Origin of the sequence: Stenotrophomonas maltophilia, assembly GCF_900186865.1 — a bacterium.
Taxonomy (GTDB): Bacteria; Pseudomonadota; Gammaproteobacteria; order Xanthomonadales; family Xanthomonadaceae; genus Stenotrophomonas; species Stenotrophomonas maltophilia.
In genome coordinates this window covers 4,633,874-4,690,285 of sequence record NZ_LT906480.1, presented here as the reverse complement: position 1 = coordinate 4,690,285, position 56,412 = coordinate 4,633,874, and the positions used below count along the sequence as shown (strand labels likewise).

Genomic DNA, 56,412 nt, shown 5'->3' with positions numbered 1-56,412 from the left:
CCGGGGCGGGCATCGCAGCGCCATGAGGCGGTGCGGGACCGGCATTCTATCCAGTTTCGCCGAACAAATCTCCCCCCACCGGCAAAGCCCTGCCGGAGGGGCAGGAGTATCCTATCGCCATGGCTGATACCCCCCTCACTTCGCCGCAGTCGCCGGCGACGCCGCGTTGGCGGCATTACTGGAGTCTGATGCGCGCTGATCGCCCGATCGGCACGTTGCTGCTGCTGTGGCCCACTTGGTGGGCGTTGTGGCTGGCTGCTGACGGCCTGCCGCCGCTGTGGACGCTGTTCGTGTTCACAGCAGGCGTGTGGCTGACCCGCTCGGCCGGTTGCGTCATCAACGACTACGCCGACCGCTGGCTCGACCCGCACGTGGAACGCACCAAGGCGCGTCCGCTGGCCACCGGCGCAATCAGCGGCCGCGCCGCGCTCGCTCTGTTCGCGGTGCTGATGCTGGTGGCGTTCGGCCTGGTGCTGACCCTGAATGGCCTGACCATCGGCTTGAGCTTCATCGGCGTGTTCCTGGCCGCCAGCTACCCCTACCTGAAACGCTATACCCATCTGCCGCAGGTCTACCTGGGCATGTCGTTCGGCTGGGGCATCCCGATGGCCTTCGCCGCCGTGCAGGGCGAGGTGCCGATGCTGGGCTGGCTGCTGTACGCCGGCAACATCCTGTGGTCCACCGCCTACGACACCTGGTACGCCATGGTCGACCGCGAGGACGACCTGAAGATGGGCTCGCACTCCACCGCGATCCTGTTCGGCGACCTCGACCTGGTCATCCAGGGCGTGCTGTACGCGCTGTTCCTGGCCACCATGGCGCTGGTCGGCGTGCGTGGCGGGCTGGGTGGGTACTATCTGGCCGGCGTGGCCGTGGCCACCGCGCTGGTGGTGTACGAGTTCTGGATCTGCCGCAACCGCGAGCGCGGCCCCTGCTTCAAGGCGTTCCTGCACAACAACTGGGTGGGTGCCGCGCTGTTTGCCGGCATCGCCGTGGATCTGGCACTGCGTTGAGCCCAAGGTGAGGTAGAGCCGGCCGCTGGCCGGCTGCACCCGTGTGCGATCGCGAGATTGCCGGCCAGCGGCCGGCACTACCCTCCTCGGCGACCTACGACCAATAGGTGGCTGACAGGCCGCACCCCACCGCCCAGAATCGATCCATCGAACCTGGGAGGGTAGGCATGGCCTCGACGGCAGCAGTACAGGACGGCTGGATGGCGCGCGCAGCGCTGCGCTCGGCCGCCTGGGCGGAAAAGTGGTTCCCCGATGCGTACGTGTTCGCGGTGCTGGGCGTGGTCATCGTCGCGCTGGCCGCGATGGGCTTCGGCTCGACCCCGCAGGCCACCGCCAGCGCCTTCGGTGACGGTTTCTGGAGCCTGATCCCCTTCACCATGCAGATGGCCTTCGTGGTCATCGGTGGCTACGCCGTGGCCACCGCGCCGGTGGTCGCACGCTTCATCGATTTCCTCGCCCGGGTGCCGCGTACCGGCCGCGGTGCGGTGGTGTACGTGGGCCTGGTCAGCATGCTCGCTTCGCTGCTCAGCTGGGGTTTCTCGCTGGTGTTCGGTGGCCTGCTGGTGCGCGCGCTGGCCCGCCGCACCGAACTGCGCATGGACTACCGCGCCGCGGGTGCTTCGGCGTACCTCGGCCTGGGGGCGGTGTGGGCGATGGGGTTGAGTTCCTCGGCCGCACAGCTGCAGGCCAATCCGGCCAGCATGCCGCCGGGCCTGGTCGAGATCACCGGCGTCCTGCCGTTTACCGAAACCATCTTCCTGTGGCAGTCGATCGCACTGACCGCGGTGCTGATCCTGGTCTCGCTGCTGATCGCCTGGTTGACCGCACCGGCCGCCGGCAGTGCCCGTACCGCTGAAGACTTCCCCGGCGCCGCGCAGGCCGAGCCGCAGCCGTTGCAGCGCCGCACGCGCCCGGGCGAATGGCTGGAGTACAGCCCGCTGCTGACCGTGCTGCTCTCGCTGCTGGCGTTCGGCTGGCTGTTCAACGAGTTCGCCAACAAGCCGGTGGTCACCGCCATCGCCAACCTCAACACCTACAACTTCCTGTTCATTTCGCTGGGCCTGCTGCTGCACTGGCGGCCGCGCAGCTTCCTCAACGCGGTGGCCAAGGCGGTGCCCAGCACCACCGGCGTGCTGATCCAGTTCCCGCTGTACGGTGGCATCGCGATGATCCTCACCCACGCTGCCGGTGGCGACGGGCAGACACTGGCGCACCGGCTGTCGAGCCTGTTCGTGCACGTGGCCAGCACCGATACCTTCGCGCTGGTGATGGGCGTCTACTCGGCGGTGCTGGGCTTCTTCGTGCCCTCCGGTGGTGGCAAGTGGATCATCGAGGCGCCGTACGTGATGCAGGCCGCCAACGAACTGAAGGCACACCTGGGCTGGGCGGTGCAGGTCTACAACGCGGCCGAAGCGCTGCCGAACCTGATCAATCCGTTCTGGATGCTGCCGCTGCTGGGCGTGCTGGGCCTGAAGGCACGCGACATCGTGGGCTTCACCTTCATACAGCTGCTGGTGCACATCCCGCTGGTGCTGGGCCTGCTGTGGCTGCTGGGCATGACCCTGGCCTATGTGCCGCCGGTGATGCCCTGAATGCTGGGCTTGCTTGCCTGCGTGAGTTGGGAAGCCAGCCTCCTTCCGCGCGTGTTTCCGGCTGAGAACGCCATGAATGCGCGCCATGCTGACCACTGCATGAGCACATGCCGAACCCGCATGAATTCTTCAGCCGCTTGTGCCACAAGGGCTTCTGCGCGTTCATTCACAGGCGTACACGCAGATGTAGCCGCGCACCCACGCGTGATTAACCATTCGCTGCAGACGATGGCCACGTCCACCGCATTCCGCGAGTGGCTTTGGAGATCGGACATGGCACAGCAGAACCCGAACCAGAAGCAGCAGGGCCAGCAGAACCAGCAGGATCAGCAGCAGGGTCGTGGCCGCGACCAGCAGCAGCAACAGCAGCAGGAACAGCAGCAGCGCAACCAGCGCAACCAGCAGCAGGGTGGGCAGGACGAGGAAGAGTGACCTCGCTACCAGCTCCGGTGATGCAAAGCCCCGCCCCGTGCGGGGCTTTGCTTATTCCAGCACGCCGACACGCTGCAGCACCGGCGCTGCCGACATGTCGTTCGGATTGGTGCCGGGCTGATCCTGCGGTACGTCCATGCCCATGCCGCGGTACAGATCCACCCAGTGCTGGGCGATCTCCCCGGTCTGCGGGTTGCGGAAGTTCATCGGCTGCAATGCGAACACGTGGTGCGCACGGAAGGCGCGTTCGATGAAGTCCGAGCAGTAGTAGCTGTCCTCGCTCAACACATACGACGTGTTGTACGGCTTGCCCAGCATCGTGCGCGCGGTGGCGACCGCATCCTTGATGGCCGCCTGCTGCGGCGCGTGCAGGCGATAGACCACGATCTGCCGCTGCTTGGCGCGCGCCTCCTGGCGGAACTCGACCAGCGATTGCCGGCGCGATCCTTTCTCGTCCGCATGCAATACCTCCCAGCCCTTCGGCGTGGAAGCGACCAGGGCGACGTGATCGAAGCTGGGCGCGCCCTGCTTGCCGGTGGCATCGTCGATGGCCGCACTGAGGCCGCTGCGGCCGGCGGTGACAAACAGCAGATCGCCTTCGTGGACATCGACGGCCATCGCCACCGCTGGCCACAGGGCGGGCAGCAGCAGGCCGATCAGGAGCAGGAGGCGATGCATGAGGACTCTCGGACAGGCGGAATGCCGGAATTGTAGGGCGCGCGGTAGCATGGAGCGACCGGACCGGATTCAGGATGAGCCCATGTGTCGATACCGTTCTGCCGCACTGCTGATGCTCGCCTGTGGCGTGGTGCTGGTTGCCTGCACGCCAGCGCCGCAGCCACCGCAGACAGCGGGCGAAGCCGGGCCTGCCGCAGCGGCGCCGGCGATCACTGCCGCCGAGCCCACACCTGTGGCTGCACGCAGTGAATGCCCCCACCCGGAATTCGATACATTCCTGAAGCATTTCGGCAATGAGATCGGGCTGCAGGGAAAGGCCACTGCCGACCCGCTGCTGGACAGCTACATCGATGCGGAGGCCGAGCCGGAACCGCGAAAGGTGGAGAGCCGGTTGGCGCTGGCCGATGTCGAGTGGCCGGTGATGCCCGATCCTGCTGCGCTGGCCGGCCAGGGCCGCGAAATACAGATCAGCCCCCTGGCCGATGGGCAGCGGCAGGTGCAGATCCGTATGCCGGACAGCAGCGACCAGCAGACCTACACCTTTGCGCAGACGCCGTGTTGGACACTGGTCAAGCGTGAGGACGAGTCGATCTGAAACCTGATCCGGCACAGGCGCGGCGGGCCAGTGACTGCTAGGCTCGATCCCTGGTCCAGGCAGGGAGACGCCGATGCAGGCTTTCAGGAAGCACGCCACCACCACCGCCATCGCAGCTGTGCTGGCGATAGCCTCCCTCAGCGGCGCCCAGGCACAGTCGGTGCATGCCGATGACCGCGCCTACTTCGCCAATGCCACCGCCGAACAGGCCGCGCGAGACGCACTGGGCAAGCGCGTCGACGCTCTGCGGCAGGCGTCCACCCTTGCACCCGCGGAACGCTTCCGGCAGGCCGAGGTACTGGAGGCGCAGTGCCTGCGCCATCACAGCTACCTGCACCTGCAGGCCGCCCGCAATGCGCGTGATCAGCGTCCGGCCCAGGCGCTGGACCAGGTGATGGGGCTGTGCAGCCGCATTGCCCGCAGCGGCCGCGCCGCTCTGCGCGAGGCGCCCGCGGATGCGCCATGGGCAGCACCCTATGGCTTCCTGCGCGCACGCGCGTTGAAGGAGGCCGCCGCCCCGGCCAACGCCGCGCTGGATGAGGCCGTGGAGGCACTGGCCGATCCGGCGCTGGACAGCTTCGCGCGCCTGCGTGGGCAGATCCTGCGCAGCGCCGAGTACCCGCAGATCGAGCACGGCGGCCGGCACTGGGACACGGGGCGCGACAGGCAGGCACTGGCCCGGCAGCCCGACCGCGCCCTGCGCGAGGCGGGCTGGAAGGGCTACTGGCAAGGCCTGCAATCGCGCCGTGAGCCGATGGCGTCGGTGCTGCTGGGGCTCGTGCAGGTGAATGACGCTGCCGCACGCCTGCAGGGTGACGGCTCGGCGCCGGCACATGGCTATCAGCGCATGGGCCTGGATACTGCTGCAGTGGATGCAACGCTGGTGGCGATCGAACAGCATGCGGAAGACCGCCGCGCCTACCAGGAGATGCTGCTGCACCACGCTGCGCGATCGGGCATCGATGCGCCGCAGATCTGGGATACCACGGTGCCCGATGCCGGCTACACGCCACCGATGCTGACGCTGGCGCAGCTGCGCGACAACGCCGCCGATGCCATGCAGCACCTGGGCCCGGCGTACGTGGCTGAACTGCGCGCGCTGCTCGATCCGGCCAGCAACCGCATGGATCTGGCCACCGAACGCGGTGACCGCAGCCAGGACGCGTTCTCCGTGAGCGCTCCCGGTGTGCCGGCAATGCTGTTCGTTGGTGTCCGCAGCGGGGACCTGGAAAGCGATGTCGAGATCGCCCATGAAGCTGGCCATGCCGTGCATGGCGAGTGGATGCAGCGGGGTCATGCGTCGCCGCTGCAGCGCAATGGCAGCCAGTGGCTGACCGAGGCGTTCGCGATCTACAACGAGCTGCGCTTCCGCGACCAGCTGTACCAGCAGGCACAGGACCCGCGTGCCAAGGCCTACTACCTGAAATCGCTGCTGGACGACATGGTGCTGCAGCTGTTCACCTCTTCCGAGGAAGCGCAGCTGGAGCGGTCGATCTACCAGGGCGTTGCCGCCGGCACGCTGGGCACCGCCGATGACCTGGACGCGCTGACCGGGCGGGTGCTCGCACGCTTCGGCCAGCAACCGGAGCGCTACCCGCAGCTGCGCAACGCCTGGATCGGCAAGCGCCTGATGTATGAAGACCCGAACTATCTGGTGAACTACCTGTATGCGGGTCTGCTGGCCGTGCAGCTGTATGTGCAGGACCAGCGCGATCCCGAAGAGTTCCGTGCGCGCTATCTTGCCGTGCTTGGCGAGGGCTTCGATCGCGCGCCGAACGAGCAGGTGGCGCAACTGCTGGGGCACGCGCCTGACTGGGCGGCCCTGGTGGATGCCGATCTGCAGGTGTTCAACCAGACGGCGGCACAGCTGCAGGCGCTGCATGCGCGGATCGAGGCAGGGCAGGGAACGTGAAGATGCTGCGCAGGATGACGTGCACCTGGGCCACGGCATGGCTGTTGATGCTGTTGTGCCTGTTGCCGAGGGTGGTGATGGCCGGTGCTGCAGTCCCTGCGCTGGATGATCCGGTGGTGGACGCCGCCAACGCACTTTCGGCGGATACCCGCGACAAACTGCGCACGCAGGCATTCCAGTTGCAGGCGCGCACAGGCGCGCAGCTGCAGGTGATGGTAGTCAACCATGTTGGCGACGAAGGCATCGAAGCTTACGCACAGCGGGTGTTCGACCAGTGGCAGCTGGGCCGCGAAGGCGTTGACGATGGCGTGCTGCTGCTTGTGGCCGTGCAGGACCGCCGTGTACGCATCCAGACCGGCTACGGCGTGGAGGGCGCGATACCCGATGCCTATGCCGCCCGCATCATCGACAAGGCGATCGTGCCGCGCTTCCGCGATGGCGACCTTGACCAGGGCGTGCTGGACGGAACGAAGATCATAGTGGCGCTGATCGATGGCGAGGACCTACCGGCATGGGAAGAACCATCGATGTGCAACGTGCTGCCGGCCGATTGGCGCAGCGCAGACTCGGTGGTTGCACTGACGCTGCTGGCCGGCTTCCTTGCGGGTCTGTGGCGCTCGCCGCCCTCGGCGCAGGCGCACCCGGAGCGATTGCCGGCCTGGGCCCGCCCGCTGCTGGTGACGGCGGTGGTGGCCGCGGGCGTGCTGGCGGCGGCCATGTGGGCGCCACGCCACGCACTGGCAGCGCTCTGCATCGTGTTGGCGTTGTGCGTACCGGTGGCGAGCCTGCTTGGCTGGTGCTGGTGCCGTAGCCGCGGTGTGCGCGTGGTGCTGCTCGGCATGCTCGGGGTCAGTTCGGGGTTCTTCGTGGTGATGGTGGTGCGTGGCCAGTTGCCACCCAGTCTGGCCCTGCACACGTTGCTGGACCTGGCGGTAGGCATCGTGGCCATGCTGGTGTTCTTCCTCGTACAGGCGTGCCGCGCGCGCTGGCACAAGGACCGCAGCAGCTTCGGGGTGAGGTGCGCAGTGCTGTTGCTGCTGACCGCTGGCTACGTGCTCTTCGCACTGCTGGCCATCGATCGCGCCGGCCCGGTTGCTCGCCTCGCCACGACGATCGGGTGGAGTGCCGGCACGCTCGTGCTGTACTTCACCTGGATCTTCACCATGCTGCCAGGTGAGAAGGCACACGGCAGCCGCAGAGCATCCGGCGGCCACCGCAGCGCGTCCAGTTCGTCATCCAGCAGTTCGTCGTCGAGCAGCTCCAGCAGCTGGTCCGGAGGCGGCGGCCGCAGCGGCGGAGGCGGCGCGTCGGGCAGCTGGTAGATCAGGTCGCCTGCACACGCCAGCCGAGTGCAGCGTCCTCCACAACGCCCGGGCCGGCCACGTCGCCGACCTGCAGCAACAGCCCCTGCGCATTGGGCAGGTCCTTCTGCTCGGGGAACCAGCGTCGGTCCGCAGCAACCACGATCAGCAGGCCTTCGTCGTCGCCCATCGGCGCGAACTGCGCCGAAGGCGGACTGATCGGTTGCAGGCCGAACCGCAGGCTGGACTGTTCGCGCACAGCATCGACATCGTGGCTGGGCAGGCCGACCTCGCTCAGGCAGGTCAGTTCGCTGCCGTGGAAGGCGCCCTGATGCGTACTGTCGGGCAAGCGGCGGCGGCCGATCAGTTCCAGGATCAAGCCATCGGGGCCAGTGAAGTACACCGACTGCGATTGCCAGCTGCTTTCCAGCGCAAAGTAGTCCAGCCCCGCGGGATTACGCTGCAACGGGGTGCGCTCGCGTAGCCACGTCATCGCCTCGCCGAAGCGGTTGTCCGGCACGTTGAAGGCCAGGTGCACGCCTCCGAGCGGACGTCCTTCAGCGGGCTGCAGTTCGATCGTGCTCCAGCCGATGTGCACATGGGGGCCGATCACGCGTTGCTGCAGGACATCGTGAAAATACGCAGCGACGGCGCCGACATCGGAGACCGGCAGGGTGAGGTGCAGCAGGCGCATGATCGTTCTCCGTGGACGCGATCACTGTAGCGCCGGGCCGCATCCGGCGGCCACTAGCGCAGTGCGTCGGCGAAGAATCGCGTGGCTGCATCCACCGCCTGCCGGTGGGTTTTCGTCCTGGGAACCGCAGTGCTGCAGAGCTCGGGCAGCCTCTGCCCGCCGACAACGGTACAGGCCGCCAGGAAGTCGTAGTGACCCACGTCCGGCAGGCGTTGCAGCGTTGCGCGCGGAATCTGCGCCTGTGCGGCCTCACCATTGGTCTCCGGTGGCGCGACGGTGTCTGCGGTCCCCAACATGATCGATACCGGCTGCCGCAACGCGGACAGCTGCGCGGGCGCGAACGCCTGCACGATGGCGGGTGCCAGCAGGAACACGGCACGCACGCCGGGAATCGCGCGCTGTGCGTCAGCCTCGGCGATCCAAGGGGCAAGCGCGGGCGAAGCCGCAGCGGCCCGGCGCGCCTGCATCGTGTGCGTGGCCGCCTCCTGTTGCGGTTGGCAGACGCCGTCATCCGGGTGCGCGGTGCAGAAGGCCAGCAGTCGCTGCAGGCTGGGCCGTGCACCGGCTGCCAGCAGCGCGGTGTAGCCACCGGCCGAGAAGCCGACCACGCCCAGCCGTTCTGGATCGACATGCGGGCCGAGGATCGGATCGGCCTGCACGGCGGCCAGCGCAGCGCGCAGATCATCCGCGCGCAGCCAGGTCAGCACGCTGCCGGGCAGGGTCATCTCGTCGGCACCGTTGTTGCCGGGATGATCGACCGCGATCACCAGATAACCGTTCCGCGCCAGCGCCGTGCCCAGCCAGCCCATCATGCGTGCGCTGCCGCCGTTACCGTGCGACAGCAGCAGCGTCGGCAGGCGAGCCCCCGCGACGGGAGCATCCACCGCTGCGCGTCCAACCTCGAACAGCGGTGCGTCGGGCGGGCCGATGGTCAGGGCGGTTTCCCGGCTGCCGGCCAGCGCTGGGTACCAGACCGTGTAGCGCAGCGCGTCGTGGTGCTGCGCATCGCGTACAGCCGCGCTGGCCACCATGGTGGCGCCGTGGCGCTCGCCGGCCGCCTGCGTCTCGCTGCCCTCGGCGATGGCAGTGGAGACCATGAGGATCATTCCCAGCACAGCGGCCATCATGCGCATCTTCAGTTCCTTGTCAGTTGGGACGTTCGTCGACTGGCAGCCAGATCTCCACGCCGCCGTTGCCGGTGTGCTCATCAAAGCGGGTGTCGTAGCGTTCCAGGTCCGGTGCCTCTGCCAGGCTCAGGCCGGAGCCTGGCAGGTAATGGTCCAGCAGCCAGAACCAGGTCGAGCGGATGGCCGAGATGTGCCCGCCGTGCCAGGCCACAAGATAGCGGCGCGCCGGCACGTCCACCCGTTGCCAATGCGCAGGCACGCTCGGCACCGCGCTTGCCGGCAGAGCCGCGATGTAATCGAAGCCGCCATCGTCATCGCTGTTGCAGCACACGCCGAAGCTGATTGGAGCGGGCGTCGGCCATTCCCGGTTGAGCTGCGCCCATTGTCCGGGAATCGCACCGCCGCTGTCGCGGGTATGCCGCATGCCGATACCCGCCAGCTGGAAGGCGGGCGTGTCGAGCAGGCGCGGTGCCTCATCGCAGGGTACAGGCGCCTCGTCCACGCGGATCGCCTGTACCAGTGCCAGGCCGTCGGTGCCCTGTTCGCGTACCCGCTCTGGTGTCTGTCCGAACTGTTCGCTGAAGGCACGGGTGAACGCTGCATGGGTGGTGTAGCCCGCACCCAGTGCCACCTGCAGGATGTCGCCTGCGCCGGCGGCCAGCCGCTGCGCGGCCGCGGTCAGGCGCCGTCCGCGCAGGTAGCGCACCACCGAGGTACCGGTGCGGGCCTGGAACAGGCGCGACAGATGGAACGGCGACAGCCCCGCCGCAGCGGCGACGTCGGCCAGTGCCAGCGGTCGATCCGCATGGGTTTCGATGTACCACAACGCCTTGCCTGCCGCGCTCATCCTGCCGTTCCTTGAATCCGATGCCGGGCACAGTAGCGGATCGGTAGGCGCGGCGTTTAGCAGTTCTTGCGCTGCCGGGGCTTTGCGTCTGCCTGCGTACCGGCAACAATGCGTGCTTCATGGACGTGATGAGGGGCAGGGAGATGCGATCGACGACGTGGGATGCCAGGCCAGCGGAGCCCGGCCGATGATCGAGATGATCGAAATGCTGCTTGCCCTCTGGGTACTTCCCAGTCTGTTGACCCTGGCGCTGATGCTGCTGATGTTGTTCGGCGCGCCACGGTGGCGCGGCAATCCCTGGGTGTACCGTGTCGGCTTCGCGTTGCTGGGCGGGTTTCTGACACCGACGTTGTTGGGGGCGGGTCACGGTGGGTTGCCGTGCGCGACTATCGGCGGGCTGGTGATGATACTGACGCAGCTGCAATGGATCGGCGATCTGCAGGTCGACTTCATGGGGATCGGGATTCGCAACAGGGGCATCTGGATCATGTCCACCCCCGCCTTGGTGGTGTTCGCCGCCATGATGTTCGTTCCGCTGCGAACGGCACGGCCGGCCCGTTTCGGCTTTGGCGACGACGGCAACGGCAACGGCAACGGCTAGCCGCTGTGTGCGGGGATGGGGCGTGGGTCTGCATTGCCCATCCATGCATGGCGTGGATCTACGGATGAGCCTTGGCAGGGGCCAATCTTGGTTGGCGCATCAAGCTGTCGCACTGACGTCATGGCTCCTTCACAGATCGCGCCGAGACTGCGCGCCTTGTCCAGCCCTGTTGTTTCCGAACAGGTGCTGGCCCTGTCGCGTCCTCCCGGAGCCCTGCCGTGCATCGTTCGAAGCTCTCGCGTTCCATCCTCCTCGCCCTTTCCATGGCCAGCGCAGGAGGCGCGATCGCAGCGGAAGCCGATGCGGTCGATGCCGCCGGCGGCAGCCACGCCGCACCCACCCAGCTCGACGCGATGCTGGTCACCGGTACCCGCGCGTCCAACCGCACCCAGTTCGAAACACTGGCGCCGGTGGACGTGTTCACCAAGGAAGACATCACGTCCGTCGAATCCACCGACCTGAAGGACGTGCTGGCCCAGCTGGTGCCCTCGTTCGTGGTGCAGCGCCTGCCGATGGCAGATGGCCAGGTGTTCGTGCGCCCGGCGACCCTGCGTGGCCTGTCGCCGGACCAGACCCTGGTGCTGGTCAACGGCCGCCGCTTCCACCGCAGCGCGCTGCTCGGCAACCGTGGTGCACAGGCGGCCGACCTTGCACAGATTCCGACCAGCGCGATCAAGCGCATCGAGGTGCTGCGTGATGGCGCGTCGGCGCAGTACGGCTCGGATGCCATCGCCGGTGTCATCAACATCATCCTCGAGGATGGCCCAGGTACCGAGATCACCGCCGGCTATTCGCAGTACGCGCAGGGCGACGGTGCCTCCCGCGATTTCAGTGCGCGCACCGGCTGGTCGCTGGGCGACTACGGCAGCCTGGTGCTGTTCGCCGAATCGTCCAACTCCGACGCCACCTCGCGCACGCGCCAGCGCCCGGACGCGATCGCCTTCCAGGCTGCACATCCGGAGCTGGACGTGCCCAATCCGGTGCAGCGCTGGGGCCAGCCGGAACTGGAAAGCCGCCGCGTCGGCTTCAACGTGAAGGCCAATGCCAGCGAGACGCTGGAGCTCTATGCCTTCGGCCTGTACAGCCACAGCGACGGTGTCAGCGATTTCAACTGGCGCAACCCGGACACCACCACCGGCGCGTATCGCACCACCGCCATCTTCCCGGGCTGGAACCTGCGTTCGTTGTACCCGGTGGGCTTCAGCCCGCAGTACGGCAACGTCCAGAACGACCTGCAGCTGGTCGGTGGCCTGCGCGGTGAGATCACGCCGAAGCTGCGCTGGGATGTCAGCGCCTCGTATGGCCGCAATGCCATCGACTACAGCCTGAAGAATTCGATCAACGCCTCGCTGGGTCCCGCCAGCCCGACCGCGTTCGATCTCGGCCGCCTGACCCAGACCGAGAAGAATGCCAACGCCGACTTCAACTACGAATGGGACGTGGCCGCGCTGTCCAAGCCGATCAACGTTGCCTTTGGTGGCGAGTTCCGCCAGGAGACCTACCAGGTGCGTGCCGGTGATCCGGCTTCGTACGCCGTGGGCCCGGGCGCTGCCGCTGGGCTGGAAGCCAACTCCAACGGTGCACCGGGCTTCTCGGCCAGCCAGGCCGGGCAGTGGAGCCAGCGCAGCAAAGCCGCCTACGTGGACATGGAGGTGCCGCTGGGTGAGCGCTGGAGCATCGGTGCGGCCAGCCGTTACGAGGACTTCTCCAGCTTCGGCAGCACACTGGATGGCAAGCTGTCGGCGCGCTTTGCGATCACCCCGGACGTGGCCCTGCGCGGCACCGTGTCCAGCGGCTTCCGCGCACCGACGCCGGCGCAGCTCAACACCACCAGCACCACCCAGGGCCTGGACACGCGCACGCTGCAGATCTTCACCAGTGGCCGCCTGTCGCCGAACGATCCGCTGGCGCAGCTGCTTGGAGCCAAGCCGTTGAAGCCGGAGGAATCGCGCACCGCCTCGCTGGGCCTGACCTGGCGCACCGACCTGGGCCTGTCCGGCTCGGTGGATGTCTACCAGATCAAGCTCACCGACCGCTTCAGCCAGTCGGCCAGTTTCGCCATTCCGGCCGGTACGCCCAATCCGCTGGGCTATACCTCGGTGAACTACTTCACCAACGACTTCGACACCACCACCACCGGCGTGGACGTGGTTGGCAACTACCTGCGCGACCTCGGCGCCGGCCGCATGACGCTGACCCTGGCCTACAACTACAACCGTACACGCGTGGACAACGGCAGCACCTCGGTGGCCACCAATGAGACCCAGCGCGTGCTGTTCGAAGATCGCCTGCCCGAGCACAAGGGAAGTCTGACCGGCAGCTGGGACATCGGTGCCTGGTCGCTGATGGCGCGCATGCGCTACTACGGCGCCTGGACCGATTCCAGCGGCAACGCGGTGGGCAACATCTACCAGCGCTTCGGTGAGATGAGCTTCCTCGACCTGGCCGTGGGCTATCGCATCAACGAGCACCACAGCCTGCGCGTGGGCGCCGACAATGTGTTCGATCGCTACCCGGATGAGGCCACGTTCCAGGCCAGCCGTGGCCTGGTCTACTCGCGCAACGCGCCGTACGACACCGACGGTGCCAACCTGTACGCGCAGTACCGGCTGACCTTCTGATGGACGCTCGTCGTCGTTCCCTGCTGCGCGCCGGCGCACTGCTGCCGGCCGCAGCTGCACTTTCTTCACTGCTTGCCAGCGCCGCTGCGCGTTACGCTTCGCCGATGGAGATTCCCTCGACGACCGTGGCGCCGGACGTGCTGGCCCGCGATGAAGGCTACTGGGCCGCCGTGGCCAGCCACTTCGACATCACCGATGAAGTGAACCACCTGGAGAACGGCTACTGGGGCGCGATGGGTCGCGAGACGCTGGCCAGCTACCAGCGCCACACCGCTGAAGTGAATCGTGGCAACGCCTGGTATGGGCGCCGCGCGTTTCCGGCGCAATACATGGCGGTGCAGCGAGAGGTAGCCGAACTGCTGGGTGTGGGTGCTGATGAGATCGCACTGACGCGGGGGGCCACCGAGGCGATGCTGGCGCTGATCGGTGGCTACAACCGCCTGCAGCCCGGCGACCAGGTGCTGTATGCCGACATCGACTACGACAGCATGATCGGCGCGATGCGCTGGCTGCAGCAGCGTCGCGGCGTGCAGGTCGAGCGTATCGCGCTACCGGCCGTGCCCGACCACGCGCAGATTCTGCAGGCCTACGAGGCCGCGTTCACGCGGTTGCCGCGCCTGAAACTGGTGCTGCTGACCCAGGTCAGCCATCGCCATGGGCTGGTGCTGCCGGTGGCCGAGATCGCCGAGCGTGCTCGCGCACGCGGTATCGATGTGATCGTTGATGCTGCCCATGGGTTTGGCCAGATCGACTACGCGGTGCCGGATCTGAAGGCTGACTTCGTGGGCATCAATCTGCACAAATGGATCGGCGCGCCGGTCGGCGTCGGCGCGATGTACGTGCGCAAGGGGCGCGTGGCGGACCTGGACCCGTACATGGGCGAGACCGATGATGGCCGTGTCGGCAGCCGCGTGCACACCGGTACGGTCAACTTCGCCGCCTACCTGGCACTGCCGGAGGCGATTGCCCTGCATCAGCGCGTCGGTGTGGCCAACAAGCAGGCGCGGCTGCGCTACCTGCGCGAGCGCTGGACGCTGCCAGCGCGGCAGATGGCGCACATCGAGGTGCTGTCCTCGCCGAACCCGGGGCTGGCCAGTGCGCTGGCCAGCTTCCGCCTGCGCGGGCGCACCGGCGTGTCTGACAACATGGCTCTGCAGAAGCGACTGCTGGATGAGCATCGGATTTTCACCACGTATCGCGATGGCCTGGAATCGGGTGCCTGTGTACGCGTGACGCCGTCGGTGTTCACCCGGCCGGAGCAGATGGATGCGCTGGTGAAGGCCCTCTCCGCCTTGGCCTGACCCTGCTTTGGTGGGGGCCAACCTTGGTTGGCACATTCCAACCGTGCCGGGGAATCTTCCGCCGGCCAGCGGCCGGCGCTACCGGTCGGGTGGGTGCCGACTGTTGGTCGGCACATCCCATTCCACGATCTACCTCCGATCTGGTGGGTGCCAACCTTGGTTGGCACATTCCAACCGTGCCGGGGAATCTTCTGCCGGCCAGCGGCCGGCACTACCGGTCGGGTGGGTGCCAACCTTGGTTGGCACATTCCAACCGTGCCGGGGAATCTTCCGCCGGCCAGCGGCCGGCGCTACCGGTCGGGTGGGTGCCGACTGTTGGTCGGCACATCCCATTCCACGATCTACCTCCGATCTGGTGGGTGCCAACCTTGGTTGGCACATTCCAACCGTGCCGGGGAATCTTCCGCCGGCCAGCGGCCGGCACTACCGGTCGGGTGGGTGCCGACCGTTGGTCGGCACATCCCATTCCAGGGCTACCGCTCGATCGCCGGCAACGCATCGGACAACAACAACCGATCAATCCGTCGCAGCGCACTCTCCAGCTGTCGGCGGTCCGCCGCCAGCCCCAGCGACAACCGCACGCCGCTCTGGTGCGAGACCCCTGGCGGACAGAACGCCGAAGATGGCGCAATCGCCAGCCCCTGCAGCTGTGCGGTACGCACCAGCGTGGCGTCGGTCCACGGCGCTGGTACCCGGCACCAGGCATGCAGGCCTTCCGCGCGCTGCAGCAGCGATGGCGCCAGCAGGTAGCGCGCCATGCGCATGCGCTCGCGTGCCTCGGTGCGCACCTGGGCCAGCAGTGACTGCGCCGAACCATCCAGCAGCAGCTGGCTGGCCAACGCCGAGACCAGCGGATGACCCATCAGCCGCGTCGCCCGCAATGCAGCCGTCATCGCCTCGGCGTGCGCAGCGCTTGGGCACTGCACGAACGCAGTGCGCAGGCCGGGGCTGATCACCTTCGACAGCGTCGCCACGTAGAACACATGACGCGGTGCCAGTGCCGCCAGCGGTGTCGGTGCATCCTCGGCGAGGTGCCAGTAAGGATCGTCTTCGATCGCCAGCAGGCCTTCGCGCTCCAGCACGCGTGCCAGCGCTTCGCGCCGCTGCAGCGGCAGGGTCAGCGCGGTCGGGTTCTGACAGGTGGGGTTGAGATAGACCAACCGCGCGCCGCTTTCGCGTGCCAGCCGGGCCAGCGCATCGGGACACATGCCGTGTTCGTCGCTGTCCACCGGCAGCAGCCGCCGGCCCAGTGCGGCGGCGGCCTGCAGCAGGCCCGGATAGACCAGCGCATCGCAGAGGATCGCATCATCGTCGCGGCCCTGGCTGACCAGGATCGCGGCCAGCGCCACCTGGGCGCCTTCGGTCAGCAGCAGGCAGGCGTCGTCCACCTTTCCCAGCATCGGTTGCAGCCAGCGCGCCGCTGCGTGGCGGTCGGTCGGGTTGCCGCCGCCCAGGTGATAGGTCATCAGGTTGGGCGCGTTGCTGCGTGCAAGCACGGCGGCGGCGCCGCGGCGCAGGGTCTCGGCCAGCGCATCGGCGTCGGGCACCGGTGGCACGTTCATGCTCAGGTCCACCACCTGGTCGAAGCCGGCCTTGGGCGGTGCGATGAAACTGCCTTGTGGCCCGCGTGCTTCGATCAGGCCGCGCTTGCGTGCTTCATCGAAGGCGCGGGTGACCGTGGTCAGGTCGATGCCGAGCTGCTGCGCCAACGCGCGCTGCGAGGGCAGGCGCTGTCCGGGTGCGAGGCCGCCACGGCGCACCGTGCGTTCCAGCGAATTGACGATGCGCAGGTAGATCGGCCCGTTGTGCGCGAGCACGTCCTGCACCCATTCGCGCGCTGCGACATCCGGTCGCGGCATGTACGGAGCATGTCGGGGCGTATCGTTGCTTCCAACGGCGGGAGCCTGTCCATAACCATCGGTCGGTTCGGACAGGTGACCGCCGTTGTTGTTTGCGGCGGCCGCACCGGCCAGCGTCAGTGATGTCATTGCGCGTCCTCAGCGCTTGGCCTGCCAGGGGCAGTAGCAGCCCACGGCAAGCAGTCCCTTTGGGCGCACGGTCTCGCCGCGCACCAGTCTGTCCAGCAGCGGTTCGACAAAGCTGTTGGCCGAGTTGCAGACCATGCCGATGCTGTACGGCCCGGCATAGGCGAGGTGGCCCTGGCGATCCCAGATGGCTACGGCGGGGCTGGCCGGGATGTGTTCGATGCCATCAATGGTCGGCAGGTTGATCACCTTGTTGCGCAGCGGCTCGGGCAGCTCGCCCTGGGTACCGGGGCGGCGGATCGCATAGAAGTCGATGCCGGCGCGGCGGTACATGCTGATCAGGTAGCTCAGGTGCGCACCGGTCTCGCGGTTGCACACGCTGCAGGCCGGGTCCCAGAAATGCACCACGCGGATGCGGCCGGTATCACCGGCCAGATCGGCCGGCAGGCGCAGCTGCGAATCGTCGAAGACGATGGCCTGTTCGGTGAAGGTGGACTGCGCGCTGTAGCCGAAGTACTGCCACAGCGCAGCCGCGACGCCAGCCATGAACAGGCAGGCGAGGGCGATCATCGTCGGCAGCAGCCTGCGGCGACGCGGCGCGGCTGCGCCCATCAGGAATCTTCCCGGCCGAACTTGTGCACGTACTGCTTGCGCATCTCGCGGCAGGAATCGGCCTGCGCGCGGCGCTGGATCTCGCTACGCGACGGATCCTCGCTGCGCTGCACGCACTGCTCGATGGCGTGGCGTTCGGCGGCCTGCACGTCCACGGTCTGCGGCTGCAGGCAGACCCAGGCCAGCGCGGCCAGCATCAACACCACAAAGCCACCGCACCCGGCCATCACCAGGTGGAACTTCAGTTTCTCGGCGCGCATCGATGCACGTCCCTTCATCCATACATTGCATACAAAATATCATCTTGTATGGATTAAGTGCCATGCACCCGGTTCAGACGATGGCGTTGTGCCGGGCCTCGGGGGCTTCGGACAGAATCTCGTTCAGCTTGGCCAGCGCCCCGGCCAGCGCGCCCTGGTCGACCGCGCCGCCCAGCGACAGGCGGATCGCGTTGCCCGGCGGCGGCTCTTCCACGCTGAAGGCATCCGAGCTGGCGATGCCCAGGCCCTGTTCCTGTGCGGCCTGGATCAACCGGTACTGGTCCAGCCGTGGCGGCAGCGGCAGCCACACATGCAGGCCGGCCGGATGCGCCCGGGCGCGGGGCGGCAGGAACTGCGCGGCAATCGCCTGGCGCTCGCGCAGTTCCTGCTGGAAGCGCTGCACCATGTCCCGGGCCTGGCCGCTGCGGATCCACTGCGACGCCACCGCCACCATCGACTGGGTCGGCATCAGTGCGATCGCACGCAGGGCGTCCAGCACCGGTTCCATCGGCTCGCCGGCCGGCACCACCAGGTAGGCGGTGCGCAGGCCCGGCGCCAGGCACTTGGACAGGGTGGAGATGTAATACACCGGGCTGCCGGCATCGCGGTGGGCGGCCAGCGGTGGCGCGGCGTCACCGGCCAGCAACCAGTAGGGATCGTCTTCGATCACGGTCAGACCGTGGCGCTCCGCCACCGCCAGCAGGGCCTGCCGGCGCTGCGCCGACATCGTTGCCGTGGTCGGGTTCTGGATGGTCGGCACCAGGTACAGCAGGCGCGGGCGGCGTAGCTGGCAGGCCTCCTCCAGCGCGTCCGGCAGCATGCCCTCGGCGTCCATCGCCACCGGCACCACGCCCCGCTGCAGCACGCGCGCGGCGGCCAGCAGGCCCGGGTAGGTCAGCTGCTCGGCGGCGATCAGCTCGCCCGGCTGGGTGCGGGCCAGGATCAGCGCGCACAGCGCGGTCTGCGCGCCCGGGCAAATCACCACCTGGTCGGCACCGACCGTGCCCAGCATTGGCGCCAGCCACTGCACCGCGGCGGCGCGGTCCTCACGGGTGCCGGCGCCGACGTGATAGCTCATCAGTTCGCCCTGGCCCAGCTGCTGGCCCACGTGCTGGAAGCCGGCCTCCATGCCCTGTGCGAACGGCGCGCTGCCCAGCAGCGGCGGGATGTTCATGCTCAGGTCCACCGAGGTGCTGCGGTTGCCGGCCGACAGCGCGATGAAGGTGCCGCCGGCGCCCTGCGCGTCGAGCAGGCCGGCCTGGCGCAGCTCGGCGAAGGCGCGGGTGACCGTGGTCAGGTCCACGCCCACCTGCTGGGCCAGGTCGCGCTGCGGCGGCAGGCGGTCGCCCGGGCGCAGCACACCGTCATCCACCGCCTCGCGCACCTGCTGGGCAATCTGCAGGTACAGCGGGCCGGCGCCCTCGCGGAAGGGGCGAACCCAGGTGCGATTGGGGTGTTTCAGGCGGCGGCCGGCTGCAGGTGGCGTCATCGGTCAGTTTTTTCCATACGTACAGATGCACAAGTCCATACAATGATGTATCTTGTATGGGCTTGATTGGAGTGGTTCGCCTGCTTGTAGGCGACCTCGTACCCACAGTGTAGCCGCTCCACGCCCGGGCGCTGCGCGCAGGCGAGCCGGTCAAGCGCGCTTCTTCAACAGGGTTGACCTCCAATGAATATCTGCTGGAACCGCATCCGCCTGGCGCTGGTCGCCCTGGCCTGCGTCGGCCTGTCGGGCTGTGACTGGGTGCTGCTGGATTCGAAGGGCATGGTCGGGCTCGCCCAGCGCGACCTGATCCTGATCTGCATCGGCCTGATGCTGATCGTGGTGATACCGGCCATCGTGCTGACCTTCGTATTCGCTTGGCGCTACCGCGCTGGCAACACCAAAGCGAAATACACGCCGGACTGGTCGCACTCCACCAAGGTGGAAATCGTGGTCTGGGGCGTGCCGCTGATCATCATCGCGGTGCTGGCGGTGATCGTGTGGAAGTCGACCCACGAGCTGGACCCGTACAAGCCGCTGGACGTGGCCGGTGAGCCGCTGCACGTGGACGTGATCGCCACCGACTGGAAATGGGTGTTCGTGTATCCGGATCTGGGCATCGCCACGGTCAACCAGCTCAACTTCCCGGCCAACCGCCCGCTGGCGTTCAACATCACCTCCAACTCGACGATGAATACCTTCTTCATCCCGCAGCTGGGTGGGCAGATCTACGCGATGGCCGGCATGCGCACGCAGCTGCACCTGATCGCCAACGAGCCCGGCCAGTTCCGTGGCATGTCCGGCAACTACAGCGGGCATGGCTTCTCGAACATGAAGTTCATCGCCACCGCCAGCAGCAACGAAGACTTCGAGCGCTGGGTGGCCGAGGTGCGCAACGCGCCGGCCGCGCTCAGCTTCACGCAGTTCAAGGCGCTGGCCGCGCCGTCGAAGAACGCACCGGTGCAGCACTTCTCCAGTGTTGAACCGCTGCTGTTCAAGAAGGTCATCGACCAGTTCATCGGCGTCGGTGAGAACACCGCTGCTGCTACCCCGGCGGGCGCTGCCGGCGGTGCCCAGGTTTCCCAGGAGTAACGAACATGTTGGGTAAATTGACGTGGGAGGCCGTGCCACTGCACGAGCCGATCGTCGTGGTCACATTGGCGGCCATGGTGCTGGGCGGCCTCGCGCTGCTCGGCGCGGTGACGTACTTCAAGCTGTGGGGTCCGCTCTGGCGCGACTGGTTCACCACCGTGGACCACAAGAAGATCGGCATCATGTACGTGGTGGTGGCGCTGGTCATGCTGGTGCGTGGCTTTGCCGATGCGCTGATGATGCGCGCGCAGCTGGCGGCGGCCGGGCCGGGCAGTGACGGCTTCCTGCCACCGGAGCACTACGACCAGATCTTCACCGCGCACGGCGTGATCATGATCTTCTTCGTGGCCACCCCGTTCGTGGTCGGCCTGATGAACATCATCGTGCCGCTGCAGATCGGTGCGCGCGACATGGCGTTCCCGTTCCTCAACGCCTTCAGCTTCTGGATCTTCGTGGTCGGCGCAGCGTTGATGATGATCTCGCTGGGCATTGGCGAATTCGCCATGACCGGTTGGGTCGCCTATCCGCCGCTGTCGGGCATCGAGTTCAGTCCAGGCGTGGGTGTCGACTACTACATCTGGGCGTTGCAGGCTTCGGGCATCGGCACATTGCTGACCGGCGTCAACCTGTTCATCACCATCCTGCGCATGCGTGCGCCGGGCATGACCCTGATGAAGATGCCGGTGTTCACCTGGACCGTGCTGGTCACCAGCGTGATCATCATCGCCGCCTTCCCGATCCTGACCGTGGCGCTGGGTGCGCTCACCCTGGACCGCTACCTGGACTTCAACTTCTACACCAACACATTGGGTGGCAACCCGATGATGTACGTGAACCTGGTGTGGGCCTGGGGCCATCCGGAGGTGTACATCCTGGTGCTGCCGGCGTTCGGCATCTTCTCCGAAGTGACCGCCACGTTCGCGCGCAAGAAGCTGTTCGGCTACAAGTCGATGGTCGGTGCCACGCTGGCGATCGGCATCCTGTCGTTCATCGTCTGGCTGCACCACTTCTTCACCATGGGCTCCGGTGCCAGCGTCAATGCCTTCTTCGGCATCATGACGATGATCATCGCCATCCCCACCGGCGTGAAGATCTTCACATGGCTGTTCACCATGTACGGCGGCCGCGTCGAGTTCAGCGTGCCGATGCTGTGGACCATCGCCTTCCTGGTCACCTTCACCATCGGTGGCATGACCGGCGTGCTGCTGGCCATCCCGGGCGCGGACTTCCTGCTGCACAACAGCCTGTTCCTGGTCGCGCACTTCCACAACACCATCATCGGCGGCGCGCTGTTCGGCTACCTGGCCGGCTTCGCCTACTGGTTCCCGAAGGTGTTCGGCTTCACCCTCAACGAGCGCCTGGGCAAGTGGTCGTTCGCCTGCTGGGTGATCGGCTTCTACCTGGCCTTCATGCCGCTGTACATGCTGGGTTTCATGGGCATGACCCGCCGCATGAACCAGTACGACAACCCGGCGTGGACGCCGTACCTGATCGCCGCCTTCATCGGTGCACTGTTCGTGTTCGCGGGCATCATCCTGATGCTGGTGCAGATCTACGTGAGCGTGCGCGACCGCAAGCGCAACCTGGACCTGACCGGCGACCCGTGGAACGCACGCACGCTGGAATGGGCCACGCCGTCGCCGCCGCCGTTCTACAACTTCGCCGTGGTGCCCAAGGCCGATGAGCTGGACGCCTTCCACGAAGCGAAGAAGCGCGGCCTGCCGCCGCCGCCGAAGAAGTACGCACCGATCCACATGCCGAAGAACACCGGCGTGCCGCTGATCCTCAACATCTGGATCCTGGTGCTGTGCTTCGCCCTGGTCTGGCACATCTGGTGGATGGCCGCGGCCAGCTTCATCGCGATGATCGTCACCCTGATCGTGCGGTCCTACGACGAGGATGTGGACTACTACGTCAGTTCCGAAGAGGTGGCGCGCACCGAAGCGGCCAACCTTGCCAAGCTGAAGGAGGTACGCGCATGAACCTGTTGACCCGCCCCGAGCTGGCCAGCGACACGCAGGCACACGAGGACCACCACGAACACGACCATGGCCACGAACAGGGCGGCATGAAGGTGTTCGGCATGTGGGTCTACCTCATGTCCGACCTGGTGCTGTTCGGTTCGCTGTTCGCCTCGTACGCGGTGCTCAGCACCGCCTACGCCGGCGGCCCCACCGGCAAGGAGCTGTTCTCGCTGCCGTTCGTGATGGCCGAGACCTTCCTGCTGCTGGTCTCCAGCATCACCTACGGCCAGGCCGTACTGGCGATGCATCGCCACGACACCTCGGCGGTGCTGCGCTGGCTGGGCGTGACCTTCGTGCTCGGTGCCTCGTTCATCGGCATGGAGATCTACGAGTTCTCGCACCTGATCCACGAAGGCGCAGGCCCCAGCACCAGTGCCTACCTGTCGGCGTTCTTCGCGCTGGTCGCCACCCACGGCCTGCACGTGGCCAGCGGCCTGATCTGGATGGCGGTGGTCATGCACCAGGTCTACCGCCGTGGCCTGACCCCGACCAACATCACCCGTGTGTCGTGCCTGAGCCTGTTCTGGCACTTCCTGGACCTGGTGTGGATCTGCGTCTTCACCTTCGTCTATCTGATCGGAGCCTTCTGACATGGCCCACGTCGAAACTTCGCGCGCCGGCAATGCGCACGGCTCCACCAAGTCCTACCTGATCGGCTTCGTGCTGTGCGCGCTGCTGACCGTGGTGCCGTTCGCACTGGTGATGAACCCGGTGCTGTCGCGGCCGCTCACGCTGTTCCTGCTGGTCGGCTTCGCGGTGGCGCAGATCCTGGTGCAGCTGGTCTATTTCCTGCACATGGACCGCAAGTCCGAAGGTGGCTGGAACCTGGCCAGCTTCGTGTTCACCCTGGTGATCCTGTTCATCATCGTCGCGTTGTCGGTGTGGATCATCTGGAGCATGCACTACCACATGATGATCAACTGAGCCTGCGAACCGTGAAAGGCATCGCGTTCCCCCAATGTGGCCTGCGGCTGGCCGCAGGCCTGCTGCTCGGCCTGCTGGCCGGCTGCAGTGCGCAGTCGCGCATGGACTTCTACTCCAAGGACATCGCCTGCGAAGAGCTCGGCCAGCAGTGGTCGATGCCCGACAGCCACGGCACCGTGCGCGGCCCGAAGGACCTGCAGGGGCAGGTGACCTATCTGTTCTTCGGTTTCACCAGTTGCCCGGACGTGTGCCCGACCACCATGGTCGAGCTGAGCCAGGTCAAGCACCTGATGGGCAAGGATGCCGACCAGCTGCAGGTGGTGTTCGTCAGCGTTGACCCGGCCCGCGACACGCCGGAGGTCGCGCGCACCTACGTGGAAGCGTTCGACCCCAAGGCGATCGCACTGGTCGGCAACGAAGCGCAGCTGGCGGCGATGGCCAGCGACTTCAAGGCGTTCTACGAAAAGGAACCCGGTCAGGTACCGGATACCTACACCATGAGCCACATTGCGGGCGGCTACGTGTTCGACCGCCAGGGACGCCTGCGCCTGTTCGCGCCCTATGGCATGCCGGTGGAAAAGCTGTTCTCGGACGTGCAGCGCCTGCTGCTGGAGCCGGCTCATCCGGCCGCCGGCAACGACGCACTGGCCAGCTGCCACCTTAAGCACAGCGACGCACTCGCCGCCCGGTAATCCCAGGCCATGCGCGGCTGATGCCGCCTGTTCGTCGCGCCCGCTGCCCCGGTGGGTGCCGACCGTTGGTCGGCACGCCCCCCACACCAATCCCCCGGCCGGCCAGGAGAGCCAACCGGCCGGGGGCGCCACTCAACGCCTTACTTGGTCTCTTCCCACTGCACCACGTCCGGCTCGGTGGCGCGGATACCGGCGGTGGACAGCAGCCTGGTGGTCGCATCCAGTGCCGCGTTCACCGACGGATACTCCACGATGGCCTGGCCCGAAGCCTTCGACACCTTCACCACGGTGCCACCGGTGGCCGTAGCCGCGCGCTGGGCCGATGCCGCATCGGTGAAGAACACCTTGACCCGCGAGGTCGCCACCACCGGCGCTCCGTCGCGGGAGACCGCCGCCGCGAACTTGCCGGCACCGGCATCAGCAGGCGCGGCCGCTGCGCCATCCAGCGAACGCTTGGTACGCGAACTGGTGGTCGCCGCCGCCGGCGGGGTGATCGTGAACTGACCGCCGCTGGCCTGCTTCACGGTGGTCGAGGGGGATAGCTGGAAGCGTGTGCCGCCCACATCGAACGAGCGGCCGGTAGCGAACGCCTTCAGTTCCTGCGCATCCACGGTCGACAGGGTCCTGGCTGGAGGGGTCTGCCCCGAGCTCTGTGCCCAGGCAGGAGAGGTCATCGCCGCGAAGGCGAGCGTGCTCAACAGAATGGTGGTCTTCATCATCAGTGCCCCAGAACGCGGATCTTGAAGAATTCGAGGTTGCCGCGCGAAGCTGCGGTCGCGGCCTGCCCCATGTCGGTCACTTCCAGCGTCCAGGTGCCGCTGGCATTTTCATCCAGGAAGGCATTGCTGGACAGCAGGTCCCAGCTGGTGAAGTTGCTCTGCGCGCCACCCGTGCCCGAACCGATCGCGGTGAACGCCGGTTGCACCACGCTGCGGGTGCCGCTGGGCGACACCAGCACGAACTGCAGCTGGCGCGTGTTGCGGTGGTTGACCCGGAAGCCCAGCTGCACGCTTTCGATGTTGCGCGCGCCGTTGGCCAACTGGAAGGTCAGGCGTGCGGCGGCAGCCGAGGTGTTGCCGATGGCCACGGTACGCGTGGTGTTGCGCCAGCCGCTGTCGACCAGCGCACCGAGCGACTGGAAGTTCTCGGCGACCTGCACTGCACGTGCAGCGTTGACCACGCCGAAGCCATACCAGTTGCTGTAGGCACGGCCGGCAGCATTCACCGTCCAGCCCGGTACCAGCGTGCGCCCGTCGGCCAGCGTCACCGCCGGCTGGTTCGGGTGGTTGCGGGTGGCGGTGGTGGCCAGGATGTACTTCACATCGCGATAGGACAGGTTCGGATTGGCTTCCAGCACCAGCGCCGCCACGCCCGACACCATCGGTGCCGACGCGGACGTGCCGTTCATCTTGGCGGTGTAGTTGCAGGTGCTGTCGATGGCCGACAGGTTGCTGTCCAGCGTGTTCTGGCGGTTGGTGTTCTTGTTGCTGCCCTGCGCGCACCCGGTCACGTCGGTGGTGACGATGGCCGGGTCGTAGGCGCGTGCCACCAGGCCCGGGGCGTACTGCGCCTGCAGGCCGTACTCGCCGCCAAAGGCCGACACCCACAGCGCCGAGCCGGCGGAGGAATACGACGAGCGCACGCCATCGGCGCGCACCGCGCCTACGGTGATGACGTTGAACAGGTTGTTGCGCGGGTCGCGGCCAGCCGGCACGCAGCCGGTGTTGCGGTTCTTGGTGTCGGTGGTGCAGACATCCTGGGTCTGGCTGATCGAGGCATTGTTGAAGTTGTTGCCGGCCGACTTCACGTAGATGCCGCCGCGACCACCGCGCGTACCCGACAGGGCTTGCTCATACGAACGAATCGTGTTTTCGCTGTACGCCAACGGCAGGTTCGGATTGCCCGGGCCGGCGCCCCAGCTGTTGTTGAACACCTGCACGTCGGCCGACTCCGCGCCGTCCCACCAGGCGTACTCGATGTTGCTCTGCTGGTTGCCCAGGGCTGAGCGCGAAATCGGGTTGAAGCCCTTCAGCGTCGCCGCCGGGGCCACACCGCGCACGCCCAGGTTGTTGGCGCCCACCGCACCGGCGATGCCACCGACCATGGTGCCGTGGTTGTCGACATCCGGGTTGGTCGGGGTGGGGTTGTTCGAGCCATTGGTGAAGTTCTTGCCGGCTACCGCGGCCACGTTGGCCGCCAGGTCCGGGTGGGCGATCTGCAGGCCATCGTCGACGATGGCGATGGTGACGCCCTGGCCACGGATGCCATTGCGGAACAGGCCATCCACGTTCAGGTCGTTGCCGGCTACCGGCAGCGTGTCGGCCGGGACCGTCTGCCCGGTATTGAGCAGGTGCCACTGGATACCCGCCAGCGGATCGGCCTGTTGGGCCTGGGCGGTGACGGCCAGGCTGCCCAGCACCAGGGCAGTGGCGAGGGCCAGGCGCGCAGAGCGCGGTGGCGCGGAGCGTTGCGTGTGTCGCTTCATACACGAATCCTTCTGTTGTGAATCGGCATGGCAGGACGGCGGGGCGGAACTGCCCCATCGCAACGAGCCAAACGCGACACAACGAACAACCCCCCTACCTCTTCACACAAACAATCTGCGAATGTGCCAATTGCGTCACAAACGCTTAGTACGTCAGGTTATGACAGGGCATTCGAATGCCTTCACGCCATCTTCGCGCGTCTGCTTCGAGGGCCGGAAACGTGGTAATCACATGCAGATGAAGACACGCATGAAGAATGGACGCCAGCGTGCACGTGCGCGCGCAGACCAGACCCCGCTCTCGGTTGCCGCCATCCGCAAGGTGGTGCTGTCCGTGCATACGCGCAGCCACGACTATGGCGACGATGCCGATATCGCCGAGTTGCTGCCCGAGCTGGCCGCATTCGGCATCACCACGGTGAAACCGCTGCGGCTGTTGATGAAGAGGCACCGACGCGCGCTGCTGCAGGAGGAACGGATCGTCATGCGCCGCGCAGAGACGCTGCATCTGCGCACCGAGTGGCGGCTCGGTGGCATAGACGTGCATGCCAACACCAGCCGCTACGCCATCGGCGGCCTGGTCCGCACCAGCATGGAACACGAATTCGGCTTCGAGACGATGCTGCCCTTCCACGAGGTGCGCGAGGACGAATCCGCGTAGCGGGGTGCCTGCGCGGTGGGTGTGGCAGCCCCGCCGGGTATCATCGCGCGCCCTCACATCGCGCTGTGTTACTACAGCCCGTGCACCCTTCCGCATCGGAGCACGATGATGGTCAACCCTCTGGCCCAGGCCCATCGCGGCCTCGGCACCACGCTGTTCAGCCTGTTGAACCCGATACCCTTCGGCTTCTTCGTCGGTGCACTGATCTTCGACGCGATCTACCTCAACAGCGCCGAGGTGATGTGGGGAAAGGCCGCCGCCTGGCTGATCACCTTCGGCCTGCTGATCGCCATCCTTCCGCGCCTGATCAACCTGTTCGCGGTCTGGCGCCGCAACGGCACGGCCACCCGTATCGACCGCATCGACTTCTTCCTCAACCTGGTCGCGGTGGTGCTGGCCATCTGGAACGCCTTCGTGCACAGCCGCGATGCGTATGCCGTTGCAGTGCCGGGCACGATCCTGTCGGCGCTGACCGTGGCCCTGATCGCGCTGGGCCTGATCCTGCTGTCACTGCAGCCGCCGGTGCTGCAGGGAGGTCGTCATGGCTAAGCACATCCTGCCCACCGTCGCCGCCTTGGCATTGGCCGCCGCCCTGTCGGCCTGCGCCGGCAAGGCCGAGTACCATCCGGCCGACCAGTCGGGCCCGCAGCCGCCGCTGCCCAAGCCGGCCAACTTCCTGATGCCGCCGATGCAGGTGCCCAAGGGCGTTGGCTGGGCTGATGGACAGACCCCCACGGTGGCCGAGGGCCTGAAGATCGAGCGCATCGCCGCCAACCTGCAGCATCCGCGGCGGCTGCTGACCCTGCTCAACGGCGATGTACTGGTGGTGGAAGGCAACGGCCCCGGCGAAGAACCGGTCACCACGCCCAAGCAGTGGATCGCCGGCAAGGTGAAGGCGCGCTCGGGCAAGGCCGGCAAGGGCGGCAACCGGGTCACCCTGCTGCGCCGCACGCCGGGAACGAACACCTGGACCCAGCATGTCTACATCGAAGGCCTGCATTCGCCGTTCGGCATCCAGCTGATCGGCGACACGCTGTACGTGGCCAACACCGGCAACATCATGCAGTACCACTACGTGCCTGGTGAAACCCGCATGTCCGACAAGGGCCGCGAGTTCACCGACCTGCCCAGCACCATCAACCACCACTGGACCAAGGAACTGCTGGCCAGCCGCGATGGCCGCAAGCTCTACGTGGGCGTGGGCTCCAACAGCAACATCACCGAAAATGGTCTGGCCGTCGAGTACCGCCGCGCAGTGGTGCTGGAAGTGGACGTAGCCACCCGTGGCAGCCGTATCTTTGCGTCGGGCATCCGCAACCCGACCGGCCTGGACTGGGAGCCGAGCACTGGCACGTTGTGGGCGGTGGCGAACGAACGCGACGAGATCGGTGCCGACCTGGTGCCGGATTACCTCACCTCGGTGAAGGAGGATGGCTTCTACGGCTGGCCCTACAGCTACTACGGCCAGCACGTGGACGAGCGCGTGCAGCCGCAGCGGCCGGACCTGGTGGCCAAGGCGATCACACCGGACTACGCCATCGGCTCGCACGTGGCACCGCTGGGCCTGTTGTTCTACACCGGCCAGGCATTGCCGGCGCAGTACCACGGCGGCGCCTTCATCGGCGAGCACGGCAGCTGGGATCGTTCACCACTGAGCGGCTACGAAGTGGTCTACGTACCGTTCAAGGACGGCAAGCCGACCGGGCGGCCGCAGACCGTGGTCAGCGGCTTCGCCTCGAAGGACGAGAAGACGCTGATGGGTGCGCCGGTGGGCATGGCGATGGACGCCGAAGGCGCGCTGCTGGTGGCCGACGACGTGGGCGACGTGGTGTGGCGGGTGTCGGCCAAGTAGCTGTGTAGCGTCGAGCCATGGCCGAAGAACATCCGGTAGAGTCGACTGTCAGTCGACTCGCGAGCGCAGCGCGTGCTTCCCCGGTAAGCAGCGAAGGGCAGCCGACTCCACCCTGTCGAGTCCGCCCTGCCGGTTCTGCCACCGGGTTCAGCGTGCCCGGAACCCGCTGAACACCGACTCGGCGGCAAACCCCATGCCACCCAGCAGCACGCCGAAATACACCACCGTGGCCACCACGAAACCATAACCGGCAGCCACCGCCGCACCATCGCGCTGGATGAAGCCAATCGCAAACGACATCAGTGCCAACGCGGGCAAGGTATTGCTGAAGGGAATCGGCCCAGCCGGGGCCATCAGCAGCAGGGTGGCGAACACCAGCATCAGGTTGTTCAGGCGCATCATCTTCTTCGAGCGCACCATCACCGCCAGCCGCATCGGCCGCGACAACCGCTCCATGCGGTGCACCCACTTCAGCGCACGGCCGAGGTTGGCCTTCAGCTTGTCGGTGGCGATCTCGCGGCGCGCCAGTTTCTGCGGTACCCACAGCGGGCGGTTGCGCACCCGGCTCAGGCCGATCAGCAGGATCGAGGCGCCAAACACGGTACTCAGCCCCGGAATCGACACCGGAATAATGAAGATGGCCGAGAGCAGGATCACGATCAGCAACAGGCCTTCATCGCCCAGCGCACTGAGCAGGGTGCCGACCCTCACCTGGTCGCCGGGCAGCTCGTCGATCATCTGCTCGATCTGCTGGGCCAGGGGGGCGCTGTCGTCGGTTTCGGGGGCACGGTAGGTCATGCGTCGCAAGCTTCTCCAGGGAAGGGCGGTCAGCGGGCCGTCCTGCGGTGGGGGACGCACAGGATCCTGCAGTATCCCGGCCAACGTGGGCAAAGAGGTGAACCGGGCATGAGGGGTTAAACTGGCGTGCCCCGCACGAGTTGAACGCAATGGACATGGGCCGCAGGCAATCGACCATCGAACTGGTCGCCATCGACATGGATGGCACCCTGCTGGACCCGTCGCACCAGCTCACCCCCCGCGCCAGGAAGGCCATCGCGCAGGCGCGGGCGCTGGGCGTGCACATCGTGCTGACCAGTGGCCGCCCGGTTCCGGGCCTGGCGCCGTACCTGCACGAGCTCGGCATCACCGGCAACGACGACTACTGCATCGCCTGCAATGGCGGCCTGGTGCAGCGCGTCGGCACGCGCGAAACCGTGGTCGAGTATCCGCTCAGCTTCGACGATTTCCTGTTCTGCGAGCAGGTGGCCCGCGAAGTGGGCGTGCACTTCCAGGCGCTGGACAGCCAGCGCATGTACACGCCCAACCAGGACATCAGCTACTACACCGTGGCCGACTCGCATCTTTCGCGGATGCCGCTGTCCTATCGCCGCGTGGAAGACATGGACCCGTCGATGTCCTTCATCAAGCTGATGATGATCGACGAGCCCGAGGTACTGGATGCCGCCATCGCGCGCCTGCCCAGCGAACTGACCGAGCGCTTCGCGGTATTGAAGAGCGCGCCGTACTTCCTGGAAGTGTTCGACCACCGCGCGGGTAAGGGCCCGAGCCTGCAGAAGCTGGCCGAGCACCTGGGCATCGACCGCGCCAACGTGATGGCCATCGGCGACCAGGAGAACGACTTGACCATGTTGCAGTACGCCGGCACCAGCGTGGCGATGGGCAATGCCATCGATGCGGTGAAGGCGGTGGCGCGGTTTGAGACCAGCAGCAATGCTGATGACGGCGTGGCGCGCGCCATTGAGACCTACGTATTGCGTTGAGGCGCCAAGCGGCGCTCAGCGCCTCAGGCCCAGCACGCAGTGCGGAGCATCGCGCTGGCTGCGGACGATGATCTCCTGCGCTCCTACGGTGAGCGAATGGTGCTGCTCGTGGTTCCGCGCGATCAATGGCGCACCATGGCTGGGTGGATAGATGAATGGCTGCAGGGTGTAACGCATAGCCAACCGCTCCAGTGGGAAGCATGGCGTATCCACGAACGTGACGAACAGAAGGCGGATTTCATCGTCCTTGCCGCGTATAACGCGATACTCCACGTTATCGATGGCAAAGCCATCGGCGGTCAGCATCGGCTGTGACCGGTAGATGCGCGGTCCTGCATCCTTCTCAAATGAAAACGGCGCGATGATGCCCAGCTCATGCAACTGGGCCGGGCTGATCGGCGACGGCGTGGTGACGAGCGCGTCGATCAGGGCATCCAGCCGCTGTGGGGAACGCACTTCAACTCTGTCGTGCGATAGCGCAGTTTCCATGCACGAAAGCGACATCATGCCAACGGTGGCTATTGCTTTCCAGGTGGTCCAGCGGATCATCAAGGCTCCTGTCAATCTGGAATCGGGTATCTGAAGATACCGGACAGGACGATACCTGCGTATAGCCGCGCTGTACCACCGTGCAATAGCGAATGCGGCAGTGCGATGCAAGAATTCCGCACGTCGAAATCACCCCATCGAATTCTGAGGCAGAGGATCGTCTTCCTCTGCCACTGACCGGCGCGCACTACGCCGTCACTCCCTCAACGCGATCGCATCGCCAGCCAGGGCGCCGACACCGGTGCTGCAACGCGCTGGGCGTGCGCCTGCGCCGCTCTCTCCCTGCACCCTGGATCTACTGCCATGAACACCCCACCCACGACGCGCCTCGCCCTGGCCATCATTGCTGCCATCGCCGCACCTGCGTACGCCGCAGAAACGCACGATGCCGCGCACGACTCGCCCACCACGCTCAACGCCCTGCAGGTGATCGCCACGCCGCGCGGTGCGGCCGTGGCACCGACCCAGGTGGTCGGCCCCAACCGCTACATCATCAAGGCCGAAGACCTCGACGCGATGGTCACCGGCAACAACGGCCTGGCCATGCTGAAGCAGGTGCCGGGCGCGAGCTATACCGCCACCGACGGGCTGGGCCTGGATATCTCGGCCACCAGCCTGTTCGTGCGCGGCTTCCGCATGAACGAAATGGGCATCACCTTCGAAGGCGTGCCGCTGAACGACAACGGCTTCCTCTCGCTCACCGGCACCAGCGTGGTGAACGTGGGCGTGCCCGATGGCATCGGCGCGATCACGGTCAGCCCCGGTGGCGCACCGGTCAGCGTGTTCTCCAGCAGCGTCAACGGTGGCAGCCTGGAATACCGCCTGCGCGAGCTGCAGGACACGCCCAGCCTGCGCGTGAAGCAGGGCGTGGGCAGCAACAACACGTTGGTCACCACCGTGTCCGGGCAAAGCGGCCAGCTCGGTGAGCACGGCCCGAAAGTGCTGGTCGACCTGCAGCGTGTGTCCGCCGACAAGTACCAGGGCGAGGGCACCCAGAACTTCCTGCGCGGCGACCTGAAGCTGCAGCAGGATGTTGCCTGGGGTGACTTCACCGTGTTCCTGTCCGACAGCAAGGCCAAGGTCTGGGGCTACAACAACATCTCCTTCGACATGATCCGCAAGCTGGGCTGGAAGGCCGACATCTTCTATCCCGATTACGCGTGGGCTTGGTACGTGGCCTCGCCGGAGAACGCGGACAAATCCTGTGGCGCCTACACCTGCGGTGAGCTGTCCGAACTGATTCCGTACGACACCGGCCAGACCACCCGCGACCGCGTGTCTTCGATCAACCATCGCTTCCAGATCAGTCCGGCGCTGAGCGGCAACGTGCAGCTGTACAACGCCAACAGCCACACCCAGGCCACGTTGACCGACCCGACCGTACCGTCGCCCAACGGCGCGCCGTTCTCCGAACAGGTGCAGACACCGCGTGTGAATCGGCTGGGTGGCATGGTCAACCTGCAGTTCGAGACCGGCGCGCACACCTTCACCGCCGGTTTCTGGCAGGAGAAGAGCAAGGCCGCCGCCAAGACCGAGTGGTACCAGCAGCCGCTGCTGGGCGAGGGCCCGCCGCTGAAGGCCACCGGTCCGTTTGATGTGTACGGCCCCGCGTTCAAGACCGACAACGCATCGAGCTGGGTGACCCGCTCGCGTCAGTTCTACCTGCAGGACGACATCGTGTTGAACGACACGCTGAAGCTGGGTGTCGGCTTCAAGGCCGTGGATTTCCGCACCAGTGGTGGCGGCCTCGGTGATGCCAAGGACCGGCCGGTGAACGGCACGCTGCGCGCGAAAAGCAACTTCCTGCCGCATGTCTCGCTGTTCTGGAGCCCGACCGAATCCACCGATGCCTTCATCGACCTGGCCAACACCATGAACGGCTACCGCGTCGCCCAGCGCGGCAACATCGGCTACACCGCCTCGGCCTGGACCATCACCGACCAGGAAGAGTTCGATCGCGTGGCGGGCACGCTGCGTCCGGAGAAGAACTGGAACCTCACCGTGGGCGCGTCGCATCGCTTCGACCGGCTGACGATCACCGGCGACGTGTTCTACAACGACATCCGCAATCGCCTGCTGTCGGCGGCCATCGGCACCCAGTTCGCACAGATCAATACCGTGCGGCTGATGCCGAAGATGCACGTGATCGGTGCCGACCTCGGCATCACCGCCGATCTGAGCGACCACCTGCAGTTCTACCAGGGCGTGGCCGTGGCCCGTTCCTACTACGACAGTGACTTCGTGGTGGGCGACACGGTGTACCCGATCAAGGGCAACGCCCAGCCGGGTTACCCGCAGATCTCGCTGGTCAGCGACCTGTCGGCGCACTTTGGTGACTGGCGCTTTGGTGCCACCAGCACCTCGTACCTGCGCCAGCCCTTCACCTACGAGAACGACATCCGCGTGCCGACCTTCTGGCAGGTCAACACCTATGCCGCCTACCGCTTCGGTGCGGACAGCGCCGTGCCCGGCCTGGAGCTGCGGCTGGACGTGAGCAACCTGTTCAACCGCCACAACATCGGCACCGCCACCATCGCCGGCTCGTCGTTCTCGGGGGATTACCAGACCCTGCAGCGCAGCGCGCCACGGCAGCTGATGTTCAGTACCTCGAAGGCGTTCTGAGGCGATGAGGGTGGGGTCAGAGCCCTTTGCTGCGCAAAGGGATCCGACCCCGCAGCCACCCCGTGATCGGGGTCATACCCCTTTGCGCAGCAAAGGGCTCTGCCCCCCAAAACCCGCCTAGAAACCCGCCTTGCGCAAACAACAGGGGTTTTCTGGCGGCGACGCAAGGTTCCCACAATGTTGCTGGGTCATCCTGTTGGCATGGCACAGCACAACCCGCGAACCCCGTTGTTCGGCATCCGGGGCCCAGGACGGCCCCGGCAGGCTCTGTCCGTGGCGCCGGCTATCGATCTGCAGGCCGAGTACCAGTTCTGGCAGGTCTACGAACGCGTGGTCCGCCCGCTGCCCGGCGGTGGGCTGCCGCAGGCGTGGCTGGTGTGCCAGAAGGTGTACCGGGACCGGTGGCAGCACCCGGACGACAGCGACGAGGCGGCGTTGTCGCGGGTGCTGTTTGGCGGGAACATGACGGCTGACCGGGCGTCGGAGCTGGCGGAGCTGCACGCGCTGGTCAGCCGTCGGGTGGCGTCGCTGGCGAAGCGTGGGCGGGTGGATTCCGCGGCGTGATGCGCGGGGGCGGCCCCGGCGTGCCGAGCTGCCATGACCCGCTCCGGCATCATCGCACCATCCGTCGCCATGACCCGCTCCTGGTAGAGTCGACTGTTAGTCGACTGCTCTTCGCGTCGGCCCACCAAGATACCGCGCTTCGCGCGCGAGTCGACTAACAGTCGACTCTACCAACGACCACTCGGAACGGTGTTCCTAGGGCTTTCCCCGATCCAACTGCCGATACCCGATCGCCTCAGCCAGATGCGTGGTCTGGATCACCTCGCAACCCGCCAGATCCGCAATCGTGCGTGCCACGCGCAGAATCCGGTGCATCGCACGTGCGGAAAGCTGCAGGCGCTCGATGGCCTGTTCCAGCATGTCCTGATCGCTTTCGCTCAGCTTCGTGCACGCCCGCAGCGCCGCCGGCGGCAGATGTGCATTGAGCGCGCCACGCGCCTGCTGCCGGGCATGGGCGGCTTCTACCCGTGCACGTACCGCAGCACTGGGTTCACCCAGCGGCGTGCTTTCCCGTAGCTCCACCGCATCCATGCGCGCCACACTGATATGCAGGTCGATGCGGTCCAGCAGCGGGCCGGATACGCGCGCGCGGTAGCGGTTGATGCGCTCATCACCGCACAGGCAGCGGTTGCTGCGGTCGCCAGCCCAGCCGCAGGGGCAGGGATTCATCGCCGCCACCAGCTGGAATCGCGCTGGATACTGCACGCTGCGTGCCGCGCGGGCGATGCGGATGTGGCCGGATTCCAGCGGCTCTCGCAGGGTCTCCAACGCACTGCGGTTCCACTCCGGAATTAGGGTAGCATGGTACATGTAAACCCCCGAGGAGTGCTCAATGCATCTGCTGCGGACTTCAGAGATCCCGCTTACCGAGCTGAACAAGCTCATTCCGGCTTCTGCGGCGCTTGAAGAGACTCCCCTCCCGAGACTCGAGCCCCGCTTCCCCCTTCTGGTTTCTGAAGAAGGGCAGCTTCATTGGGGGGCCTTTGCGTTTCTCCTGGACACATTTCGAATCGACTCCACCCGTAGCAGGGAGAAGACGCTCTCCACTTACGCCGAAGGGCTGAAGAGCTGGCTGGAATTCGTCGAATGCAACGGAGGCGACTGGACGAGGCCGACTGCATTGCTGCTCAGCGAGTACCGTCGCTTCTTGTCCGCGGCACCGAATCGAAAGAGAAGACTAGCTAGCGAAACGATCAACCTACGGACGACCACCGTTCGAGAGTTCTACAAGTTTCTGGAGCATTGGGACGGTGAGGGCCTGGCAGACTCAGGCGGGTCCTGGGAGACGGAGCCGATCAAACAGTTCCTCGCTCGAACTAGTCGGCTGCGGCGGGCAAAGGCTTACAAGAGAAAAGTGCGTGCCATGAGTCCGGAGGAGACTTCGCTCATGGCGGCAACCCTGAAAATGCCTTACTCACTGATGTTCCTTTGGACTCTCGGGACGGGCGCTCGTCGCACCACCGTTGCAGATCTCGATCTCACACAGCTTCCAAAGAACGCACTGAATGTCAACTACATCGAGACTCGGATGAAGGGCGGAAAAGTCATCAATCTGGTGGTGACCTCCCGCTTGGCACAACGAACACTCGATTACTGCCAGACAAGTAGGAACAAGGCAGCTGCGAACTCCACTGAGAGAACAAGCCGGGTCTTTCTGAACTCGAGAGGCAGGCCGGTCACATCGAAGTCCTACTACCAAGCCTTCAGGCGAGCTGCGAAAGTGCTTGGCCTGAACGTGACACCGCACATGTCGCGACATACCTTCGCCGCGCATATGAAGAGTCGTCTCGAGGAGATGGAGAGGCGAGGTGCAAACATCAACTCGATCAAGGTCATTCAGCATCTTCTTGCGCACAACAGTGCAGAGACAACCGAGCTTTACTTGGCCTCCGTCAGCTCCATAGATTCAGGCACGCTTAGGGCAATCCTTGAGACAGAGGAGGCATTGGGATGAGTGGCGTCTCGGAGGCCGTCTTCGCCGGCGATGCGCCTGGCGACCCAGTCAACATCTATGACTTCTCCCGGCTAGGCCTTCCCCGCAAGCCCACTCACGCGTTGCTGAATGCCTTCACCGGCGTGACCTCTACTTGCAGGGTGCAGAGTCGAAAGCAAGCATGGGGCTCAATCCGAAAGTTCGCAAACTTTCTGACCGAGCTGGACGGCGACCCGTGGAAGAATATGAGGTCCTCTACGATCTCGCAGAGATACGCGGAGTGGCTTAAGGCGAGGCTCTTGCTAAAGACTGGGGGAAGCCATTTTAACCTGCTTCGACAGATATATGCTTGGCTCGCCACTAACGACACCGAGAACTCGGTGACATGGATGAACATATACTTCCCCCGAGGTCAGTTCCAGAGGGAAGAGGAGTGTTCTCGAGAAAACATCCTTTCCGAAGAGGAGATGCGTGGCATTCTCATCGCTTCAAAGAAGGGGATCGATGAGGTAAGGGCGCGTACAAGGGTGATGGCGTCATTGGCAAATGGAGCTGATGTGCAATGCCTTACAGCCAAGGATAGAGCTGACCTAGATGGCATGCGCCGAGGGATGGCCCAAGGCGTACTCGGAAAGATAAATCTCTGTGCGGCGGGCTTTACGCCATACAGCGTAAAGTACCGGCCTCTAAAGAGGTACCTATTTCTAGAGATCTGCGACTACATCCCATACCTGCTGTACATAGCAATCGAAACGGGCGGGAATCCTGGGGGTTTGATGGCCTTATGCGTTGATTGCATCAGTGATCATGCCGTCGACCCATTAAAGAAAGAATTCACCTGGGATAAATTCAGGGCGACTGAGCAGAGCTCGGCTTCAGTCAGTACCGAAGGTGCGTACGCCATCCCAAAATTGATCGGCGAGGTAGTCGAATTCACTTCGGTACTTCGTATCGCTGCGGGTGCTCGTGCGGACACGGTCTTCCTTAGTTTGTGTCGTGGCAGCATAGGTCGCGTGTCGATTCAGTCATGGCACAACGAACTGGCGCTGTTCATAGACCGGCATGGCCTACCCGACTTCAATTTTGTTGACTTGAGGTTGTCCGGCGCGAGGCTCCTTGGGAATCGAGGCGAGAAGATTGAGCGAGTCCAATCCGAGCTTCAGCACAAGAATTCCAAGACCACCGGCCTCTATATTAGGTCGCCTGAGCGCAAGGGGGCCGCACAAGCGAAATTGTTGGGATTTATGGGGAAGGTAGTCCAGTCCGCAAAAGCGGTGGGCTTGCATCCAAGAAACTACGAGACTACCCAGGGTTACGACTGCACCGACGCGCTCTCAGGTGAAGCGCCCGCATCCAAGAAGGGTCAGAAGTGCCTGGATTTCCTTTACTGCGCCTTCTGCCCCAATAGCGTAGCTGTGCTGGATAGTCCGCGGCACGTTGCACGCATGATTGCTGCTCAACGGGAACTTGACGAAATCAAGAGACTGGCGGTGACCTCTCGTGACGTGGCTGCCAGGTACAAGCACGCGTACGAGAATTCGCACGAAATCCTGTCTGCGTTGCTTGGCAGGGTTACGAAAGTGGTTCTTCGTGAAGCAGAGAAGCTCTCCGTATCTGTCCCTGTTATTGGTCTGGAGTAGCCATGAAATCCTTGCGCCAAGCCACGCCGCCGGTCAGCGAATTGTCTCTCGACGGTCTCGGTATCAACTTCGAGGATGATGAGTGGTTCCTCAGACGAAACGTTATCGACGGGATTGTGGAGACGCGAAGGCTCGATTTCTCGTGCATCCCTGATGGCTGGAAAGTGCCGATAAAGATCTATTTGGCACTTGCTATGCTTGGTAGGCTGGAACGATCGACACGCTATGCTCTTGTCCTCTACGAACGATTTATCGTCCTTAGAAGCTTTGCCGTTTGGTGTTATGAGGAAGGCGTGGATTCGCCAAGCGATCTGAGTCCCGAGCTCATTTGCCCATGGACCGATGCTAGTCGCGCAGTCGGCCGTGTGGAGGCGGGTGCTACTCGGATGCGGGCCAAATTCATCTGTGTCGAGGATTTTCTACTCAACGTGGGAGATGTGTCTGCAGTAGTGCGCGCAGAGATGGTCCGCGTAGGAAAAAGGATGTCGAAGGAGGCATCAGTTGCAGCTAAGAAAAGAAAGGTGGATGACGACCTGAGTGAGCAGGAATGTCTCATGCTCTTGGCAGATGCAATCAAGCTAATAGAGGAAGATGGGCCCACAATAGAAGCCTTCATGGGTGAGGTAATGGCGATAGAGGCTGGGAGGCTGTGCTCAGCAGGCCGAAGGATGAACTCCTTCTACATCGCTAAGCGATCTTTGCCCTTCAATGGTTTCAGGTCAAAAGCTCTAGCTAAGTTGGATCCAAGAGTTGGCTATGGCGAGCAAATAATGCTGAAGATCGCTGAGGGAGCGGCGATCTTCATTATATCTTTGCTCAGTTCCATGAGGCCATCCGAATCTCGTCGGCTCACGACTGCAAGCGTAAAGCCATCCAATGCGCTCGGTATGCCGGCGGGTGCAGAGACCTCCGATTTGATCGAAGGGGTTCTGAGCAAATCTGGTAGGCCGCATGAATGGGTCGCAGCGCCAGCAGTCTCTGACGCAATTGCATTCTTGGAGCGATTGGGGCGCCCGATTCGTGATCATGTCGGGACCGCCGCGCTCTTCGTGCTGAATATGTATAGAGGACGCGGACCGGCTGAAGCTCGAGATGATCAGCGTGGTGCTAGAGTCGATGGCTATGTTGCACTCCGCAGGAGCATGAGAGCATTCGCTGAGGCTAGTATTCCTGGGCTTGATTCTGAGAAATTGAACTTTCGACCATTACGCCGATTCATGGCGCGCTTCATTGCGCGGCGCGACCGCTCGAGTTTGGGTGCTCTGGCATATCAGTACGGACACTTGGAAGCCAGGATCACTGACACCTACTATGTTGGTCTGGATCGTGATCTCTCAACTTTGCTTGAGGAGGAGAACGCAAATGAGGTAGTGAGCGCTATGGATGATTTGATTAGTGCTGAGCACGTCTATACGAACTTGCCTACACCTGTTATCGCGGAAAGCATTTCACGGATGAACGGGGTCTTGGAGCGAGCATCGACAAATCTTGAAGTGATGAGGATGCTGGGTGCCGGTGTGGTACTCGGTCCTTGCGACTGGGGCTATTGCTTCTATCGCGAGGCGCGAAGTCGCTGTGACGGCGATGCGAATGGCCCAAATCCCGGCAAGCGCACTCCTTCCACATGTGCTGGTTGTCTCAACTTTACGGCTACAGCCAAGCACGCCCCTTGGTGGGAGTTGCGAAGGCAAGATCTGATCAGTTTCCTCAAGCTGAGGGGAATTCCCGAGCAGTCTCGTCGCATTGCTGAAGAGCGCCTGGCTTCGACGGAGCTGATCCTGAAGAAAATAGGGAGTAGCCTCTGATGCGCCAGATAGTTCTAGCCGAGACTGAGGCGCAGATTGCTCGCTGGAGGGCGGGTGGCCCTAAGCCTACGGTGGTCTCCATCGCTTCCGCATGCGGTATCAGTAGACAAGCTTTCTATAAATCACACAGAGTGGCCTTGGGCAAGCTCAATGATGCGGTATCTGCGCAGGATGCTCCGAGCGCCCGGGCGGCTGATGCTCTGAAGCTGGAGATGTTGAGAGTCAGATATGAATCTGAGAAGGCGAAAGTGAAGGTACTTACAACGCTGTGTGGGGAGCTGGCCTGCGAGCTGACAGATGTTCGCGAGAAGCTCGCGCAGGAGCGTGCGCGTAGTGACAGGCTCAAGCGGCGTACCGACAAAGGACCGAAGCTAGTTCGATAGTTGGATCCTCATCGGTAGTCGTGTCGCTAACGTCACGACCCCGCGTGCTAGCGCCAACTTGCTGGCGTGACTGGTTGGCCCATCAAAGGCCAGCTGATGTAAGTAAGGACGAAGCCGGCACATCCAGAGCCGTTGCAATCCGGATGATCGTGGAGAGCCGGCAGTCCTTCTTGCCTTGCTCGATATGGCCAAGCTGCGTCCGATGCATACCGAGTTGAGCTGCAAACTCTTCCTGGGAGACGCCCAGCGCCAGCCTGCCCTCCTTAATGGCAGTCCCTAGAGCTTGCTGGGGCGGTGGCGCTTTCACGCCCTAAGCTTTCGTCGTGCAGTACTTTTGGTCTACAGTACTTACGGTAGCGTCCGGCCGGCACTGGTGATCGAGGCCTTGGCGCTGGTGACTGTCCCGTAACCTGCTGGGGTGCTGAAATGAGCTTCTTCTTGGTGGATTCAGACTCAGAGTTCACGTTGGAGCTCTCCCTAACCAAAGAGTCGGAGCTCGACCTACGTCGTCAGCTCGAGAAGCTCCAGCAGGGAGGCCATTCAGGTGCGATCTCGAGGCGACTGGCTGCCGAATTCTCGCGCCTGGTGCCGGAGCTACTGGACTGGGACATAAAGCGGCCAACCAAAGCCCAGATCGCCTATGCAAGATCAATCTGCTATCGATTGAGAATCGAGCTGCCATTGGAGGCCATGGAGTCAAGGCAGGCCATGCACCTATTCATTTCCTCTCGCGGGGCGTGTTCCCACCAATCTCTCGAGCCCTCTATTGGGGATAGCACTTAGCACTACTAGCTGGGACGTGGATGTCCTCGAAGGCTATCAATCGCGTTCCGCTACCCTTGACGTAAGAGCACGCGCAGATCCTTCCGCATCCTGCAGAAGCTTGGGTCGATCTACATCGACCAAGTCGCCATCGATCTTGACTACCCGTCCGCCGATTATCACTGTGTCAACGTCGCTTGGGTGTGCCGAGTGGACCAGCAAGGCTGAAGGGTCTCCGCCGCCAAAGCCTGCGAGATTCAACGAGTCCAAGCGGATGATCTGCAGGTCAGCGCGCTTACCCACGGACAGTGTGCCAATTTCGCTTGCCATACCGACGACCTCTGCGCCGCCTATCGTTGCCAATTCAAGCAAGGACCGCGCATCCGGTGCCGTTTCGCTACGTGCCCCGCCACTCCAGGTAAGGGATGCAAGTCTCATGGTGGCGAACATCTCCGCGCTGCCAGCTAGCGAATTACCATCGATGCCGAGCCCTTGCTTACTGACGAGTGCGAACTGATCAAAGCGGGTTAATCCGTATCCAACGCGCTGTTCGCTGATAGGCGTCACGGCCAGGCTGCTGCCAGCTGCCTCTAGAACTCTGAGTTGTTCCGCGCTGGCATCCGGGGCATGAACCACGGTCAGGTTTGGATATAGGTACTCACGCTCAATGAGTGCATCAAGCATTGGGCCAGGTTCGCCACTCACATGCACCTGGATAGGCAGTCCCAGCTCATTTGCTGTATCGAACTCTTGCTGACGCATGGCCCAGTTGCGAGCATCGGTACGATTACGTGGTAGCCGCCACGCCAAGCCGACGCCCACTTGGGCACTCTTGTCCAGCCTAGAGGCAATAGAGCGAAGTTGATCGAGATTCATCGGGTGCTTCGTGGTCTTATCTGGTCCCCCGTAGTACAGCGTCCCACGAATTCCAGATCGCTGAAGTGCGCGCAATCCCGCCTCCCCATGCGCGGGGCCAATAACGTTGTCGAATAAGTCTGCCGTGGTGGTGATTCCGCTGCTGATCAGCTCCAGTGCACCAAGATGCATTGCGGTTTCGACATCATGTGGTGTCATTGATCCTGCAAGCTTCGAGCTCACAGGAAAGAACTGACCTTCCTTGTTCCGGAACTGACCACGCATTGTCGTGACGTAAAGATGGGAGTGGGTGTCAACGAATCCCGGCAACACGATCGCACCCTTTGCTTGGATGCGCCTAGCGGTGCCCGCCTTGAGGCCTCTGCCGATGGCAACAATGCGTCCTCCCTTTATCAGAACGTCAGTCTGTTCTAGATCGCCGACGCCGGGATCCATCGTCATCACATATCCGCCTTCCACCAGAATGTCCTCGGCGTATGACGTCGAAACGGCAGTCAGAAAGACGGAGCTGGCAAGAATGGTCGCGCTAGTAAGCCGCATGCGTACGTCCTCAGGAAGTCGTGGATGACTAGATTGGCTGCGGTCGCTTTTTGAGCATTATTGCCATAAGGAATCTCATGCCAGCTCACACGAGCTTCATATGGGAGGCTCTGTCGCCGCCCAAATGAAGTAGAGAACTTGAGGGGGAACTAGCAAGCGATACGGGCACTACCGTCAGACATGTTTTTGGTTCTGAAGTAAGCTACTTACGCCGAAAGGCGTGCAGAACCGATGGCGCGCAAGCGGATGATCACCTACCTACGCTTCTAGCGGCCTCAGAACGATACGGACGTACGGGCACCGATGATGACGACATCTCCACGGTCTCCGTTGCCGCCGGGCCTTTTGATCCACTGGAGATCTGGGCTGAATGACAGGTGCGGCCCGAGTTTCACTCGGTAGTAGAACTCCGCCGCGAACTCATCGTTGCCTGGCCGGACGCCAGATCCGTAGACTTCCCGCAAGCGGCGGTCTGCTGAAACCCGGCTGTTCAGATGGCTGGTTGCGATGGATAGGCCTAGCTCGTCATCCGGCCGTGTGACGAAGCCTGAGAGCGACGCGCCAATAGCAATCGTGCGGTCAACGGTGCTCGTTCTCCGGTCAACCACTGTGCCATTGAGGTACAGGCTCAACCGTCTCTGGTAGCCCTCATGGGATAGGTGGACGTCGTGCACCGCGCTGAGGCGCCCGGAAGCTGTGCTATCGATGATCTTAGACGCCTAAGAAATAGCGTCCAGCACTAAATGGCACGTAGCCCGACCTCCTCAGGAGCACCGGCTCCGAGGCGCTAGCACTAGAGAAGAACTCGGCCGCCGCATGGTCATGGCGGCCGCCCGCTTGCCCTCGGGAGGACATGATGGTCGCTACAGTGCGAGCATTAGTCGGAACCGCTAAGCTGGCTGCCCTTATCCGAGTGTAACAATGGGGCGCTGCCTTGCTTTCATTGCCATTTTTACGGGGCACGGAGAGGCTGGGATTGCGCAGCATTCCGCGCACAACCTGTGAAGAGAGGCCCTAATGAGCACTTTTGCGCGCAAATGAGTCACATGCCAGTCCAGTCTCCTGAAGAGATTGCGGAAGCCCTGGGAAAGCGGTTGAGGGCGCGTCGCCTTCTCTCCAACGTGTCCCAGGCAGCGTTGGCCGATAAAGCCGGGATCTCTCGCAGAGCATTGGTGCAGCTTGAGAGTGGGCAAGGATCAACGGTTCACACGCTGATCTCTGTCCTCAAGGCATTGGGATTAGAACAGCACCTGACCACGCTAGTACCAGTGCCCACCGTTAGTCCAATGGCCATGCTGAAGGCTAAGCGATTGCGCAGCCGGGCGAGCTAGAGGTTGGAGCGGCCTTGGGTCGGCGCCTGCGCTGCACGAGTAACAATTCCCCGACATTGGCTGATTACTTGAGGCTCGAACCAGTTGCAAGGTCCTTGTGGTCATAGCGCTCCAGGTGGTCGATAGCACACCGAACTTCGGCCGACCTGGCGCTTCATTCAGTACGCGATTTCGGCTACAGAAAGAGCCGTAGTGTATGGAAGGACATGCCGGGACGGCTTGCGCCCAGTATAGCGTCGGCCGTTCATAGGGTTGAGGGCCGAACGCCGCCATGGCGGTCGCGGATAGCTGCAGGGCCGACGCATGTTCAATGCGGCTCTGTTCGGCGAGTTTCGTTGCTCGCGCTGATAAGCTCGCTGATTCGTGCGCGAATAAGGCGCGAGGCTACCTCTAGTCCGTCATCGTCTGGCGGATAAGGAGACCCGAAGAGTGGAATCTCAACCCAGAGATGTTCTTGTCCGGGATGGACGTACGGACCATGGTCATCGAGTAGCAGCGCATTGCCAAGGTATGGGGAGACGTAGCGCAGGTCCTTGGTTTTTCCCGACCAATCAATGTATTGAAGCCCAGAGAACCAAGCAGGGACGCTGCCTTCTTTCGCTAAGAGAGTTCCAATTGCTTGCGCACGATCTTTCGGCACGGTGGTAAAAAGGACAAGACTGTCAAAATTTGAACGCATTTCGTCCAGAAAGCTACGCAAACCTGGTCGGGGGATCTGGCTGATGGCATTGGATATGAGAGTTCCCTCAAGATCCAATGCGAGTATGGTCGGCCGCACGGGAAGTTCCGTCTTACAAATGGTCACAGCGCACATTGCGCGCATCGAGCGGCCTTGTCCACATCGTGAGCCTCCTGGTACGCCCGGCAGAATGGCGCGTGAGCGCACGGGCACGCGTAAGTGTCCAATTGCCTCTAGTTGCCGAGTCTATTGGCCAGTTCAGATGCATCCGCGCAATGCCAAGCTAGTGCGCCGAATGGATTCAAGGCCGTCGGATGACCGCTTGGCGCGAGGGGGGCACACCCCCAGTTCCCGTATGACCTGCTGCTTGCGGCCCTTCGTCAACTCCCCAGTGAGCAGGAGGAAGCAACTCGAGTCTGAGTGGAGCGCTCGCCTGCCTAGGTAGCAGGGTAAATCATGCACGGGATTGTAACGGACAGATTAGATCGTAACCGCTCTGTGATACTGTCAGATTACTTTGTTACATACGGTTGTATGAACGACCTCCAGGCTGCTGCCCACTACCTCCAGAACTTACTACCCGACATGGTCGCGGAGTTCGAGCCCAGGCCTAGTTCCAAGGCGCGCTTCTTGCCCCACTCTCTCAACAGCATGTTCCGCCTAGCCGAGATTGATCTGCTGGGCCTGCGGGTGCTGCTGGCCAAGGTCCCGACACAGGCGGAACCCACGCCACCTTCTCGGCTGATCGCACAGGTGCACCTGCTGGCTGAAAAGGCCGGCTTGAGGGTCGTTCTCGTGCTCTCGGGCGTGTCGCCATACACTCGCTCCAGGCTCATCGAGTCTCGTGTGGATTTCGTTGTGCCTGGCAGCCAGCTGTTCGCTCCGAGTTTCCTGATGAGCCTGCGCGAGCGCGATTCGTCTCCACCGGTGCCCCTATCCGTTGGGAAGCACCGGAGCCACCCAGCGCAAGCAGTTCTGATCGCCGCTCTACTGCGGCCCGATTTTGAGGAGCGCGGCATCCCTGGGAGCGTCCCGTGGGTGCCGCTCGAACTTGCGCGCGAGGCAGGCTATTCGCGAATGACCGCCTCGCGGGTAGCCCGCGAACTGGTGGCGGCTAACTTGGTCAGCGCCCGGCGCAAGGGACGGGAGACGAGCCTGCGGTTCCTGCAAACGCGACGGTCCTTGTGGGAGGCGGCGCTGCGGCGGCTGCGCTCGCCGGTGCTGCGCACAACCGGCATCGGCAAGGGTGGCTTGGCCATGCTGCCGGCCGATGATTGTCGTGCTGCAGGGGAAACCGGTCTGTCCGTGTTCACCGAACTGGCAGCGCCAGCGCGGCCGGTCGCGGCGATTCCGCGAGACTACTTCCGTGGGCATCCGGAACCAGAATGGTTCCCCGTGGCCGGCGAGGGCTACGCAGATGTGCAGCATTGGGCCTATTCCACCCGCTTGGGCGGCGCGGGCGCCGCCGTGGACCGGTTGTCGCTGTACTTGTCCCTGCAGGGACAGGGCGACCCGAGACTGGACGGCGCGCTGCGGGACCTGCTCGATGAGGTCTTCGCTTGATCGCCGGCGCGCCGGAGTTTGGCCAGTGGTTTGCGAAACTCCGGGACTAGTTCGTGGTCATCGGCGGCGGTGCGCTGGTCGCCGTAATGCAGGAAGCACAGCTGTCCTCCGCCGCTAGACCAATGCGGCGACTTCCGTGTAGACGCGGCGAAGATGCTGATCGGACATGTCCAAGATTGGCTCATACATGAAAGAGTTCAGATGAATGTTCTCCGGCGTCACCAGTAGGACGCGCTGAATGACGCCAATGTTGGGAAGTTCGGCAGAAAAGTCGTTCCGATAGCGCTTCAGTAGCGCCTGAGTCTGGTTGGTTGTGATCGCAGCCAGCCAAGCTGAATCGTTGATCCTCCCCGCCATGAATCGCTCTGCTTGCAGGCGCGTAGCAATCGCCAGCACAACCTTATTCTCGAAGTTGATTCCATCCGGGGCCTGCAGACAAGTAGCGACTTCAATGCCTAGAATATCGATGAGTCGCTCTCCAGGGTTGCCAGACTGTCCGTTGATGCCAAAGAGCCTGGAGTAGATGCCATCAAGATCCGCCACGGTGATCTGATCTGTACCGGCCTTCCAGTGAAGCAGGGACGTGAGGAGAAGATAGTCTGGATCTTGTTCGTCCTTCATGTACTCAATCAGGTTGCGCATGAAGGGAATACAGCAGATTTTCTTGCGGTGATCGGTGAAAAATGCGGGTTTCCACACATTGATGAAGACGTTACGCACGCCCTGGGCAGCCTCCAGACTTATCCCAGTGGCTGTCTTTGACACCATGAAGCAGTTCTTCCGATGAACGAGACGACGGCTCTCGATGGTCCGATAGAAATCAAAGTTGTGGGTCAAGATGAGCAGTTTGAAATTCTGGCCTTCAGCCAAGTCGGAAAGGTACTGGATGATGGCGTACTTGTTCTTGTAGTCAAAAGAGTCGGCGATGTCGTCAACAACTAGGAGTGTCTGCTTGCCTGCCGAGCCGCGTACCTCAATGTCAAACAACATAGTCAATACGTGAAACGCTCTTCTTTCTCCAGTACTTAACGTCTGTAGAAGCGTGTCTCGTTCGACTTGTGCTTGATCACCCCCCTCCTTGAAGACAAAGCCCAGGCGCGGTGCTGTCTCCGTTCCCAAAACAACTTGAACCTTGTTGGCCACCTCGAGATGGAACGGGACGATGAAGCGGCTATTGAAGATATCAATCACACCCTGCCATTGTGTGTGCTCTTGGCCGGCCTGCGCCTCAATCTTGGCTGAGCGAACCGCAGCGTTCTCGATCTTGTTGATGAGGTCAGTGTATAGATCGTGATTCGCCTTCAGATAGGACAGCCAGAGCTTCTTGTTCAGGGCCGCTGGATCGGCCAGCTCGGGCAGCAGTTCCTCGTGCCCCTGCATGTACGCCTCAAACTCGCGAACCTGCGCGTTCTTCTGGATCTGCTTTTCAAGCTCTTCGTACTTCCTCCGAAGAGCAGCATCCTCAGAGATTTTGGCGCGCTCTGCATCAACAAGAGCTTGGAGCTCTGTCTCGGATTTGATCTCCTTCTCTTCGTCTCCGCTGAGTCGAACGGTATGATTTGCCTTAAAGAAGCCACTGATCTTCAGCTCCTTGGCGACGTTGGTAGCCGCGTAATAGTTGAAGCCTCCCTTCTTGAAGTACTTCGACGCGGCGAGCAACTCGTTGTACTTCTTCGTGTACTCGTTGATCGCCGTGCGGAAATCACCTTGGCCCAAGAATGCCACGACTTTCTCATCGTTTAGCACGTCGTAGGGGACATCCTTGAAGTCTGGCTTCAAGTCCTTTGACAGCTCATCCTTAAGCTCAACCAAAGCAGTGTTGAAATCTCCGTCTGCAGGCGCAAACGTTGACAGAATCTCGCGCTCCACAGAGCGCCTGGTTTTCGAGGTGGTCTTGATCGCCATGACAAGTGCTGCTCGCGCAGCGGTGATTCCAGTGTGCAGCGCTTCATACTCCTCACGAAGTGTGGCATTCACCAAGAGCGTAGCGGTGGCGTTTCCATTGCTGGCGAAATCCTCAAATGGCCTAAGCACGAGTACATCGCTAGCAACGAGGTCGGCATTGTTCTCATCGCTGACCACGCGGACCGTCGCGCGGTTCGGGAAAATTCTGTCGCGCGATGGGTTTCCATTGGCGATGTCCTGAAGGGTGCATGCCAAAGAGCTCTTCATCGAGCCGTTTGGTGCGTAGATGGCGATAGCTGCCGTGCCGGCGAAGTCCAGCACGACGTCCAACTTGCGGATTCCGTAGCAGTTCTCCAGTTGGAGCTTGAGCTTTTCCATTCTCTCTCTCTCCTAATTTTTAGTTCGAGCTTCCTAGGTCATTCTTTGCGGTTCGAAGCCAGATTTCCCCGAGTCAGAGTGGCAAGATCCAAGACGTCGGCCGGGGGATATTGTGGAACATCAGTTTGGCCTAGATGCCAGCGTATCCTGTAATTTGGCAGTGCAGCTCGGCGTGGGGCTGCACCGCCAGTCGGGTTCGGCCAGATCGGCTAGAGCCAACTGAGACCGATCAGCTGTCACATTGCACGGGCCGTACGGATGGCTCGGAAAGCTGATGCGGTCACTTAGGCCTGGACTTCCGGCAGGGGGGGGCCTCTGAGAGGTCGCCACCCTTTGCCGATGGAATCTCGCTGATGGACCTCAATCTATAGTAGGCGTAGAGGTGCACCAAGCGGCGGAGACCCGCGACAGGTGCCGGTAGAGACTTGTAGCACCGTCGCTATCAGCCCTGCCTTAAGCTAGGTGCGGGTAGCAGGAGCACGCGAGTAACCCGGTACCGATCACCGCGCCAGCCAATCGTGTTGTAGGGATCGGGAAGCCACCGTTGCTTGGCACCGAAGGTAGTTTCCTTCGTGAAGGACGCCTACACCCGCCTATGTTGCTGATCGAAGAGGATTGTCACTGCTAGATGGAGAGCTGAGTCCCCGGAAAAATCTGCTTAGATTCTACTGCAGAGTGTCGAGAACACCTCAATTTGTGCACCTTTGGATAGTCGAGGTCCAGTCTTGGCCGGAAGCGGACACTGCGCCAGTGGTCGATTTCCTGCCACCAGAAAGATGACGTTGCGGATGAACTCTCACGGGTCTAGATCCGCATATTTAGTCCCATCGGATACAACGTGGAAGTCTTGATCAGTTGCCTTTCGATCATTTTGGCTGAGGCTTCAGGGATCCCATAAGCCGAGATGTCGTGCACACAGATCACGTTCTGGCCCTGCATCCCCCGCATAGCCTCGTGAAAGCGGCGGTTCGAGTTCTTTTCCAGCGCTTCTTCAACGTGCTCCATGTATCTTTGCTGCCACGAGCGCCGAGATCGGCCGACATAGCTCATGCCTTTGATCGTCTCGTAGCCGATACGGCTTTTGGTGAAAACAAACGCCTTAACTTGCTCTTCTGCGGTTCCACTCTTTTTAATTCTCTCAAGCTCTTCTTGAGTGAACAGTGGCCGTTTGTAGGTATGCCGATAGACGATGTGATCACCGGTAGGTGTGTACTCCGTCGAGCAGTAAAGCAGGGGCACGCACACCAGTGTGCTGCCTCCGAACAAGCGATGTTTGCTTTCAGCGAAAAAACTTACCCCGCTCATATGACCGGGCTCCAGCATCAAAGTGAAAATCGAAGACCCGGTGTCCACGTCGTGATGGCCGACAAGCCGGATACCCGTGTGCGGGACACCTGTGGTCGCTGAATCACGAAGTTCGCCTTTGAGGACATTCACGCCTTGGTACCGCATGACCGCGTCCATGGCGACATCCACGTCGAAATGGGGGCCGAAGAAGAGCCGCAGAGCGTCAGGGTTGAGAAAGCTCGACATGTGCGAGTGAGAAGGTTACTGAGGTGAATCAAGTATGCCTGTTGCCAAATAGTATCTGTAGTATGCCTTGTCGAAAATACGTGCCTCCGAACCGAGACACTCTGAAGTGCTCAATTAACGTCCAATCATGTGACGTCACATGAATCGGAATGCGTACGAAGCGGATCCCGCCTCAGCGAACCATGGAAGCAAGGTTCTATTCGGAGTGCGGCGGATGACTCCTTGTCGTATGCACGCCAGAAGCCTTTTGTGTCGATTCCGCAACTTCCGGTAGCGCGGGCAACCAGTCTCTGTACTGATCGAACGCTTCCTTGAAATTTGCCCTGTTCTCTTCTGCCTCGATTCCGTAGATGCTGAAGAGTGCAATGGTTCCTACTGGAACACCCTTGGGAGCTCGGCCGGCTTTACGCATGTTCTCTTCGTGGAGCACGGCACGCAGCGACTCTTTGTGATCAGTCCGCAGGTAGTTCGCCAAGTTCGAGATCTCTTGGTAGACCTTGCCTGCGTAATCGAATGCTTCGCCTGTCGTTGGAATCTCGCCTTTGTGGAGCGCCGCGTACCGGGCAGTAGCCAGTTTCTTGTCGAACTCGTAGGGCTTTCCGGTCGCAGCAAGATAGAGAAACAAGAAAGCACCGAACTGCCGCTCAGACTGCGAGGCCACCTCCTTCCACGAAGCCTCGAAGTTGCCCGGATCAACACCGCTGGACCGGGCGAAGACACGGATCGCAAGCTCGAAAAGTCGCTCGCGCGACGCAGCCAGGCATGCGACAGCTTGAAGCGTCTGATCATGGATCAATGCGTCTGCGGCAGCGGTCAGCAGCGTTTCGAACTTTGGGTTCTGGACGATGGAGAATGCTGCGTGGCCGAGCGGACATGTGGCCTCGACCGTGTGTCCATCGTAGTAGTCGCCTACAAACAGGTACGGTTGGACGCTGCCCGACTTGGTGCACTCAACGCACTGCAACAACGATTTCATCCAGGAATCTACCTCGTAGCAGAACTGATCGACACTAATTTGGGTGATCGAATCGCGTGAGCGTGCTTAGTCCAGTACACCGGCCCGGCCGATCTCGATCAGCTCGTCCGCGTCCGCTCAGTCGGCATGATGATGCCATACGATTGCTTGGAGTTCCCCCTAGAGTCTGCTTCTGGCGGAAAGCGGACATGGGCCCAGACCGACCGTAAGGGAAGGTGGCAATGTCCGCTACCGACCCAAAGCGGACGATGTGTCGTGCGCCTCTGCAATTCTGTCGAGCCGCCCATCGAAGGGGTGGTTTTATTTGCACTGGCCCCTGTTTTCGAGCCAGCAGCCATTGAAACCGCCCGAAGGCGGTTTCGGCTGTCTACGCCTGCCGAGTTGCCTAGCCGGGCAGCTTTGCCGCAAGCACCTCTACCTTCTCGATGGTCGGCGGCTCGGAGAATAGTTCCCCGGCCTTTGCCATCAAGGCCGCCGCAACCTTGCCGGAGAGATGGGCTTTGCCAAACGTCATCCCGACATCATGTTGGATGTGCGCTTGTCTGATCGCATCAGCAATGCGGTCGACGACAAGATCGATGTCGGGGTCAGGGTCGGGTTCATGCGCGACAGTCGTTTCGTCGCGCGCAAGGCTGCCGATATGCGCCTTACAATCGTTGCAGCTCCGCGTCTGACCAAGAAGGTGGGAACACCGGATGGAGTCGATGAACTGGCCGGTTCTCCGGTGACAGCGGCCATCGACATCAATACCGGGCGACCGTGGTCCTGGCACTTCAGTGCAGGACGCCAGTGGACGCCTGTGTCGCCAGCCTTCATCGCGGACAACGCCGACATGGAAATGGGCGCCGCATTGGCCGGAATTGCGTTTGCTCAATTGGCGGACTACATGGCGGCCCCCTATATCGCCAGTGGAAAACTGGTGCGGGTTCTGCAGAAGGAAGAGCCCCCGGCTTGGGGCTTGTATGTCTATCGGCCTCAGCGCGCCCCTGTGCCAGCGAGAGTCCGGGTCGTGTTCGATGAATTGCAGACAGCTATTGGGTCGTTGCCGGCTTTGCCTTAGGGAAGGTCTGAACAAGTCACTCGTTTGACTGTATGAATCGCCCCGGCTTCCCCGGAGGCTCCATCACTTGAGAGGATGGAGCCATGAGAAAGTCGAAGTTTCCCCCGAGGTACAGGAGCGGGCCGTCCGGATGGTGCTGGAGCACCAGAAGGACCACGACTCGCAGTGGGCCGCGATCGGTTCGATCAGCGGCAAGATCGGCTGCACGGCCGAGACCCTTCGTCGTTGGGTTCGGCAGGCCGAGCGTGACCAAGGCATGCGTGCCGGGCCGACGACGTCGGATCTGGAGCGATTGAAGCAGCTCGAGCGCGAGAACCGCGAACTGCGCCAGGCGAACGAGATCCTGCGCAAGGCGTCGGCGTATTTTGCCCAGGCGGAGCTCGACCGCCGCACCAAGTGATGCGCTCGTTCGTCGACGAGCACCGCGACGTCTACGGAGTCGAGCCGATCTGCCGCGTTCTGCAGATCGCTCCGTCGTCGTACCGGGAGCATGCTGCGCGGCGCCGGGACACGCTCCGGGCGTCGCCGCGCGTCCGGCGTGACCTTGCGCTCATGCCGGAGATTCAGCGTGTCTGGACGGAGAACCACGAGGTCTACGGGGCCGACAAGACGTGGCGCCAGATGAACCGCGAGGCGATTGAGGTGGCGCGATGCACGGTCGAACGCTTGATGCGAAAACTCGGGATTGCCGGGGTTGTGCGCGGAAAGTCGGTTCGGACGACGCATCCGGATCCGGCCCGACCCTGTCCGCTGGACCTGGTGCATCGCACGTTCAAAGCGGACCGTCCGGACCAACTGTGGGTCAGCGACTACACCTTTGTTTCGACTTGGCAGGGATTCGCCTACGTCGCCTTCATCATCGACGTCTACGCGCGGCGAATCGTCGGCTGGAAGCTGTCGTCGAGCCAACAGACCCAATTCGTGCTCGATGCGCTCGAACAGGCGCTTCACGCGCGGCGTCCGGGCGACGCGCTGGTGCATCACAGCGACCGCGGATCGCAATATGTGTCGATTCGCTACACCGAGCGCCTGGCCGAAGCCGGCATCGAGCCGTCTGTCGGAAGCGTCGGAGACAGCTACGACAACGCGCTGGCCGAAACGATCAATGGGTTGTAAAAGGCCGAGGTCGTGCATCGTCGTTCCTGGCGCAGTCGCGAAGAGCTGGAACTGGCCACGCTGCGCTGGGTGGATTGGTACAACCACCGGCGACTACTCGGATCGATCGGCTACATCCTACCCGCCGAAGCCGAAGCGAACTACTATCAACAGCGACAGCACGTCACGGAGACGTGACTCACGCCAACGAGCCTCCGGGAATCCCGGGGCGATTCAGGCTTACGCTACACCGGGTCCAAGGAACTGCGGTCAAGACAGGAGGGCCTCCGCGCTGGGAAGAACTCCCAGGCGTATCGTGCGCACAGCTACCATACGAAAGTCCCACCCGAGGCTATTGAGAAACTCATTCGTCATCACACGAGTGAGGGGTCGCACGTAGGGCTGTGTGACCCCCATCCTGCAGCGTGAGCTGATTGGGTCAAGGCCGAGTTGTCATGCAGGCAGTTTGGCTGCAAGCAGTTCGACCTTCTCGATATTGGGCGGAGAACTGAGCAAGGTCACGGCGTTGGCCATCAAGGCCGCGGCGATCTGGCCGTTCAGATGCGCCTGGCGACCTGCCTCATCGGCAAAGGCATCGAACACACCAAACGTCGAAGGGCCAAACTTCAATGCGAACCAGGCCGTGGTGCCGGACTCGGCGTTGGCGAGCGGCAGTGCGCTGGCCAGGAAGTCGGCAAGCGCAGCCTCCTGGCCGGGTTTGGCTTCGAGGCGAACAAACAGAGCGAGCTTGGTCATGATGTATTCCTTTGGGTAAATGGGTTAGGTGAATGGATCAACGAGCCTGCAATCTAAATCCTCATAACAACCATCTCTATAGGCAATAATGACAACTTTGATATCATTGTTGCCATGAAACTCCACATCCTTGTTTGTGATGGCGTGTTTGATCTGGGGCTTGCGGCGCTCACTGACACAGTGGGCTTGGCCAATGCGATGGCGGGCTCGCTGCCACAAGCTCCCGCGCACATAGAGCTCACGCTGGTGGGCGTGCGGCGTCGCATCCGAACTGCGCAAGGCTTGACGGTCCCCGTGGTCACTGCGCGTGGTATGCCGGAACCAGACGTCGTGCTTGTGCCCGCGTTTGGTGACAAGATGCCTGACACGCTCTCGGCTCGGCTCACACGCCCCGACGTGCCCGACGCGGTCGCGGCGCTACAGCAGTGGTCCACCGCTGGCGCGCACCTAGGTGCCGCTTGCTCCGGTAGTTTCTTGCTTGCAGAGAGTGGCCTGCTTGATGGGCATCGTGCGACGACGTCATGGTGGCTGGGGCCGATGTTTCGGCAGCGCTATCCGAACGTCACGCTGGACGAGTCACGCATGATCGTGAACTCGACACGCTTCACCACCGCGGGTGCCGCTTTGGCCCACGTCGACCTGGCCTTGCGCATCATCCGGGAGCGCAGTCCGGCGCTGGCGGCCCTGGTGGCACGCTATCTGCTGGTCGAGACACGCAGTTCGCAAGCCGAGTTCGTGATTCCCGACCACCTTGCGCATGCCGACCCGATGGTGGAGCGCTTCGAGTGCTGGGCCAGACGTCGGCTCGCGAAGGGGTTCTCGCTCGCCGAGGCGGCCAGCGCCGCGGGCACAAGCGAGCGTACCTTGGCGCGGCGGCTGCAAAGCGTTTTGGGCAAGACACCGCTGTCGTATTTCCAGGACCTGCGCGTGGAACATGCCGTGCATCTCCTGCGCACCGGAAACGCGAGCGTCGACCAGGTCGCCGCACAGGTCGGGTACTCGGATGGGGTGACCCTGCGGGCCCTGTTGCGCCGTAAGCTGGGCCGGGGTGTCAGGGAGTTGCGACGCGGTGGATGACCAGAGGCGTTTGGTGTATGTACGGCTGGAGACCGCCGGGAAACTGTCCGAAGCAAAGGCCTACCCACTTGCGTCTACTACATCGTGCGTTGGGTGCGAAAGCACCAGCCGTGCCAAAATAGTTTTCAGTGACCTTTCAAAGGTCAGAGTATTGGGAATACTGTTAGCTTTACCACTGTTTTCTGTTCACTAATCTGGGTTTTCATCCACATGCTATTCAATCCACTTCAAGTAGGTTCTCTCAACCTGCCCAACCGCATCCTTCTGGCACCACTGACACGCGCCCGTGCCGACGCTGGCCACATGCCCAACGCGCTGATGGCCGAGTACTACAGCCAGCGAGCCACCGGCGGCCTGCTGATTTCCGAATGCACCATGGTGGCGCCCGGTACATCGGCCTTCGTCAATGAGCCTGGCATCTACAACGACGCGCAGATTGCAGCCTGGAGGCAGGTGACCGACGCGGTGCACGCCAAGGGCGGACGCATCTTCATGCAGATCTGGCACGCTGGCCGCGCAGCCTACCCTGGCGCTGCCGATGGCGCCCCCATTGTCTCCAGCAGCGCCACCGCTATTGAGGGTGAGATCCACACGCCCCAAGGCAAGGTGCCGCACGCGGTGCCCCGCCCCCTGGCCGTCGAAGAGATTCCCGGCATCGTGGCTGCGTTTGCTCAAGGCGCACGCAACGCCATTTCCGCCGGCTTTGATGGTGTGGAAGTACACGGCGCCAACGGCTACCTGATTGACCAGTTTCTGCGCGACACGCCCAACCAGCGCACCGATGCTTACGGCGGATCGCCGGAAAACCGTGCACGTTTGCTGTTCGAGGTACTCACTGCCGTGACCCAGGCGATCGGTTCCGAACGTGTGGGTCTGCGCCTGTCGCCCCTCAACAGCTTCAACAGCATGAAAGACAGCGACCCGCTGGCCTTCATCGGCTTCGTGGCCGATAGGCTCAATGCCTTCAAGCTAGCCTACCTGCACGTGATGCGCGCCGATTTCTTCGGCGTGCAGAAGGCCGATGTCATGCCCGTAGCGCGTGAAAAGTACAAGGGTGTGTTGGTGGGCAATATGGGTTACAGCGCTGATGAGGCAGAGGCAGCTATTGCCGAAGGTAAGCTTGACGCTGTGGCCTTTGGCACCGCCTTCCTGGCTAACCCGGACCTGCCCGCACGCATCAGGGCCAAGGCACCGCTGAACGCGCCTGACTCCAACACGTTCTACGCAGGTGGCGCCAAGGGCTATACAGACTATCCGACACTGCAGGTCGCGTAAGTCACCGCCCCAGAAGACCGAAGAAACGAGCCACTTTATACCCAAGGCTCTGCCCTTCGATCTTGCGAAGCTGTGAATCGATGGCGTCTACCGAGTGTTGTGCGCCATCACGATCTTTAATTGATAAGTTGCCTCGGTTTGCTTCGCCGCCCGCCGAACTCGTACATCGTCTCCGGCTCAGGTAGTGCCGAGGCCGATTTGGGAGGGCGACAGCACCACCATCGTTTCACCGCCCGCAGCCCAGCCCGTGCCCGACGTCATGGAGGATTTGCTCGCGATGGTGGGCTTGGGTGATTCGGCCGGCGTTGGCCAGGATGCCGAGGAGTTCCTCCACACCCCCGCGCCAGCAACAGCCGCGACGTCCATTCCATCGCCTGCACCCGCGCCTACGCCTGGGCCATCGGCAACGAAGCCATCCGGGGAACAGTTCATGGTTTGGCTGAAGCAGGGAATCGCCTCACGACGGTTCATCATCAACGACGCGAAGGTACTCGTGCATACGGTGAATGACACGGCCTGCCTGGTCAGCCCGGGTGTGTTCC

48 protein-coding genes, 4 pseudogenes and 1 other annotated feature (1 of these 53 running past the window's edge) are annotated in these 56,412 nt (G+C 63.2%); of the genes and pseudogenes, 31 read left to right on the top strand and 21 right to left on the bottom strand.

What is annotated here, in order from left to right:
• Positions 1-119: 119 nt before the first annotated feature.
• The 3 genes from ubiA to CKW06_RS24045 all read left to right on the top strand — a co-directional run bounded on the left by ubiA (position 120) and on the right by CKW06_RS24045 (position 3,037).
• Positions 120-1,013 (top strand): 4-hydroxybenzoate octaprenyltransferase, encoded by an 894-nt coding sequence (ubiA, locus tag CKW06_RS22120; RefSeq protein ID WP_024958000.1) that lies wholly within the window; start codon positions 120-122, stop codon positions 1,011-1,013.
• A 167-nt stretch (positions 1,014-1,180) separates the two neighbouring features.
• A complete protein-coding gene (locus tag CKW06_RS22115) occupies positions 1,181-2,605 on the top strand; it encodes a short-chain fatty acid transporter (RefSeq protein ID WP_005414775.1) in 1,425 nt (474 codons plus the stop codon).
• A gap of 273 nt (positions 2,606-2,878) precedes the next feature.
• A complete protein-coding gene (locus CKW06_RS24045) occupies positions 2,879-3,037 on the top strand; it encodes a hypothetical protein (protein WP_169800873.1) in 159 nt (52 codons plus the stop codon).
• A 51-nt stretch (positions 3,038-3,088) separates the two neighbouring features.
• Here CKW06_RS24045 and CKW06_RS22110 read toward each other — a convergent pair whose 3' ends face one another.
• Positions 3,089-3,715, bottom strand: a complete 627-nt coding sequence (locus CKW06_RS22110) for a YiiX/YebB-like N1pC/P60 family cysteine hydrolase (RefSeq protein WP_024957999.1) — start codon at positions 3,713-3,715, stop codon at positions 3,089-3,091.
• 82 nt (positions 3,716-3,797) lie between these two features.
• Between CKW06_RS22110 and CKW06_RS22105 the strand changes: the two genes are divergently transcribed.
• The 3 genes from CKW06_RS22105 to CKW06_RS22095 all read left to right on the top strand — a co-directional run bounded on the left by CKW06_RS22105 (position 3,798) and on the right by CKW06_RS22095 (position 7,544).
• On the top strand, positions 3,798-4,310 hold the full coding sequence (locus CKW06_RS22105) for a hypothetical protein (RefSeq protein WP_024957998.1): 513 nt from the start codon (positions 3,798-3,800) through the stop codon (positions 4,308-4,310).
• A 73-nt stretch (positions 4,311-4,383) separates the two neighbouring features.
• Positions 4,384-6,222 (top strand): M3 family metallopeptidase, encoded by a 1,839-nt coding sequence (locus tag CKW06_RS22100; protein ID WP_024957997.1) that lies wholly within the window; start codon positions 4,384-4,386, stop codon positions 6,220-6,222.
• Between the two features lie 2 nt (positions 6,223-6,224).
• The gene (locus CKW06_RS22095) at positions 6,225-7,544 is read left to right on the top strand and encodes a TPM domain-containing protein (RefSeq protein WP_024957996.1); all 1,320 of its coding nucleotides are present in this window, start codon (positions 6,225-6,227) and stop codon (positions 7,542-7,544) included.
• A 1-nt stretch (position 7,545) separates the two neighbouring features.
• Here the strand turns inward: CKW06_RS22095 and CKW06_RS22090 are convergent, their stop codons facing one another.
• The 3 genes from CKW06_RS22090 to CKW06_RS22080 are packed head-to-tail and all read right to left on the bottom strand — an operon-like array spanning position 7,546 to position 10,191.
• Complete coding sequence (locus CKW06_RS22090) at positions 7,546-8,217, bottom strand: VOC family protein (protein ID WP_024957995.1); 672 nt, start codon at positions 8,215-8,217, stop codon at positions 7,546-7,548.
• Between the two features lie 53 nt (positions 8,218-8,270).
• Positions 8,271-9,350 carry an alpha/beta hydrolase family protein gene (locus tag CKW06_RS22085; RefSeq protein WP_024957994.1) on the bottom strand — a complete coding sequence of 360 codons (1,080 nt, stop codon included), beginning with the start codon at positions 9,348-9,350 and terminating at the stop codon, positions 8,271-8,273.
• Positions 9,351-9,363: 13 nt separating this feature from the next.
• The gene (locus CKW06_RS22080; protein WP_024957993.1) at positions 9,364-10,191 is read right to left on the bottom strand and encodes an AraC family transcriptional regulator; all 828 of its coding nucleotides are present in this window, start codon (positions 10,189-10,191) and stop codon (positions 9,364-9,366) included.
• A gap of 187 nt (positions 10,192-10,378) precedes the next feature.
• Here CKW06_RS22080 and CKW06_RS22075 point away from each other — a divergent pair, with 187 nt between their 5' ends.
• The 3 genes from CKW06_RS22075 (at position 10,379) to CKW06_RS22065 (ending at position 14,714) form a co-directional block, all read left to right on the top strand.
• Entirely contained in the window at positions 10,379-10,792 is a 414-nt protein-coding gene (locus CKW06_RS22075) for a hypothetical protein (RefSeq protein WP_005411483.1), read from the top strand.
• Between the two features lie 218 nt (positions 10,793-11,010).
• Positions 11,011-13,413 carry a TonB-dependent receptor plug domain-containing protein gene (locus tag CKW06_RS22070; protein ID WP_024957992.1) on the top strand — a complete coding sequence of 801 codons (2,403 nt, stop codon included), beginning with the start codon at positions 11,011-11,013 and terminating at the stop codon, positions 13,411-13,413.
• Complete coding sequence (locus tag CKW06_RS22065; protein WP_024957991.1) at positions 13,413-14,714, top strand: aminotransferase class V-fold PLP-dependent enzyme; 1,302 nt, start codon at positions 13,413-13,415, stop codon at positions 14,712-14,714. Before CKW06_RS22070 ends, CKW06_RS22065 begins: the two co-directional genes overlap by 1 nt.
• Before the next feature lie 473 nt (positions 14,715-15,187).
• Here the strand turns inward: CKW06_RS22065 and CKW06_RS22060 are convergent, their stop codons facing one another.
• From CKW06_RS22060 to CKW06_RS22045, 4 genes are read right to left on the bottom strand one after another with little or no spacing between them, the layout of a single operon-like run.
• On the bottom strand, positions 15,188-16,702 hold the full coding sequence (locus CKW06_RS22060; protein WP_024957990.1) for an aminotransferase-like domain-containing protein: 1,515 nt from the start codon (positions 16,700-16,702) through the stop codon (positions 15,188-15,190).
• Between the two features lie 9 nt (positions 16,703-16,711).
• Complete coding sequence (locus CKW06_RS22055; protein WP_005411479.1) at positions 16,712-17,311, bottom strand: DUF6436 domain-containing protein; 600 nt, start codon at positions 17,309-17,311, stop codon at positions 16,712-16,714.
• The gene (locus CKW06_RS22050; protein ID WP_005414763.1) at positions 17,311-17,589 is read right to left on the bottom strand and encodes a hypothetical protein; all 279 of its coding nucleotides are present in this window, start codon (positions 17,587-17,589) and stop codon (positions 17,311-17,313) included. The genes CKW06_RS22055 and CKW06_RS22050 overlap by 1 nt, the downstream gene beginning before the upstream one ends.
• Before the next feature lie 55 nt (positions 17,590-17,644).
• A complete protein-coding gene (locus CKW06_RS22045; protein WP_024957989.1) occupies positions 17,645-19,060 on the bottom strand; it encodes an aminotransferase-like domain-containing protein in 1,416 nt (471 codons plus the stop codon).
• 183 nt (positions 19,061-19,243) lie between these two features.
• On the opposite strand from CKW06_RS22045, the gene cyoA reads away from it, so the two are divergent.
• Genes cyoA through CKW06_RS22020 form a run of 5 tightly spaced genes read left to right on the top strand, consistent with a single transcriptional unit; the run spans position 19,244 to position 23,789 of the window.
• The gene (cyoA, locus tag CKW06_RS22040; RefSeq protein WP_024957988.1) at positions 19,244-20,149 is read left to right on the top strand and encodes a ubiquinol oxidase subunit II; all 906 of its coding nucleotides are present in this window, start codon (positions 19,244-19,246) and stop codon (positions 20,147-20,149) included.
• 5 nt (positions 20,150-20,154) lie between these two features.
• On the top strand, positions 20,155-22,131 hold the full coding sequence (gene cyoB / locus CKW06_RS22035) for a cytochrome o ubiquinol oxidase subunit I (RefSeq protein ID WP_005411475.1): 1,977 nt from the start codon (positions 20,155-20,157) through the stop codon (positions 22,129-22,131).
• Complete coding sequence (cyoC, locus tag CKW06_RS22030; protein WP_005414759.1) at positions 22,128-22,763, top strand: cytochrome o ubiquinol oxidase subunit III; 636 nt, start codon at positions 22,128-22,130, stop codon at positions 22,761-22,763. Before cyoB ends, cyoC begins: the two co-directional genes overlap by 4 nt.
• Before the next feature lies 1 nt (position 22,764).
• Positions 22,765-23,097 (top strand): cytochrome o ubiquinol oxidase subunit IV, encoded by a 333-nt coding sequence (gene cyoD / locus CKW06_RS22025; protein ID WP_005411473.1) that lies wholly within the window; start codon positions 22,765-22,767, stop codon positions 23,095-23,097.
• An 11-nt stretch (positions 23,098-23,108) separates the two neighbouring features.
• Positions 23,109-23,789 carry an SCO family protein gene (locus CKW06_RS22020; protein ID WP_024957986.1) on the top strand — a complete coding sequence of 227 codons (681 nt, stop codon included), beginning with the start codon at positions 23,109-23,111 and terminating at the stop codon, positions 23,787-23,789.
• Positions 23,790-23,929: 140 nt separating this feature from the next.
• Here the strand turns inward: CKW06_RS22020 and CKW06_RS22015 are convergent, their stop codons facing one another.
• Positions 23,930-24,508, bottom strand: a complete 579-nt coding sequence (locus CKW06_RS22015; RefSeq protein WP_024957985.1) for a hypothetical protein — start codon at positions 24,506-24,508, stop codon at positions 23,930-23,932.
• A complete protein-coding gene (locus CKW06_RS22010) occupies positions 24,508-26,274 on the bottom strand; it encodes a S8 family serine peptidase (protein WP_024957984.1) in 1,767 nt (588 codons plus the stop codon). Before CKW06_RS22010 ends, CKW06_RS22015 begins: the two co-directional genes overlap by 1 nt.
• 250 nt (positions 26,275-26,524) lie before the next feature.
• On the opposite strand from CKW06_RS22010, the gene CKW06_RS22005 reads away from it, so the two are divergent.
• The 3 genes from CKW06_RS22005 (at position 26,525) to CKW06_RS21995 (ending at position 28,787) form a co-directional block, all read left to right on the top strand.
• Positions 26,525-26,935 carry a hypothetical protein gene (locus tag CKW06_RS22005; RefSeq protein WP_224481904.1) on the top strand — a complete coding sequence of 137 codons (411 nt, stop codon included), beginning with the start codon at positions 26,525-26,527 and terminating at the stop codon, positions 26,933-26,935.
• 108 nt (positions 26,936-27,043) lie between these two features.
• Positions 27,044-27,484 (top strand): DUF2231 domain-containing protein, encoded by a 441-nt coding sequence (locus CKW06_RS22000; RefSeq protein WP_005411469.1) that lies wholly within the window; start codon positions 27,044-27,046, stop codon positions 27,482-27,484.
• Positions 27,477-28,787, top strand: a complete 1,311-nt coding sequence (locus CKW06_RS21995; RefSeq protein WP_024957983.1) for a PQQ-dependent sugar dehydrogenase — start codon at positions 27,477-27,479, stop codon at positions 28,785-28,787. Before CKW06_RS22000 ends, CKW06_RS21995 begins: the two co-directional genes overlap by 8 nt.
• A gap of 147 nt (positions 28,788-28,934) precedes the next feature.
• On the opposite strand, the gene CKW06_RS21990 is transcribed toward CKW06_RS21995, so the two are convergent.
• On the bottom strand, positions 28,935-29,585 hold the full coding sequence (locus CKW06_RS21990) for an exopolysaccharide biosynthesis protein (protein WP_012481491.1): 651 nt from the start codon (positions 29,583-29,585) through the stop codon (positions 28,935-28,937).
• 149 nt (positions 29,586-29,734) lie between these two features.
• On the opposite strand from CKW06_RS21990, the gene yidA reads away from it, so the two are divergent.
• Positions 29,735-30,568 (top strand): sugar-phosphatase, encoded by an 834-nt coding sequence (yidA, locus tag CKW06_RS21985; protein WP_024957982.1) that lies wholly within the window; start codon positions 29,735-29,737, stop codon positions 30,566-30,568.
• A gap of 15 nt (positions 30,569-30,583) precedes the next feature.
• Here the strand turns inward: yidA and CKW06_RS21980 are convergent, their stop codons facing one another.
• Positions 30,584-31,117, bottom strand: a complete 534-nt coding sequence (locus CKW06_RS21980; protein WP_231910831.1) for a hypothetical protein — start codon at positions 31,115-31,117, stop codon at positions 30,584-30,586.
• Positions 31,118-31,420: 303 nt separating this feature from the next.
• Here CKW06_RS21980 and CKW06_RS21975 point away from each other — a divergent pair, with 303 nt between their 5' ends.
• Positions 31,421-33,739 (top strand): TonB-dependent receptor, encoded by a 2,319-nt coding sequence (locus CKW06_RS21975; RefSeq protein ID WP_024957980.1) that lies wholly within the window; start codon positions 31,421-31,423, stop codon positions 33,737-33,739.
• Between the two features lie 177 nt (positions 33,740-33,916).
• Entirely contained in the window at positions 33,917-34,303 is a 387-nt protein-coding gene (locus tag CKW06_RS21970) for a hypothetical protein (RefSeq protein ID WP_024957979.1), read from the top strand.
• Between the two features lie 195 nt (positions 34,304-34,498).
• Here CKW06_RS21970 and CKW06_RS21965 read toward each other — a convergent pair.
• Positions 34,499-35,095: pseudogene (locus CKW06_RS21965) on the bottom strand (ATP-binding protein); the annotation flags it as partial.
• A 40-nt stretch (positions 35,096-35,135) separates the two neighbouring features.
• Between CKW06_RS21965 and CKW06_RS21960 the strand changes: the two are divergent.
• Genes CKW06_RS21960 through CKW06_RS21950 form a run of 3 tightly spaced genes read left to right on the top strand, consistent with a single transcriptional unit; the run spans position 35,136 to position 39,681 of the window.
• Positions 35,136-36,257 (top strand): tyrosine-type recombinase/integrase, encoded by a 1,122-nt coding sequence (locus CKW06_RS21960; protein ID WP_032964226.1) that lies wholly within the window; start codon positions 35,136-35,138, stop codon positions 36,255-36,257.
• Entirely contained in the window at positions 36,254-37,876 is a 1,623-nt protein-coding gene (locus CKW06_RS21955) for a hypothetical protein (protein ID WP_024957977.1), read from the top strand. The genes CKW06_RS21960 and CKW06_RS21955 overlap by 4 nt, the downstream gene beginning before the upstream one ends.
• A 2-nt stretch (positions 37,877-37,878) precedes the next feature.
• Positions 37,879-39,681, top strand: a complete 1,803-nt coding sequence (locus tag CKW06_RS21950; protein ID WP_032964222.1) for a hypothetical protein — start codon at positions 37,879-37,881, stop codon at positions 39,679-39,681.
• A 465-nt stretch (positions 39,682-40,146) separates the two neighbouring features.
• Here CKW06_RS21950 and CKW06_RS24265 read toward each other — a convergent pair whose 3' ends face one another.
• The 3 genes from CKW06_RS24265 to CKW06_RS24260 form a co-directional block, all read right to left on the bottom strand.
• The gene (locus CKW06_RS24265; RefSeq protein WP_032964219.1) at positions 40,147-40,371 is read right to left on the bottom strand and encodes a helix-turn-helix domain-containing protein; all 225 of its coding nucleotides are present in this window, start codon (positions 40,369-40,371) and stop codon (positions 40,147-40,149) included.
• 512 nt (positions 40,372-40,883) lie between these two features.
• Positions 40,884-42,242, bottom strand: coding sequence for an amidohydrolase family protein (locus tag CKW06_RS21930; RefSeq protein WP_024957973.1), 1,359 nt, complete (start codon positions 42,240-42,242; stop codon positions 40,884-40,886).
• Between the two features lie 275 nt (positions 42,243-42,517).
• Complete coding sequence (locus tag CKW06_RS24260; protein WP_223224770.1) at positions 42,518-42,916, bottom strand: carbohydrate porin; 399 nt, start codon at positions 42,914-42,916, stop codon at positions 42,518-42,520.
• Positions 42,917-43,279: 363 nt separating this feature from the next.
• Between CKW06_RS24260 and CKW06_RS21920 the strand changes: the two genes are divergently transcribed.
• Positions 43,280-43,573 (top strand): helix-turn-helix domain-containing protein, encoded by a 294-nt coding sequence (locus tag CKW06_RS21920; RefSeq protein WP_075076580.1) that lies wholly within the window; start codon positions 43,280-43,282, stop codon positions 43,571-43,573.
• A 307-nt stretch (positions 43,574-43,880) separates the two neighbouring features.
• Here the strand turns inward: CKW06_RS21920 and CKW06_RS21915 are convergent, their stop codons facing one another.
• The gene (locus CKW06_RS21915; protein WP_194434212.1) at positions 43,881-44,387 is read right to left on the bottom strand and encodes an NIF family HAD-type phosphatase; all 507 of its coding nucleotides are present in this window, start codon (positions 44,385-44,387) and stop codon (positions 43,881-43,883) included.
• A gap of 399 nt (positions 44,388-44,786) precedes the next feature.
• Here CKW06_RS21915 and CKW06_RS21910 point away from each other — a divergent pair, with 399 nt between their 5' ends.
• Positions 44,787-45,815, top strand: a complete 1,029-nt coding sequence (locus CKW06_RS21910) for a hypothetical protein (protein WP_032964216.1) — start codon at positions 44,787-44,789, stop codon at positions 45,813-45,815.
• 114 nt (positions 45,816-45,929) lie between these two features.
• Here the strand turns inward: CKW06_RS21910 and CKW06_RS21905 are convergent, their stop codons facing one another.
• The 3 genes from CKW06_RS21905 to CKW06_RS21895 form a co-directional block, all read right to left on the bottom strand.
• On the bottom strand, positions 45,930-48,098 hold the full coding sequence (locus CKW06_RS21905; RefSeq protein WP_024957970.1) for an AAA family ATPase: 2,169 nt from the start codon (positions 48,096-48,098) through the stop codon (positions 45,930-45,932).
• An 804-nt stretch (positions 48,099-48,902) separates the two neighbouring features.
• A complete protein-coding gene (locus tag CKW06_RS21900; RefSeq protein WP_024957969.1) occupies positions 48,903-49,631 on the bottom strand; it encodes a hypothetical protein in 729 nt (242 codons plus the stop codon).
• 196 nt (positions 49,632-49,827) lie between these two features.
• Positions 49,828-50,607 (bottom strand): hypothetical protein, encoded by a 780-nt coding sequence (locus CKW06_RS21895; RefSeq protein WP_125358468.1) that lies wholly within the window; start codon positions 50,605-50,607, stop codon positions 49,828-49,830.
• A 493-nt stretch (positions 50,608-51,100) separates the two neighbouring features.
• Between CKW06_RS21895 and CKW06_RS21885 the strand changes: the two genes are divergently transcribed.
• Complete coding sequence (locus CKW06_RS21885) at positions 51,101-51,667, top strand: substrate binding domain-containing protein (protein WP_024957967.1); 567 nt, start codon at positions 51,101-51,103, stop codon at positions 51,665-51,667.
• A gap of 130 nt (positions 51,668-51,797) precedes the next feature.
• Positions 51,798-52,960: pseudogene (locus CKW06_RS21880) on the top strand (IS3 family transposase).
• Positions 52,025-52,141, top strand: a sequence feature (AL1L pseudoknot). It overlaps the preceding pseudogene by 117 nt.
• A 255-nt stretch (positions 52,961-53,215) precedes the next feature.
• Here CKW06_RS21880 and CKW06_RS21875 read toward each other — a convergent pair.
• Positions 53,216-53,518, bottom strand: coding sequence for a putative quinol monooxygenase (locus tag CKW06_RS21875; RefSeq protein WP_024957965.1), 303 nt, complete (start codon positions 53,516-53,518; stop codon positions 53,216-53,218).
• 114 nt (positions 53,519-53,632) lie between these two features.
• Here CKW06_RS21875 and CKW06_RS21870 point away from each other — a divergent pair, with 114 nt between their 5' ends.
• The 4 genes and pseudogenes from CKW06_RS21870 to CKW06_RS24250 form a co-directional block, all read left to right on the top strand.
• The gene (locus CKW06_RS21870) at positions 53,633-54,595 is read left to right on the top strand and encodes a GlxA family transcriptional regulator (RefSeq protein ID WP_049460453.1); all 963 of its coding nucleotides are present in this window, start codon (positions 53,633-53,635) and stop codon (positions 54,593-54,595) included.
• Positions 54,596-54,805: 210 nt separating this feature from the next.
• Entirely contained in the window at positions 54,806-55,870 is a 1,065-nt protein-coding gene (locus CKW06_RS21865; RefSeq protein WP_024957963.1) for an alkene reductase, read from the top strand.
• Between the two features lie 259 nt (positions 55,871-56,129).
• A pseudogene (locus tag CKW06_RS24255) lies at positions 56,130-56,363 on the top strand (conjugal transfer nickase/helicase domain-containing protein); the annotation flags it as partial.
• Between the two features lie 13 nt (positions 56,364-56,376).
• Positions 56,377-56,412: pseudogene (locus CKW06_RS24250) on the top strand (conjugal transfer nickase/helicase domain-containing protein) (it continues 259 nt past the right edge of the window).

Excerpts from the sequence above, each read along its gene's own strand:
- ubiA (WP_024958000.1), top strand. The coding sequence starts at position 120 with ATGGCTGATACCCCCCTCACTTCGCCGCAGTCGCCGGCGACGCCGCGT.
- CKW06_RS22115 (WP_005414775.1), top strand. The coding sequence starts at position 1,181 with ATGGCCTCGACGGCAGCAGTACAGGACGGCTGGATGGCGCGCGCAGCG.
- CKW06_RS24045 (WP_169800873.1), top strand. The coding sequence starts at position 2,879 with ATGGCACAGCAGAACCCGAACCAGAAGCAGCAGGGCCAGCAGAACCAG.
- CKW06_RS22110 (WP_024957999.1), bottom strand. The coding sequence starts at position 3,715 with ATGCATCGCCTCCTGCTCCTGATCGGCCTGCTGCTGCCCGCCCTGTGG.
- CKW06_RS22105 (WP_024957998.1), top strand. The coding sequence starts at position 3,798 with ATGTGTCGATACCGTTCTGCCGCACTGCTGATGCTCGCCTGTGGCGTG.
- CKW06_RS22100 (WP_024957997.1), top strand. The coding sequence starts at position 4,384 with ATGCAGGCTTTCAGGAAGCACGCCACCACCACCGCCATCGCAGCTGTG.
- CKW06_RS22095 (WP_024957996.1), top strand. The coding sequence starts at position 6,225 with ATGCTGCGCAGGATGACGTGCACCTGGGCCACGGCATGGCTGTTGATG.
- CKW06_RS22090 (WP_024957995.1), bottom strand. The coding sequence starts at position 8,217 with ATGCGCCTGCTGCACCTCACCCTGCCGGTCTCCGATGTCGGCGCCGTC.
- CKW06_RS22085 (WP_024957994.1), bottom strand. The coding sequence starts at position 9,350 with ATGCGCATGATGGCCGCTGTGCTGGGAATGATCCTCATGGTCTCCACT.
- CKW06_RS22080 (WP_024957993.1), bottom strand. The coding sequence starts at position 10,191 with ATGAGCGCGGCAGGCAAGGCGTTGTGGTACATCGAAACCCATGCGGAT.
- CKW06_RS22075 (WP_005411483.1), top strand. The coding sequence starts at position 10,379 with ATGATCGAGATGATCGAAATGCTGCTTGCCCTCTGGGTACTTCCCAGT.
- CKW06_RS22065 (WP_024957991.1), top strand. The coding sequence starts at position 13,413 with ATGGACGCTCGTCGTCGTTCCCTGCTGCGCGCCGGCGCACTGCTGCCG.
- CKW06_RS22060 (WP_024957990.1), bottom strand. The coding sequence starts at position 16,702 with ATGACATCACTGACGCTGGCCGGTGCGGCCGCCGCAAACAACAACGGC.
- CKW06_RS22055 (WP_005411479.1), bottom strand. The coding sequence starts at position 17,311 with ATGGGCGCAGCCGCGCCGCGTCGCCGCAGGCTGCTGCCGACGATGATC.
- CKW06_RS22050 (WP_005414763.1), bottom strand. The coding sequence starts at position 17,589 with ATGAAGGGACGTGCATCGATGCGCGCCGAGAAACTGAAGTTCCACCTG.
- CKW06_RS22045 (WP_024957989.1), bottom strand. The coding sequence starts at position 19,060 with ATGACGCCACCTGCAGCCGGCCGCCGCCTGAAACACCCCAATCGCACC.
- cyoA (WP_024957988.1), top strand. The coding sequence starts at position 19,244 with ATGAATATCTGCTGGAACCGCATCCGCCTGGCGCTGGTCGCCCTGGCC.
- cyoB (WP_005411475.1), top strand. The coding sequence starts at position 20,155 with ATGTTGGGTAAATTGACGTGGGAGGCCGTGCCACTGCACGAGCCGATC.
- cyoC (WP_005414759.1), top strand. The coding sequence starts at position 22,128 with ATGAACCTGTTGACCCGCCCCGAGCTGGCCAGCGACACGCAGGCACAC.
- cyoD (WP_005411473.1), top strand. The coding sequence starts at position 22,765 with ATGGCCCACGTCGAAACTTCGCGCGCCGGCAATGCGCACGGCTCCACC.
- CKW06_RS22015 (WP_024957985.1), bottom strand. The coding sequence starts at position 24,508 with ATGATGAAGACCACCATTCTGTTGAGCACGCTCGCCTTCGCGGCGATG.
- CKW06_RS22010 (WP_024957984.1), bottom strand. The coding sequence starts at position 26,274 with ATGAAGCGACACACGCAACGCTCCGCGCCACCGCGCTCTGCGCGCCTG.
- CKW06_RS22005 (WP_224481904.1), top strand. The coding sequence starts at position 26,525 with ATGAAGAATGGACGCCAGCGTGCACGTGCGCGCGCAGACCAGACCCCG.
- CKW06_RS22000 (WP_005411469.1), top strand. The coding sequence starts at position 27,044 with ATGGTCAACCCTCTGGCCCAGGCCCATCGCGGCCTCGGCACCACGCTG.
- CKW06_RS21995 (WP_024957983.1), top strand. The coding sequence starts at position 27,477 with ATGGCTAAGCACATCCTGCCCACCGTCGCCGCCTTGGCATTGGCCGCC.
- CKW06_RS21990 (WP_012481491.1), bottom strand. The coding sequence starts at position 29,585 with ATGACCTACCGTGCCCCCGAAACCGACGACAGCGCCCCCCTGGCCCAG.
- yidA (WP_024957982.1), top strand. The coding sequence starts at position 29,735 with ATGGACATGGGCCGCAGGCAATCGACCATCGAACTGGTCGCCATCGAC.
- CKW06_RS21980 (WP_231910831.1), bottom strand. The coding sequence starts at position 31,117 with ATGATCCGCTGGACCACCTGGAAAGCAATAGCCACCGTTGGCATGATG.
- CKW06_RS21975 (WP_024957980.1), top strand. The coding sequence starts at position 31,421 with ATGAACACCCCACCCACGACGCGCCTCGCCCTGGCCATCATTGCTGCC.
- CKW06_RS21970 (WP_024957979.1), top strand. The coding sequence starts at position 33,917 with ATGTTGCTGGGTCATCCTGTTGGCATGGCACAGCACAACCCGCGAACC.
- CKW06_RS21960 (WP_032964226.1), top strand. The coding sequence starts at position 35,136 with ATGCATCTGCTGCGGACTTCAGAGATCCCGCTTACCGAGCTGAACAAG.
- CKW06_RS21955 (WP_024957977.1), top strand. The coding sequence starts at position 36,254 with ATGAGTGGCGTCTCGGAGGCCGTCTTCGCCGGCGATGCGCCTGGCGAC.
- CKW06_RS21950 (WP_032964222.1), top strand. The coding sequence starts at position 37,879 with ATGAAATCCTTGCGCCAAGCCACGCCGCCGGTCAGCGAATTGTCTCTC.
- CKW06_RS21930 (WP_024957973.1), bottom strand. The coding sequence starts at position 42,242 with ATGCGGCTTACTAGCGCGACCATTCTTGCCAGCTCCGTCTTTCTGACT.
- CKW06_RS21920 (WP_075076580.1), top strand. The coding sequence starts at position 43,280 with ATGAGTCACATGCCAGTCCAGTCTCCTGAAGAGATTGCGGAAGCCCTG.
- CKW06_RS21915 (WP_194434212.1), bottom strand. The coding sequence starts at position 44,387 with ATGTGCGCTGTGACCATTTGTAAGACGGAACTTCCCGTGCGGCCGACC.
- CKW06_RS21910 (WP_032964216.1), top strand. The coding sequence starts at position 44,787 with ATGAACGACCTCCAGGCTGCTGCCCACTACCTCCAGAACTTACTACCC.
- CKW06_RS21905 (WP_024957970.1), bottom strand. The coding sequence starts at position 48,098 with ATGGAAAAGCTCAAGCTCCAACTGGAGAACTGCTACGGAATCCGCAAG.
- CKW06_RS21900 (WP_024957969.1), bottom strand. The coding sequence starts at position 49,631 with ATGTCGAGCTTTCTCAACCCTGACGCTCTGCGGCTCTTCTTCGGCCCC.
- CKW06_RS21895 (WP_125358468.1), bottom strand. The coding sequence starts at position 50,607 with ATGAAATCGTTGTTGCAGTGCGTTGAGTGCACCAAGTCGGGCAGCGTC.
- CKW06_RS21885 (WP_024957967.1), top strand. The coding sequence starts at position 51,101 with ATGGGCTTTGCCAAACGTCATCCCGACATCATGTTGGATGTGCGCTTG.
- CKW06_RS21875 (WP_024957965.1), bottom strand. The coding sequence starts at position 53,518 with ATGACCAAGCTCGCTCTGTTTGTTCGCCTCGAAGCCAAACCCGGCCAG.
- CKW06_RS21870 (WP_049460453.1), top strand. The coding sequence starts at position 53,633 with ATGAAACTCCACATCCTTGTTTGTGATGGCGTGTTTGATCTGGGGCTT.
- CKW06_RS21865 (WP_024957963.1), top strand. The coding sequence starts at position 54,806 with ATGCTATTCAATCCACTTCAAGTAGGTTCTCTCAACCTGCCCAACCGC.